This is a genomic window from Agromyces sp. NPDC058136, assembly GCF_042884375.1.
GTDB lineage: Bacteria > Actinomycetota > Actinomycetes > Actinomycetales > Microbacteriaceae > Agromyces.
Genome location: NZ_JBHVUA010000004.1, coordinates 343702 through 401372, shown reverse-complemented (window position 1 = coordinate 401372; position 57671 = coordinate 343702). Strand labels below are relative to the sequence as shown.

At 68.9% G+C, this 57671-nt stretch carries 48 protein-coding genes and 1 pseudogene (2 of these 49 only partly in view); 29 read left to right on the top strand and 20 right to left on the bottom strand.

The genetic code is table 11. From position 1 onward, the window contains the following. From ACFVTX_RS14005 to ACFVTX_RS13995, 3 genes are all read left to right on the top strand, one after another. Positions 1-823 carry the 3' portion of a biotin--[acetyl-CoA-carboxylase] ligase gene (locus tag ACFVTX_RS14005; RefSeq protein WP_386901080.1) on the top strand. The gene continues 53 nt to the left of window position 1, outside the view, so 823 of the gene's 876 nt are visible here — the last part of the coding sequence; its start codon lies beyond the left edge, outside the window; its stop codon occupies positions 821-823. 7 nt (positions 824-830) lie between these two features. Next, positions 831-1391: a PH domain-containing protein gene (locus tag ACFVTX_RS14000; protein WP_386901078.1), complete on the top strand. Its 561-nt coding sequence runs from the start codon at positions 831-833 to the stop codon at positions 1389-1391. Positions 1392-1603: 212 nt separating this feature from the next. Further along, positions 1604-2383 carry a DarT ssDNA thymidine ADP-ribosyltransferase family protein gene (locus ACFVTX_RS13995; protein ID WP_386901077.1) on the top strand — a complete coding sequence of 260 codons (780 nt, stop codon included), beginning with the start codon at positions 1604-1606 and terminating at the stop codon, positions 2381-2383. A gap of 14 nt (positions 2384-2397) precedes the next feature. Here the strand turns inward: ACFVTX_RS13995 and ACFVTX_RS13990 are convergent, their stop codons facing one another. Beyond that, positions 2398-3030 carry a GtrA family protein gene (locus tag ACFVTX_RS13990; RefSeq protein ID WP_386901075.1) on the bottom strand — a complete coding sequence of 211 codons (633 nt, stop codon included), beginning with the start codon at positions 3028-3030 and terminating at the stop codon, positions 2398-2400. A gap of 92 nt (positions 3031-3122) precedes the next feature. On the opposite strand from ACFVTX_RS13990, the gene ACFVTX_RS13985 reads away from it, so the two are divergent. The 3 genes from ACFVTX_RS13985 (at position 3123) to ACFVTX_RS13975 (ending at position 6185) form a co-directional block, all read left to right on the top strand. Beyond that, complete coding sequence (locus ACFVTX_RS13985; protein WP_386901162.1) at positions 3123-4241, top strand: 5-(carboxyamino)imidazole ribonucleotide synthase; 1119 nt, start codon at positions 3123-3125, stop codon at positions 4239-4241. Positions 4242-4356: 115 nt separating this feature from the next. Further along, entirely contained in the window at positions 4357-4824 is a 468-nt protein-coding gene (gene purE, locus ACFVTX_RS13980) for a 5-(carboxyamino)imidazole ribonucleotide mutase (RefSeq protein ID WP_386901160.1), read from the top strand. Further along, a complete protein-coding gene (locus ACFVTX_RS13975; RefSeq protein ID WP_386901073.1) occupies positions 4821-6185 on the top strand; it encodes an LCP family protein in 1365 nt (454 codons plus the stop codon). The genes purE and ACFVTX_RS13975 overlap by 4 nt, the downstream gene beginning before the upstream one ends. A gap of 24 nt (positions 6186-6209) precedes the next feature. Here ACFVTX_RS13975 and ACFVTX_RS13970 read toward each other — a convergent pair whose 3' ends face one another. Continuing rightward, the gene (locus tag ACFVTX_RS13970; protein WP_386901071.1) at positions 6210-7349 is read right to left on the bottom strand and encodes a glycosyltransferase; all 1140 of its coding nucleotides are present in this window, start codon (positions 7347-7349) and stop codon (positions 6210-6212) included. A 19-nt stretch (positions 7350-7368) separates the two neighbouring features. Continuing rightward, positions 7369-8271, bottom strand: a complete 903-nt coding sequence (locus ACFVTX_RS13965; RefSeq protein ID WP_386901069.1) for a glycosyltransferase — start codon at positions 8269-8271, stop codon at positions 7369-7371. Positions 8272-8638: 367 nt separating this feature from the next. Between ACFVTX_RS13965 and ACFVTX_RS13960 the strand changes: the two genes are divergently transcribed. Beyond that, positions 8639-10144 (top strand): glycosyltransferase, encoded by a 1506-nt coding sequence (locus ACFVTX_RS13960; RefSeq protein WP_386901067.1) that lies wholly within the window; start codon positions 8639-8641, stop codon positions 10142-10144. Between the two features lie 76 nt (positions 10145-10220). On the opposite strand, the gene rfbB is transcribed toward ACFVTX_RS13960, so the two are convergent. After that, a complete protein-coding gene (gene rfbB / locus ACFVTX_RS13955) occupies positions 10221-11219 on the bottom strand; it encodes a dTDP-glucose 4,6-dehydratase (RefSeq protein ID WP_386901065.1) in 999 nt (332 codons plus the stop codon). Between the two features lie 100 nt (positions 11220-11319). Between rfbB and ACFVTX_RS13950 the strand changes: the two genes are divergently transcribed. Then, a complete protein-coding gene (locus ACFVTX_RS13950; RefSeq protein WP_386901063.1) occupies positions 11320-11937 on the top strand; it encodes a dTDP-4-dehydrorhamnose 3,5-epimerase family protein in 618 nt (205 codons plus the stop codon). Between the two features lies 1 nt (position 11938). Then, on the top strand, positions 11939-12802 hold the full coding sequence (rfbA, locus tag ACFVTX_RS13945) for a glucose-1-phosphate thymidylyltransferase RfbA (RefSeq protein ID WP_386901062.1): 864 nt from the start codon (positions 11939-11941) through the stop codon (positions 12800-12802). On the opposite strand, the gene ACFVTX_RS13940 is transcribed toward rfbA, so the two are convergent. Next, on the bottom strand, positions 12775-13677 hold the full coding sequence (locus tag ACFVTX_RS13940) for a glycosyltransferase family 2 protein (RefSeq protein WP_386901158.1): 903 nt from the start codon (positions 13675-13677) through the stop codon (positions 12775-12777). The two genes, rfbA and ACFVTX_RS13940, sit on opposite strands and share 28 nt — an antisense overlap. A 144-nt stretch (positions 13678-13821) precedes the next feature. Between ACFVTX_RS13940 and ACFVTX_RS13935 the strand changes: the two genes are divergently transcribed. Genes ACFVTX_RS13935 through ACFVTX_RS13910 form a run of 6 tightly spaced genes read left to right on the top strand, consistent with a single transcriptional unit; the run spans position 13822 to position 19609 of the window. Next, positions 13822-14676 (top strand): NAD-dependent epimerase/dehydratase family protein, encoded by an 855-nt coding sequence (locus tag ACFVTX_RS13935; RefSeq protein WP_386901060.1) that lies wholly within the window; start codon positions 13822-13824, stop codon positions 14674-14676. Between the two features lie 18 nt (positions 14677-14694). Further along, the gene (locus ACFVTX_RS13930; RefSeq protein WP_386901058.1) at positions 14695-16245 is read left to right on the top strand and encodes a hypothetical protein; all 1551 of its coding nucleotides are present in this window, start codon (positions 14695-14697) and stop codon (positions 16243-16245) included. Beyond that, the gene (locus ACFVTX_RS13925; RefSeq protein ID WP_386901156.1) at positions 16242-17354 is read left to right on the top strand and encodes a DegT/DnrJ/EryC1/StrS family aminotransferase; all 1113 of its coding nucleotides are present in this window, start codon (positions 16242-16244) and stop codon (positions 17352-17354) included. Before ACFVTX_RS13930 ends, ACFVTX_RS13925 begins: the two co-directional genes overlap by 4 nt. Then, positions 17351-18280, top strand: a complete 930-nt coding sequence (locus ACFVTX_RS13920) for a glycosyltransferase family 2 protein (RefSeq protein WP_386901056.1) — start codon at positions 17351-17353, stop codon at positions 18278-18280. The genes ACFVTX_RS13925 and ACFVTX_RS13920 overlap by 4 nt, the downstream gene beginning before the upstream one ends. A 2-nt stretch (positions 18281-18282) precedes the next feature. Beyond that, positions 18283-18702, top strand: a complete 420-nt coding sequence (locus ACFVTX_RS13915) for a GtrA family protein (protein WP_386901054.1) — start codon at positions 18283-18285, stop codon at positions 18700-18702. Further along, positions 18695-19609: a WxcM-like domain-containing protein gene (locus ACFVTX_RS13910; RefSeq protein ID WP_386901052.1), complete on the top strand. Its 915-nt coding sequence runs from the start codon at positions 18695-18697 to the stop codon at positions 19607-19609. The genes ACFVTX_RS13915 and ACFVTX_RS13910 overlap by 8 nt, the downstream gene beginning before the upstream one ends. A gap of 53 nt (positions 19610-19662) precedes the next feature. On the opposite strand, the gene ACFVTX_RS13905 is transcribed toward ACFVTX_RS13910, so the two are convergent. Beyond that, positions 19663-21186: a hypothetical protein gene (locus tag ACFVTX_RS13905; protein WP_386901050.1), complete on the bottom strand. Its 1524-nt coding sequence runs from the start codon at positions 21184-21186 to the stop codon at positions 19663-19665. Positions 21187-21260: 74 nt separating this feature from the next. Continuing rightward, positions 21261-24695 carry a hypothetical protein gene (locus ACFVTX_RS13900; RefSeq protein WP_386901048.1) on the bottom strand — a complete coding sequence of 1145 codons (3435 nt, stop codon included), beginning with the start codon at positions 24693-24695 and terminating at the stop codon, positions 21261-21263. Positions 24696-24952: 257 nt separating this feature from the next. Between ACFVTX_RS13900 and ACFVTX_RS13895 the strand changes: the two genes are divergently transcribed. Next, positions 24953-26947, top strand: a complete 1995-nt coding sequence (locus ACFVTX_RS13895) for an acyltransferase family protein (protein WP_386901047.1) — start codon at positions 24953-24955, stop codon at positions 26945-26947. Between the two features lie 90 nt (positions 26948-27037). On the opposite strand, the gene ACFVTX_RS13890 is transcribed toward ACFVTX_RS13895, so the two are convergent. The 6 genes from ACFVTX_RS13890 to ACFVTX_RS13865 all read right to left on the bottom strand — a co-directional run bounded on the left by ACFVTX_RS13890 (position 27038) and on the right by ACFVTX_RS13865 (position 34853). Beyond that, entirely contained in the window at positions 27038-28267 is a 1230-nt protein-coding gene (locus ACFVTX_RS13890) for an ABC transporter ATP-binding protein (protein ID WP_386901045.1), read from the bottom strand. After that, on the bottom strand, positions 28267-29127 hold the full coding sequence (locus ACFVTX_RS13885) for an ABC transporter permease (protein ID WP_386901043.1): 861 nt from the start codon (positions 29125-29127) through the stop codon (positions 28267-28269). Before ACFVTX_RS13885 ends, ACFVTX_RS13890 begins: the two co-directional genes overlap by 1 nt. A 53-nt stretch (positions 29128-29180) precedes the next feature. After that, on the bottom strand, positions 29181-30440 hold the full coding sequence (locus ACFVTX_RS13880) for a hypothetical protein (RefSeq protein ID WP_386901041.1): 1260 nt from the start codon (positions 30438-30440) through the stop codon (positions 29181-29183). Next, positions 30427-31683, bottom strand: coding sequence for an acyltransferase family protein (locus ACFVTX_RS13875; RefSeq protein ID WP_386901039.1), 1257 nt, complete (start codon positions 31681-31683; stop codon positions 30427-30429). The genes ACFVTX_RS13880 and ACFVTX_RS13875 overlap by 14 nt, the downstream gene beginning before the upstream one ends. After that, positions 31683-33626: a rhamnan synthesis F family protein gene (locus tag ACFVTX_RS13870; RefSeq protein ID WP_386901037.1), complete on the bottom strand. Its 1944-nt coding sequence runs from the start codon at positions 33624-33626 to the stop codon at positions 31683-31685. The genes ACFVTX_RS13875 and ACFVTX_RS13870 overlap by 1 nt, the downstream gene beginning before the upstream one ends. A gap of 171 nt (positions 33627-33797) precedes the next feature. After that, positions 33798-34853 carry a glycosyltransferase family 2 protein gene (locus ACFVTX_RS13865; protein ID WP_386901035.1) on the bottom strand — a complete coding sequence of 352 codons (1056 nt, stop codon included), beginning with the start codon at positions 34851-34853 and terminating at the stop codon, positions 33798-33800. Positions 34854-35105: 252 nt separating this feature from the next. On the opposite strand from ACFVTX_RS13865, the gene ACFVTX_RS13860 reads away from it, so the two are divergent. Genes ACFVTX_RS13860 through ACFVTX_RS13850 form a run of 3 tightly spaced genes read left to right on the top strand, consistent with a single transcriptional unit; the run spans position 35106 to position 38918 of the window. Next, complete coding sequence (locus ACFVTX_RS13860; RefSeq protein ID WP_386901033.1) at positions 35106-36209, top strand: NAD-dependent epimerase/dehydratase family protein; 1104 nt, start codon at positions 35106-35108, stop codon at positions 36207-36209. Then, complete coding sequence (locus ACFVTX_RS13855) at positions 36173-37765, top strand: DUF2142 domain-containing protein (protein ID WP_386901031.1); 1593 nt, start codon at positions 36173-36175, stop codon at positions 37763-37765. The genes ACFVTX_RS13860 and ACFVTX_RS13855 overlap by 37 nt, the downstream gene beginning before the upstream one ends. Next, positions 37758-38918 carry a glycosyltransferase family 4 protein gene (locus tag ACFVTX_RS13850; protein ID WP_386901029.1) on the top strand — a complete coding sequence of 387 codons (1161 nt, stop codon included), beginning with the start codon at positions 37758-37760 and terminating at the stop codon, positions 38916-38918. The genes ACFVTX_RS13855 and ACFVTX_RS13850 overlap by 8 nt, the downstream gene beginning before the upstream one ends. On the opposite strand, the gene ACFVTX_RS13845 is transcribed toward ACFVTX_RS13850, so the two are convergent. Genes ACFVTX_RS13845 through ACFVTX_RS13835 form a run of 3 tightly spaced genes read right to left on the bottom strand, consistent with a single transcriptional unit; the run spans position 38894 to position 42005 of the window. Then, the gene (locus tag ACFVTX_RS13845; protein ID WP_386901027.1) at positions 38894-39985 is read right to left on the bottom strand and encodes a glycosyltransferase family 4 protein; all 1092 of its coding nucleotides are present in this window, start codon (positions 39983-39985) and stop codon (positions 38894-38896) included. The two genes, ACFVTX_RS13850 and ACFVTX_RS13845, sit on opposite strands and share 25 nt — an antisense overlap. Continuing rightward, entirely contained in the window at positions 39982-41151 is a 1170-nt protein-coding gene (locus ACFVTX_RS13840) for a hypothetical protein (protein ID WP_386901026.1), read from the bottom strand. Before ACFVTX_RS13840 ends, ACFVTX_RS13845 begins: the two co-directional genes overlap by 4 nt. Then, positions 41148-42005: a glycosyltransferase family 2 protein gene (locus ACFVTX_RS13835; RefSeq protein WP_386901024.1), complete on the bottom strand. Its 858-nt coding sequence runs from the start codon at positions 42003-42005 to the stop codon at positions 41148-41150. The genes ACFVTX_RS13840 and ACFVTX_RS13835 overlap by 4 nt, the downstream gene beginning before the upstream one ends. Positions 42006-42076: 71 nt before the next feature. On the opposite strand from ACFVTX_RS13835, the gene ACFVTX_RS13830 reads away from it, so the two are divergent. Both ACFVTX_RS13830 and ACFVTX_RS13825 read left to right on the top strand, forming a co-directional pair. Then, positions 42077-43249, top strand: coding sequence for a glycosyltransferase family 2 protein (locus tag ACFVTX_RS13830; RefSeq protein WP_386901022.1), 1173 nt, complete (start codon positions 42077-42079; stop codon positions 43247-43249). A gap of 1 nt (position 43250) precedes the next feature. Next, positions 43251-44261 carry a glycosyltransferase family 2 protein gene (locus ACFVTX_RS13825; RefSeq protein ID WP_386901021.1) on the top strand — a complete coding sequence of 337 codons (1011 nt, stop codon included), beginning with the start codon at positions 43251-43253 and terminating at the stop codon, positions 44259-44261. A 13-nt stretch (positions 44262-44274) separates the two neighbouring features. Here ACFVTX_RS13825 and ACFVTX_RS13820 read toward each other — a convergent pair whose 3' ends face one another. Both ACFVTX_RS13820 and ACFVTX_RS13815 read right to left on the bottom strand, forming a co-directional pair. Then, positions 44275-45576, bottom strand: coding sequence for an O-antigen ligase family protein (locus tag ACFVTX_RS13820; protein ID WP_386901019.1), 1302 nt, complete (start codon positions 45574-45576; stop codon positions 44275-44277). Further along, positions 45573-46946 carry an O-antigen ligase family protein gene (locus tag ACFVTX_RS13815; RefSeq protein ID WP_386901017.1) on the bottom strand — a complete coding sequence of 458 codons (1374 nt, stop codon included), beginning with the start codon at positions 46944-46946 and terminating at the stop codon, positions 45573-45575. Before ACFVTX_RS13815 ends, ACFVTX_RS13820 begins: the two co-directional genes overlap by 4 nt. Before the next feature lie 110 nt (positions 46947-47056). Between ACFVTX_RS13815 and manA the strand changes: the two genes are divergently transcribed. Beyond that, complete coding sequence (manA, locus tag ACFVTX_RS13810; protein WP_386901015.1) at positions 47057-48322, top strand: mannose-6-phosphate isomerase, class I; 1266 nt, start codon at positions 47057-47059, stop codon at positions 48320-48322. Here manA and ACFVTX_RS13805 read toward each other — a convergent pair whose 3' ends face one another. Then, positions 48323-49279, bottom strand: coding sequence for a GlxA family transcriptional regulator (locus tag ACFVTX_RS13805; protein ID WP_386901013.1), 957 nt, complete (start codon positions 49277-49279; stop codon positions 48323-48325). Between the two features lie 86 nt (positions 49280-49365). Between ACFVTX_RS13805 and ACFVTX_RS13800 the strand changes: the two genes are divergently transcribed. The 5 genes from ACFVTX_RS13800 to ACFVTX_RS13780 all read left to right on the top strand — a co-directional run bounded on the left by ACFVTX_RS13800 (position 49366) and on the right by ACFVTX_RS13780 (position 55779). Next, on the top strand, positions 49366-49503 hold the full coding sequence (locus ACFVTX_RS13800) for a hypothetical protein (protein WP_386901011.1): 138 nt from the start codon (positions 49366-49368) through the stop codon (positions 49501-49503). Positions 49504-49630: 127 nt separating this feature from the next. After that, entirely contained in the window at positions 49631-50593 is a 963-nt protein-coding gene (gene galE / locus ACFVTX_RS13795) for a UDP-glucose 4-epimerase GalE (RefSeq protein ID WP_386901009.1), read from the top strand. A 179-nt stretch (positions 50594-50772) separates the two neighbouring features. Then, positions 50773-51093: a WhiB family transcriptional regulator gene (locus tag ACFVTX_RS13790; RefSeq protein ID WP_376941052.1), complete on the top strand. Its 321-nt coding sequence runs from the start codon at positions 50773-50775 to the stop codon at positions 51091-51093. A 119-nt stretch (positions 51094-51212) separates the two neighbouring features. Beyond that, the gene (locus tag ACFVTX_RS13785; protein WP_386901007.1) at positions 51213-54311 is read left to right on the top strand and encodes a glycosyltransferase; all 3099 of its coding nucleotides are present in this window, start codon (positions 51213-51215) and stop codon (positions 54309-54311) included. Further along, a complete protein-coding gene (locus tag ACFVTX_RS13780; protein WP_386901005.1) occupies positions 54301-55779 on the top strand; it encodes a DUF5719 family protein in 1479 nt (492 codons plus the stop codon). The genes ACFVTX_RS13785 and ACFVTX_RS13780 overlap by 11 nt, the downstream gene beginning before the upstream one ends. A gap of 33 nt (positions 55780-55812) precedes the next feature. Here ACFVTX_RS13780 and ACFVTX_RS13775 read toward each other — a convergent pair whose 3' ends face one another. Further along, positions 55813-56250 (bottom strand): hypothetical protein, encoded by a 438-nt coding sequence (locus ACFVTX_RS13775; protein WP_386901003.1) that lies wholly within the window; start codon positions 56248-56250, stop codon positions 55813-55815. Positions 56251-56295: 45 nt separating this feature from the next. Between ACFVTX_RS13775 and ACFVTX_RS13770 the strand changes: the two are divergent. Both ACFVTX_RS13770 and ACFVTX_RS13765 read left to right on the top strand, forming a co-directional pair. Then, positions 56296-56475: pseudogene (locus tag ACFVTX_RS13770) on the top strand (DUF3499 family protein); the annotation flags it as partial. Positions 56476-56507: 32 nt separating this feature from the next. Further along, positions 56508-57671, top strand: the 5' portion of a protein-coding gene (locus tag ACFVTX_RS13765; RefSeq protein WP_386901001.1) for a phosphomannomutase/phosphoglucomutase. It continues 270 nt past the right edge of the window; 1164 of the gene's 1434 nt are visible here — the first part of the coding sequence; the start codon lies at positions 56508-56510; its stop codon lies off the right edge, out of view.

The following is a 57671-nucleotide window of genomic DNA, read 5'->3' as shown; positions in this document are numbered from 1 at the left end:
GGCGGGGTCGACGAACGACGAACTGCGAGAGGCCGCCACGGGCGCGGATGCCACGAGCTGGCCCCACGGCTCGGTCATCGTCACCGACGAGCAGACGAAGGGCCGCGGCCGCCTCGGCCGCACCTGGCTCGCGCCCACGGGCAAGACCCTCGCGATCTCGCTGCTGCTGCGGCCCGAACTGCCGGGCGGGCGTCCCTTCCCCGTCGCGGGCTACGGGTGGATCCCGCTCATCGCCGGGGCGGCGATGACGGAGGCCGTGCGCGGTGCCGTCGACGCGGCCGCCGTCGTGCTCGCCGCCGCCGACCCCGAGCACGACCCCGACGACCGCAGCGGCGTCGTCGACGTCGAACTCAAGTGGCCGAACGACGTGCTCGTCTCGGGCTACAAGATCTGCGGCATCCTCTCGGAGCTGATCCAGGCACCCGAGGGCGACGCGGCCGGCGCGGTCGTCGTCGGCGCCGGCCTCAACCTCACCCTCGACGAGCACGACCTGCCGACCCTCACCTCGACCTCGCTCCTCCTCGCCACCGGGGTGCGCCCCGACGGCGACGCGGTGCTCGCCGACTACCTCGAGCGGTTCCTCGGCCTGTTCGACGAGTTCTGCGCGGCCGGCGCCGACCCCGTGGCATCCGGCATCGACCGTCGCGTGGCGGCGCTCTGCGGCACCCTCGGCAGCGAGGTGCGCGTCGAACTGCCCGGCGACCGCGAACTGCTCGGCCGCGCCGAGCGGCTCGACGTCGACGGCCGCCTCGTCGTCATCGACCGGGAGAACGGCGAACCGTGGTCTGTCGCCGCGGGCGACGTCACGCACCTGCGGTATTAATGGGCGTATGACGAGAGCCGACGCGTCAGCCGCCGCGCCGACCCCGCCGCCGGCCGAGCGCGTGGTGGCGCGGCTGCGTCGGCACGCGCGCGTGCTCATCCTGCCGGCGGTCGCGCTCCTCGCCGTCGCCGGAGGGGCGGGCTATGCGGTGGGCTTCGTCGAGGAGACCTGGCAGCTGCTCGTCCTCGTCGGCGGCGCGCTCCTCCTCGTCCTGCTCCTCTGCCTGCTGCCGTACCTCGCATGGCTGACGGCGCGCACGACGATCACGACGCGGCGGGTCATCATGCGCCGCGGCGTCTTCGTGCGGGTGCGGAACGAGGTCGCGCACGTGCGGATCCGCGAGGTCACCGTGCGCAAGACCCCGGGGCAGAGCATGTTCGGGTCGGGCGACGTGCGCCTCGACGTCGGGCAGGAGGCCCCGGTCGTCCTCCGCGACCTGCCGAAACCGCAACTCGTGCAGGGCGCGCTCCACGAGCTCATCGAGGCGAGCCACCGGGGCGCCTCGATGCGTCCCGCGTCGATCGCGACGACGCTCGACGGCGACACCGTCGCGTGGGGCGGACGCTGAACCGAGCCCGCTCACCCATTCGCGGTGGACGACGGCAGCCCTCCGGCTCCGGAACGCTCCTCGAGCGCGTAAACTCGTCCCTTGGCCATCGCACGCCCCCGAGTGCGAGCCGCGCGACGAGAGGTACCCCTTTGGGCGACGAATGCATCCACGGTTTCGATGAGGGCATGTGCGCCTCCTGCAACCCCCCGAAGGAGCCCGAACGCAAGGCCGTGGCCACCGCGCCCGTGCGCGGGTCGACCCGTAGCAGCGCCCGCACGGCGACCGCGTCCGCCCGCACCGCGTCCTCCGGCGCCGGCCGCGCACCGCGCTCGCTCTCGGAGCGGCCGCTGATCGCCCCGCCCGTCGAGGTGGGCACGCTCCGCATCTACCACGTCACGCACCTCGACAACCTCGCCCGCATCCTCGGCGCCGGCGCGCTCGTCTCGATCGGCGGAGGCGCGAACCCCGTCGTCGACCTGGCAGCGCCCGCGGCCCGCGAGTACCGCCGGCAGCAGGAGGTGCCCGGAGTCGACGCGACCCTCGCCGACTACGTGCCGTTCCTGCTCACGCCCGACGCACTCGTGTGGGACGCCGTGCGCACCGCGACCCCCGACCCGCGCCTCAGCGCCGAAGCGGTCGTCCGCCCGGCAGCCGACCACATCATCCTCGTCGGCTCGGTCGCCGCCGCTCGCGGTGCGAACACCGACGACGGCACGATCGTCGTGAGCGACACCGACACGGCGCTGCCCGGTGCCGAGCTCGCCGTCGAGTGGCGCGACGTCGAGCGCCTCATGCGCCGTCTCGCGCACGCCGACGAGACCGCACGACTCCGCACGGCCGAGCTGCTCGTGCGCGGCGAGGTGCCCCTCGAGCGCATCGCGCTCATCGCGGTCGGCAACGACAAGGTCCGCGACCGGGTCCGCGCCGCACTCGCCGCCGTCGGCGTGCGCGCCAAGGTCGCGGTGTACCCGCCGTGGTTCCAGCCCGCAGAGATCGAGATCGACGACTGAGTCGATCCGCCCCGCTACGAGCCCGCTTCCGTCGAGGAGGCGGGCTCGCGTGCGTCGGGCGCGTTCTCGGTCGGGTCGGATGCCACGGGGTCGTCGCCGTCGCCCTGGGGGCGGCCCGAGGCATCCGGCTCTTCGAAGAGCGAGCGCTGCGCCTCCTCGACCCGCGCGAGCGTCGAGAGGCCGTCGGCGCGGTGGTGGCCGAACACCCAGTAGCGGTACAGCAGGAACCGGAACGCCGTGCCGAGCCCGAGGCCCACGACGTTCGTCGCGATGTTGTCGGCCACGAGGCTCGTGTAGCCCATCCAGTGGTGGCTCACCCAGAGGCATCCGAGCGCGATGGCCATGCCGCCGAGGGAGACGACGACGTACTCGGCGAACTCGCGCAGATAGTTGCGGCGGCGATGATTGCGGAACGTCCAGTACCGGTTGCCGAGCCAGTTGAACACGATCGCGACGCTCGTCGAGATCGTCTTCGCACCGATCGCCGACTGCGCCCACGTGTCGTCGCCCGCGAGGCCGAGGCGCAGCGCGTTGAAGAGCGCGACATCGATGACGAGGCCGATGAGGCCGACGACGCCGAACTTCACCGCGTAGGCGAGGAGCCCGTGCCAGAGCCGCGCGGCGAGCTCGGCGATGCTGGTGGACACCGCCACATCCTATTCCCCGCCGCCTAGACTGGTCGGGGCGCGCGAACGTGCGCCGGAGGACGGCGAACGGAGTGCGTGGCGTGCGGGTCGGAGTGATCGGTGGCGGACAACTGGCCCGGATGATGATTCCTGCGGCGATCGAACTCGGAGTCGACCTCCGGGTGCTCGCCGAGCAGCCCGGCATGTCGGCGGAGATCGCTGCCGACCGGGTCGGCGACTACACCGATGCGGCCACCGTGCTCGACTTCGCGAAGACGGTCGACGTCATCACCTTCGACCACGAGCACGTGCCCCAAGATGTCTTGCGCGCCATGGTCGACGCCGGCGTCGCCGTGCATCCCGGCCCCGATGCGCTCGCCGTCGCGCAAGACAAACTGGTCATGCGCGAGCGCCTCTCCGAGCTCGGCCTGCCCGTGCCCGACTGGGCTCGGGTCGAGACGGCCGCCGAGCTCGACGATTTCATCGCCGAACACGGCGGCGCGGCCGTCGTGAAGACTCCCCGCGGCGGCTACGACGGCAAGGGCGTGCGCGTCGTGCGCGCGGCCGCCGAGGTCGCCGAGTGGTTCTCGACCATCGTCGAGGACGGCCGCCAGGGCGCGCTCCTCGTCGAGGAGCTCGTGGACTTCCGCCGAGAGCTCGCGCAGATGGTCGCGCGGCGCCCGAGCGGCGAGATCGTCGCCTGGCCCGTCGTCGAGACGGTGCAGGTCGGTGGCGTCTGCAGCGAGGTCATCGCGCCCGCGCCGAGGTCGGCGGGTCGCCTCGCCGACGTCGCCGCCGAAGTCGCGATCACGATCGCCGAGGGCCTCGGCGTCACCGGCGTGCTCGCCGTCGAGCTCTTCGAGACGACCGACGAGCGCATCCTCGTGAACGAACTCGCCATGCGGCCCCACAACAGCGGCCACTGGTCGATGGACGGCTCCACCACGGGGCAGTTCGAGCAGCACCTGCGCGCCGTGCTCGACCTGCCGCTCGGCGGCACCGGCACCCGCGACGACTGGTCGGTCATGGTGAATGTGCTCGGCGGCCCCGCAGAGGGCATGCTCACCGACCGCTACGCCGAGGCGCTCGCCGGTCACCCCACCGTCAAGGTGCACAACTACGGCAAGGCGCCGCGCCCCGGCCGCAAGATCGGGCACGTGACCGCCACGGGCGACGACCTCGACGCCGTCGTGTACGAGGCGCGCGCTGCGGCGGCGTTCTTCCAGGACTGAGCCGGGCTCGACGGTCGATCCCGGTCGCCGGTGTGGTTGCGGTCATCTCCCAGCGCACGGCCGTACACTCGATCAAGTGACTGAGACGAACACCCGCCCCCTCGTCGGCGTCGTGATGGGTTCCGACTCCGACTGGAGCGTCATGAGCGACGCCTCCGCCGTGCTCGACGAGTTCGGCATCGCCCACGAGGTCGAGGTCGTCTCGGCGCACCGCACGCCCGAGAAGATGATCGCCTACGGCAAGGAGGCGGCCGCCCGCGGCCTCAAGGTCATCATCGCCGGCGCCGGCGGCGCAGCCCACCTGCCCGGCATGCTCGCCTCCGTCACGACTCTGCCCGTCATCGGCGTGCCCGTGCCGCTCGCCAAGCTCGACGGCCTCGACTCGCTCCTCTCCATCGTGCAGATGCCCGGCGGCATCCCCGTCGCGACCATGGCGATCGGCGGCGCGAAGAACGCCGGCCTCTACGCCGCACGCGTGCTCGGGGCATCCGACCCCGCCATCGCCGAAGCCCTCGACCGATACGCCCGCGACCTCGCCGCCCTCGTCGAGGAGAAGAACGAGCGGCTGAAGCAGTCGCGATGAGCCTCGCAGCAAGCCCCATCCGCCACCCGGATGCCGCGTCGCGCCCACTCATGACCCGCCGCGGCTGGTGGCTCGTCGTGCTCAACTTCCTGATCCCGGGCTCCGCGCAGGCGCTCGCGGGCAACCGCCGGCTCGGGCGCTTCGGCCTCGGCGCGACGCTCGTCCTGTGGGCGCTCGCGGTGCTCGCGCTCGTCGTCTGGCTCCTCTGGCCCGCGACGCTCCTCACCGTCTTCTCGATGTCCATCACGCTCTGGATCATCGCGGCGGTGCTCGCCTTCTACGCGGTGCTCTGGGTGGTGCTGACGCTCGACACGCTGCGCCTCGTGCGCCTCGTGAAGACGGCGCCGTCGGCCAGGCCGTGGGTGGCCGCGTTCTCGGTCGTCGTCATGGCCCTGGTGTCGGGGACCGCCGCCTACGGCGCCTACGTCGCGACGACGGCCAGCGGCTTCGTCTCATCGGTCTTCATCGCCGGGCCGTCGAAGGACCCGGTCGACGGGCGCTACAACTTCCTCCTGCTCGGCGGCGACGCCGGACCCGACCGGGACGGCATGCGCCCCGACAGCATCACGGTCGTCAGCATCGACGCCGAGACCGGGCAGGCGGTCACGATCGGGCTTCCCCGGAACATGGTCGACGTGCCGTTCCCCGAGGGGACCCCGCTCGCCGAGCTCTACCCCGAGGGCTACGGGTCCATCGACGGCTGCGAGGTCGACGTCTGCATGCTCAACTCGATCTACACCGAGGTCGAGCTCGTGAGCCCCGAGATGTATCCCGACGCCGTCTCGAACGGGAGCGACCCGGGCATCGAGGCGATGCGCGACGCCGCCGAAGCGATCACCGGGCTCGAGATCCAGTACTACGCGCTCATCGACATGGCCGGCTTCCAGCAGTTGATCGACGCGCTCGGCGGGGTCACCGTGACCGTCGCCGAGGACGTGCCGATCCATGCCGACGAGACCTTCACCACGGTCGCCGAATGGATCCCGGCCGGAGAGCAGCATCTCGACGGCTACCACGCCCTCTGGTACGCGAGGTCGCGGCACGGCACGAGCGACTACGACCGGATGGCGCGGCAGCGTCAGATCCAGGAGGCGGTGCTCGCCCAGTTCAACCCCGCCAACGTGCTTGCGAAGTTCCAGGAGATCGCGGCGGCCGGGTCGCAGGTCGTGAAGACGGATGTCCCGCAGGCGAGCCTCGGCTACTTCGTGAACCTCGCAGGCAAGACGAAGGAACTGCCGATCATCGACGTCGAGCTCGTGCCCTCGAACGACGTGGATCCCGAGGATCCCGACTACGACTACATCCGTCAGCTCGTGCAGGAGGCGGTGGCACCGCCGCCGACCGAGTCGACCGAGGGATGACGGCGGTCGCCGTCGGTCGGGCGATCAGAGATCCGCGTGCAGCTGCCAGACCCGTTCGGCTGAATCCCGCCAGCTGAACGCGCGGCTGCGGTCGCTGCCCGCGATCGAGAGCCGCTCGGCGAGCTGGGTGTCGGTCGTGACGGCCGTGATCGCGGCCGCGAGCCGGTCGGGGTAGCCGCCGTCGGCCCCGACGGGAACGGACAGGCCTGCGCCGGCCGAGACCTCGAGATGCGCCGCGGCATCCGAGTGGATGACCGGGGCGGAGAGGCTGAATGCCTCGATGATGCCCGTGCCGGTGGCGGCGTCGTGGCTCGGCTCGACGACCGCGACGGCGCCAGCCAGGACGACCGCGAGATCGGGGGCATCGAGATCGTCGAGCCGGATGATCCGCCTCGGGTGGATGCCGTGCTCCTCGGCGACCGTGACGAGGTGCTGGTCGCCCCAGCTCTCGGGCCCGAGCACCACCAGCGGGAGGTCCGGCGTGCCCGGGCGACCGAGTGCCGCGAGCACATCGACGAGTCCCTTGCGGGGTTCGAGCGTTCCGGACACCGCGAGGTACTCGCTCGGCAGCCCCATTCGCGCCGCCCGCTCGGACGCATCGGCGCCGAGCGACAGCCCGCCGCGCGGCGCCGTCCCGATGACCCGGATGCGATCTCCGAGGTCGGCGACCTCGGAGAGCCGTTCGGCGAGGGCGTGCGTCGGCACGACCACCGCGTCGGCGTGCTTGCGGGCACGCTTCATCATTCCCTTCTGCCATGCGACAGAGGTCGAGCTGAGTGCTTCGGGGTGGCTCCAGGCCAGCACATCGTGCACGGTGACGATCACCTGGCTGCCGTCGACCGATCGATCGTGCCGGCGGAGCGGAGCGAACAGGCTCGGTGCGTGGATGATGCCGGGTCCCGGCGAGGTCGTCAGCCCGAGCTGCCACGCGGCCGCGAGCTCGCGGCGGGCCAGACTCGTCTTGTACAGGCCCGCGAGCCCCGGAAGCTCGGCGAGCACACGGTCGTAATCCTCGGGCAAGGATGACGAGACGATCGCCTCGACGGCACAGTCACGGGGTGTGGCGGAGATGATCGCCTGCGTCAGGTCACGGGTGTAGCGCCCCAGCGCGCCGGGCACCGGCGCGACGATCTGGTCGACGATCACACGGAGGGTGGTGGTCACGCTGCTTCCTCTCGGTCGTTCAACGAACAGCGCGGCTCAGCCAGGCCGGCATACGCCCCCGTCGCCGAACGACCCCGTGGACCGTGCCCGTCGTGATCGCGAGCACCTGCTTCAGGCGCTGCGGACCGCTCACCATCGAGACGATCATGCCGCCGGTCTCGCGCCGGACGACCCGATAGGCCCATCGAGGCTGACGGGGACCGTACCGCAGGAGCAGGTCGATGTTGTTGCGTGCGATGTAGTAGCGGCGGAACGGCGAATGGTATTGGTACGTCGCGACGCGCCCGTCGTCGTGGCGAAGCGCGATCCCGAACGGGCGGAGTGGGGCGCGACGTCCGATCGAGTGGGCGATGTCGGTGCCAGACGCGACCGCGATCCGGAAGCCGGCCTCTCGCACCCGGAGGCAGTACTCCGTGTCCACGCAGTCGATGAAGAGGCGCTCATCGAGGAGGCCCGCCTCGCGGAGGACCTCGACATGGATCAGGGACCCCGTCTGGATCGCTTCAGGGACCAGCCCGAACCCTTCGGGCGACTGCGAGGGCGGAATCGCCGGATGGCCGTTCACCCCGTCCACGACCACCATGCCGAGCCGCGTGACCGGGTTCGCCCGTGCGAACAGGTCGAGTGCCGTCCGGACGTAACCAGGAGGAAGATCGGTGTCCTGATCAACGGTCAGCACGTACTCGGCGTCCGACTCGAGCGCCAGCCGCATACCTGCGTTCAACGCGGCGGCGATGCCGGTGTTCTCGCGGGAACGCACGACGCGGTCGGCGACGCCCTCGAGAGTGTCGAGCACCGCGCTCGGACCGCTGCCGTCGTCGACGACGAGCAGGCGGTCGACCTGCGTACGCAGCGCTGCCAGCCTCGGAACGACGTCGGCCTCGGGGTGGAACGTCGGAACGATGGCGACGACTCTCGTCATCGGCCCCAGACCCGTCGCGCAACCGAGTGGGAAGGGATCGACCGCGCGGAGGGGAGCATTAGGCTAGTTTATCAGCGACGATCAGAACGGAATGGTGAGCGCTCGTGTCACAGCCAGGCGGATGGGCGCCCGAATCTCAACTCGACGACCTCGAGACCGCACGGGTGCGTGAGCTCGAGCTCGTCGATCGCATCGCCGGACTCGAAGCGGAACTGGCGCAGTCCCAGCCTCGATCGATCGTCTCGCCGTCGGCGGAGCTCGCCGCCGAGGTCGAACTTCGACGCGTCACCACGTCCGCGCGCTGGCGCGCCGGACGGATGCTCGAGCTCCCCTACCGCGTCCTTCGGCGCGTTCGAGGACTGATTCGGTGAGCAGGGTCGCCCGATCCGCCGCACCGGTCGAGATCTGGATCGAGCAAGGCGGCTCGACCGGGGAGGACCTCGCTCGCACCCTGGAGTCGGTCGCGAAGGCGTCGAGCGGTGCGCACACGACGATCGTGGTCGTCGATCCGGCGCACGAGACGACCGGACGGGATGTCGCGGAGCGATTCGGTGCCGACGTCGTGCTCGCGCGGCCTGATCTCCTCAACGAGCGTCTCAGGGCGACCTCGGCGAACGCGATCCTCTGGGTCCGCAGGGCGACCATCCTCCAGAACGCGATCGAGCGCATCGAGTCGGCGCTCGCCCGATTCCCCGAGGTCGTGGTCGTCGGCGCGGATTCGAGGGACGATCGCGGGGTCCGCCTGCGCAGGCCCGACGACTCTCCGTTGCGCTTGCGAGCGCAGGACCATCTCGGTCCTGTGGTCGGCCTGCGGGTCGACGCCGCGCTGCGCCTCGGCGGATTCGCTGCCGAAGACGCATCGGTCGTGCTGTACGAACTCGTGCTCCGTCTCTCCGAGGCCGGAGCACGGTCGATGGTCGTGCCCGAGGTCCTCGCCATCGAGCAGACCCCCGGCGATGCCTCGGCACGTTGGGAGGCCGAACTCGAGGTCGTCGAGGGGCACTTGCGCGCCGATGGCGTTCGCGCCGTGGTTGAGGCCACGGGGCCCGGTGTGCGCCGGATCCGATACCTCGACGACGTCCGACCCCTGGTCTCGGTCATCATCCCGACGCGCGGCACGGCGGCGGAGGTCGCCGGAGGGTCTCGCGTGCTCGTCGTCGAGGCGATTCGAGGGATCATCGAGCGCTCGAGCTATCAGAACCTCGAGTTCGTGGTCGTCGCGGACTCGGTCACTCCCGACGACGTCGTCGACGAGCTCGTCGGCCTGCTCGGCGACCGCCTCCGCCTCGTCGAGTGGGACAAGCCCTTCAACTTCAGCGCGAAGGTCAATCACGGCATCGCGGCGGCTCGCGGCGAGTATCTCCTCGTTCTCAACGACGACACCGATCTCGTCACCGGTGACTGGATCGAGACCTTCATCGGCCTTGCGAGCCAACGCGGTGTCGGCGTGGTCGGCGCCTTCCTCTACTTCGAGGACGGCAGCATCCAGCATGCCGGACACCTCTATACGGGCGGCTCTCCCGGCCACGTCGGCTTCAAGGAGCACGGGGGATACGACGACGCGCTCGGTTCGCTGTCAGTCGACCGCGAGGTGTCCGGTGTGACGGGCGCCTGCCTCTTCGTCTCCGCGGAGATCGCGCGCGAGGTCGGCGGATTCTCGCTGGAGCTCCCGGGCAATTACAACGATGTCGACTTCTGCATGAAGGTGCGCGCGACCGGCCGACGGATCATCGTCTCGCCGTTCGTGCGTCTCTACCACTTCGAGTCCAAGTCGCGCGATCCGCGGGTCTCCGTCGAGGACACCGAGCGACTGCAGCGTCGATGGCTGCGTCAGATTCAGGTCGAGACGTACTCGCGGATGCAACTCGGCTGAACCCCCCGCCCGCGAGCGGGCCCGTCGATCTGAGGGGTGAGGTCGTGCCGCGCGGTGCCCGCGCGGCACGAGCCGATCACTGACCCTGTGCGCGGTACCGGGCCTCAGCGGCATCCTTCTGCGGCATCCACCAGGCCTCGTTGTCGCGGTACCAAGCGATGGTGTCGGACAGGCCTTCGGCGAAGTCGGAGAACCGAGGGGTCCAACCGAGCTCGGTCCGCAGCCTCGTCGAGTCGATCGCGTAACGGAGGTCATGGCCAGGACGATCCCGTACGAGATCGTAGGCGTCCGCCGGCTGCCCGAGCTCGGTGAGGATGAGCTCGACGACGTCCTTGTTGTTCTTCTCGCCGTCGGCGCCGATCAGGTAGGTCTCACCGATCGTGCCACGGTCGAGGATCGTGAGGACTGCGGAGGAATGGTCGTTCGCGTGGATCCAGTCGCGCACATTCTCGCCCGAACCGTAGAGCTTGGGGCGTTCGCCCCGCAGCACGTTGGTGATCTGACGGGGAATGAACTTCTCGACGTGCTGGTACGGCCCGTAGTTGTTCGAGCAGTTCGAGATCGTCGCGCGAAGCCCGAAGGAACGCACCCATGCGCGCACGAGCAGATCGCTCCCGGCCTTCGTCGACGAATACGGGCTCGACGGATTGTACGGAGTCTCCTCCGTGAATCGTGCCGGATCGTCGAGCTCGAGATCGCCGTACACCTCGTCGGTCGAGATGTGGTGGAACCGGGTGTCGTGTCGGCGGGCCGCCTCGATCAGCGTGTACGTGCCGATGATGTTGGTATCGAGGAACGGCCGCGGGTCGTCGAGCGAGTTGTCGTTGTGGCTCTCGGCGGCGTAGTGCACCACTGCATCGTGGTCACGAGTGAGTTCGTCGACGAGCGCCGCGTCCGTGATGTCGCCCTGAACGAAGCGGAATCGGTCCTCGGGCAGCCCGTCGAGCGACGCAAGGTTGCCCGCGTAGGTGAGCTTGTCGAGAACGGTGACGGTGTGATCCGTCTCCCGGAGCACGAAATGCACGAAGTTCGAGCCGATGAAGCCGGCGCCGCCGGTCACGAGTAGTCTTGACACCCCAACAGCCTACCCGGCCTCACGGACCGAGGTCGTACGGGCCGTCGTTCGCGCCCGCTCGCGGGCTGCTCGCGGGGGCTGCCTTGATAGAATGCCGCACATGCAGATCCGCGAATTGAAGATCCCCGACAGCTACGAGATCACCCCGAGGCAGTTCGGCGACGACCGCGGAGTCTTCCTCGAGTGGTACAAAGCGGACGCCCTCGAGGCGGCCGTCGGGCACCCTCTCTCGCTCGCACAGGGCAACACCTCCGTCTCCAAGCGTGGCGTGGTGCGGGGCATCCACTTCGCAGATGTGCCGCCGAGCCAGGCCAAGTACGTGACGGCCACCCACGGAGCCGTGCTCGATTTCGTCATCGACATCCGGGTCGGCTCGCCGACCTTCGGGCAGTGGGACTCGGTGCTGCTCGACGATGTCGACCGCCGCGCGATCTACATCGCGGAAGGGCTCGGTCATTGCTTCGTCGCCCTCAGCGACGACGCGACCGTGAGCTACCTCGTCTCCGCGCCGTTCGACGCCCCGCGTGAGCACGGGATCGACCCGCTCGACCCCGAGGTCGGCCTCGAGTTCGGCATCGATCGCGAGCAGCTCATCCTGTCTCCGAAGGACCTTGAGGCGCCGGGCCTGAGCGCCGCTGCCGAGGCCGGCCTGCTGCCGTCGTTCGATGCCGCTCGTGCGTACTACGAAGAACTCAACCACCGTCAGGAAGGGCGCTGACATGCGCGGAATCATTCTCGCCGGCGGGTCCGGAACTCGGCTCTGGCCCATCACGAAGGGCATCTCGAAGCAGTTGATGCCGATCTATGACAAGCCGATGATCTACTACCCGCTGTCGACCTTGATGATGGCCGGAATCAACGAGATCCTGGTGATCACCACGCCGGAGTACAACGAGCAGTTCAAGGCGCTCCTGGGCGACGGATCGCAGCTCGGCATCCGTCTCGAGTACGCGGTCCAGCCGTCGCCCGACGGTCTGGCGCAGGCGTTCACGATCGGTGAGGACTTCATCGGGGACGAGTCCGTCGCGCTGGTGCTCGGCGACAACATCTTCCACGGCACCGGGCTCGGCTCGTCGCTCCGCGGCAACGGCGACCTCGACGGAGGCCTGATCTTCGCGTACCACGTGTCGAATCCGACCGCCTACGGCGTCGTCGAGTTCGACGACGAGATGAAGGCGGTCTCCATCGAGGAGAAGCCGGTGAAGCCGAAGAGCAACTTCGCCGTGCCGGGCCTCTACTTCTACGACAACTCGGTCGTCGAGATCGCGAAGTCGATCGAGCCGAGTGCCCGCGGCGAACTCGAGATCTCGACCGTCAACGAGCGGTATCTCGAGCGAGGAAAGCTTCAGGTCAAGGTGCTCGACCGCGGAACCGCGTGGCTCGACACCGGCACGTTCGAGTCGATGATGCAGGCGTCCGAGTACGTGCGAGTCATCGAGGACCGTCAGGGATTCAAGATCGGCTGCATCGAGGAGATCGCGTGGCGCGCAGGCTGGATCTCCGATGAGGAGTTGGCCGAGCTCGCCGCACCGCTCACCAAGGGCGGTTACGGCACCTACCTGCTCTCGCTCCTGGAGTCCTGAACCGTCGCTGCCCGCGCCCGCTTCATGATGAGCTGGTAGCGGGCAGCGAGGCTCACCCGGACTGCGAGCCGGACCGGCGCGAAGTACCACGCCGGATAGCGCTTCTCGATGAAGTGAGAGGCGCTCGCGTGGTGCACGCGCAGCATGTGGCCCGAGATCGCCTTGGTCGAGTGCCCGCCCGTGTGGACCACCACCGAGGCCGGCACGAACCGATTCCGCAGCCCTGCATCGACGAGGCGCGCGCCGAGGTCGACGTCTTCGAAGTACATGAAGAAGGCGTCATCGAAGCCGCCCAGCGACTCGAAGGCGGACCTTCTGATCAGCAGGCATGAGCCGGAGAGCCATCCGGTGTCGCGCTCGACCTCCGAGTCGGCCTGCTCCTCGCGATAGCGTCGCGACCACGGGTTCGTCGGCCAGAGCTGGGTGAAGATGCTGTGCCCGATCCCGATCCCGAGGGTCGGAAGGCGGCGGGCGGAGGGATAGACGGTGCCATCGGGGTTGAGGACCTTCGGCCCTGCCGCGCCGATGGTCGGATCGGACTCGAGCCGACCCTGGAGGACGGCGACGGCTCCCGGCTGCAGTTCGACATCTGGATTCGACACCAGAATGAAACGGATCTCGTCGGGAAGCGTGGCGACCGCAGCGTTGATCGCGCCGCCGTAGCCGAGATTGGCGCCGGTCTCGAGCAGCTCCGCGCCTGCCGCGGCGACGATGCGTCGAATGCCGTCGATGTCGTCGGATCCGTTGTCGGCGACCACGACCCGAGGGTTCTCGCCTTGACCGTGCATCGCCGACTGGAGGAACCGCTCGAGGTGATCGTGAGAGTTGTAGCTCACCGTCACGATTGCGGTGGCAGCGGGGTCGAGGTGGGGCATCCTGTCGATTCTACGAGATTCAGCCTCGCGGAGGTGACCGCCCAAGTGCTCGGCGCCCGCGCCCGCGGGGGTCGGAACCGATGCGTGGAGGGCCGTCTTGGCTGAACGGAACCGTAGGATGCTAGGTGTGAATCGAGTCATGCTGTGAACGACGTCCGACGAGTGCTGGTCACCGGAGCCAATGGTTATGTGGGCCGTCACGTGGTGACGGCCGCGGCTGACGCCGGTCACCAGGTGATCGCTGTCGTGCGACCCGGAACGAAGCACGAGATCGATCCACGGGCGACGATCGCCGAGGCCGATATCCTCGCTCCGGGCTTCGATGTCACGTCGCTCGCGGATGAGGCGCCCGATGTCGTGATCCACCTCGCGTGGACGGACGGATTCCGGCACAACGCGTCATCGCACATGCTCATGCTCTCGGGGCATTTCGCGTTCCTCGAGGGCGTCGTCGACTGGGGAGTCGGTCAGCTCTCGGTGCTGGGCACGATGCACGAGATCGGCTACTGGGAGGGCGCCATCGACGCCGACACCCCGACCTCGCCGACGACCCTGTACGGCATCGCGAAGGACGCTCTGCGGCGTGCCGCTTTCGCAACCCTGGCCGAGCGTGTGCCGCTGACGTGGCTTCGTTGCTACTACATCTATGGAGACGATCGGCGCAACAACTCGATCTTCGCTCGCCTCCTGGAAGCGGTGGATGCCGGCAAGACGACGTTCCCGTTCACCACCGGCAAGAATCGCTACGACTTCATCGCCGTCGACGAGCTCGGGCGTCAGATCGTCGCCGCCTCGACGCAGACGCGGGTGCTCGGAGTCATCAATTGCGCCACGGGCGAGCCGATGTCGCTGGCTGAGCGCGTCGAGGGATTCATCCGCGAGAACGGGCTGCCGATCGCCCTCGAGTACGGTGCGTTCCCCGACCGCCCGTACGACTCTCCCGGTGTCTGGGGCGACGCAACGGACATCCGATCGATCCTCGGAGCGTCGGGCGCCTGACTGTCGAACATCGATTCGGTGGCCCGCATCCGGTATGCGACAATTGAGCGTTTGTGCGCGGACGATGTCGGAATGAGGCGTGATGTACGACTGGACACCGCGGTGACGGCGAAGCGTCGTGCGTGGGTTCCCATTCTGATCGTCGCCATCGGCGCACTCGTCGTCTTCGCAGCCCATTTCCGCCCGTGGGAGGGTGGGCTGCTCGAGGAATGGGCGATCGCGAGAGACCTGAAGGTCTACGGCTGGTGGGGCCTCATCGAGAATTACCTCGAGTGGTCGCTGAGTCGTCCGCTTCACCTGGTGCCCACCATGCTCGGGCTGGCGGCCGGTGGCGGCGAACCAGCGGGGATCTTCCTCGTGATGGGCCTCGTGGCGATGGGGCAGTACCTCGCCGTCATCTGGGCGCTGCGGCCGATCTCGCGATCGACCTGGGTGAACGTGGCGGTCGCGCTCTTCGTCGGGCTGCACCCGCTGTGGGCGGCCGGCTACCTGCAGCGCTTCCTGCCGGCGCAGACGTCGGCGCTCGCATTGATGATCGCGCTCGGGTTCATGATCCGCTGGCTTCAGCAGGGTCGTGCACGCTGGCTCGTCGGCGTGTGCGTGTCGCTCATGCTCGGGTTCGCCGCGTATCAGGGTCCGGCGGCTGTGGCGCCCGTCATGGCGTTGGCGCTCGCTCTGGCGCTGCGCGCGGGTTGGCGACGCGGCATCGCCCTCGTCGTCGCGGCAACGGCATCCTCCGCCGCGATGGCGGCGTATGCGATCGTGGTCGTCCGGCTCGTGACGCCGGCCGACCAGGACAGCTACGAACTGATCAACATCGCCGCCGCGGGCGTGTCCGGGCCGGGCGAACTCATCCGACTCGTCGCGGGCACGTTTCTCTCGAGTGGACGGTTCCTTGTCCTCGGCGTCCTCGCCGTCGTGCTGTTGGCGGCGATACTCTCGCTCACCCGCACCATTCCCCACGAAGCCGGCTGGGTCATGGCGGGCGTTGCGCTCACGAGTCCGGTCTGCGCCGTCGTCTACTTCGGAAACACCGCCTGGTTGAGCGACATCGACCGCGTCGCATTCACGACCTCGCTCGCCCTGGTCGTCGCGCTCGTGATCTGGCCGCTCACCGCCCGCGAGCATCAGCGCCCCCTCCAGACGGTGCTGGCCGCCGTGCTCATCGTCGTCGCCATGGTCGGGGGCCTACTCGGAGTGGCGACCTGGCAACCGTTCGTGCGGGTTCAGCACCAGCTGCTGAGCGCACTCGAGCCGGTGGTTCACGAGGCCACGGGAGACGAAACCGTGGTTGTGGTCGATCACTCGGGAACGTTCGGTCAGCTCTACACGCTGCCGCTCGGGTACATCAACGGCGCGTCGATGATCTCGAACGACGATGCGACCGACGTGCTCTTGTGCCTTCCGCAGTCGACGCCGTATCCCGTGCCTCCCGGCAACGTCATCTGCGATCCGACCAGCGCAGGCTTCGATCTTCGTCCGGCCGGCACCCTCACCCTTCCCAGCGGCGACGTCGACTTCTTCATTGGAAACGTCGACTCCGACGAGTTCATGAAAGGCTACCGATGAGGTCTCAGCAAGTTCCGTTCAATGATCTGTCGCGGGGAATGTCGCGGGATCGCGAGTCCTTCCTCGAGGCCGCGGCCGCAGTGCTGGATTCGGGGTATGCGATTCACGGGTCTCAGCACGCGGCGTTCGAGGCGGAACTCGCCGACTATCTCGGTGCGGGTGCTGCCGTCGGAGTCGCCTCCGGCACCGACGCGCTCGAACTCGCGATCAAGGCCGTGATGCCGGCCGATCGCGACACAGTGATCACCGCCGCGAATGCCGGCGCATACACCTCCACGGCCACGGTGCGTGCGGGATTCGTTCCGCGCTACGCCGATGTCGACCCGACCTCACTGTGCCTCACCGCGGAGACCGTTCTGGATCGGCTCACCGACCACGTCGGGGTCGTCGTCGTCACCCACCTCTACGGCTTCCTGGGCGATGCGGCGGCGCTTCGCGAGCTGTGCGACGAGCGGGGGATCGCTCTCGTCGAGGACTGCGCGCAAGCCATCGGAGCGAGCCGTGCGGGCCGCTTCGCCGGAACGTTCGGGCACGCGGCCACCGCGAGCTTCTACCCGACCAAGAACCTCGGCGCCGTCGGCGACGGCGGCGCGGTCATCACCGAGACCGCGATCACCGCGGATCGGGTACGCCGCCTCCGTCAGTACGGATGGGAATCGAAGTACCTGGCGACCCTCTCCGGCGGCACGAACTCCAGGCTCGACGAACTGCAGGCCGCCTTCCTGCGGATCCGACTTCGTTCGCTCGACGAGCAGAATGCGCGACGCCGCGAGATCCTCGAGCGATACCGTGCGGCCGCAGCCGATCTCGATCCGCAGCTTCTGACCGTGCTCCCGGCAACCGACAGCGGACACATCGCCCATCTCGCCATCGCGCGCAGTGCCCGCCGCGACCAGGTGCGGGCGAGCCTCGGCGCAGCCGGGGTCCCGACCGATGTTCATTTCCCGCATCCCGATTGGGAGCAACCCGCATTCGAGCGGTTCGCGCCCGACGTCGACCTCCCGGCCACGGTTGCAGCCTGCGCCGAGGTGCTGAGTCTTCCGCTCTTCCCTGAGCTCACGGATGACGAGGTCGACGCGGTGTGCGCCGCGATCGGAGCATTGGCGTGACGGAGTTCTCGATCGTCATCCCGGTCTATCGCAACTCGGAGAACATCGGCCCCCTGATCGATGCGCTCGGCGCGTTGGTTGCCGAGCTACCCGACGCCACCGAGGTGGTCTTCGTGGTGGACGGCTCGCCCGACGACTCGTACGCGAAGCTCGCGGAAGCGCTGCCTGAGGCAGGATTCTCCACTCAGCTCCTGCAGCACTCGCGCAACTTCGGCTCGTTCGCGGCGATCCGCACGGGCCTTGCCGCTGCATCGGGCAGATTCATCGGAGTCATGGCCGCGGACTTGCAGGAGCCGGCCGAACTCATGGTGGAGTTTTACCGAGCGCTCGCGTCGGAAGCGGTCGACGTTGCGGTGGGTCGGCGTGTCTCGCGAGACGACCCGGCACTCACGAGCATGAGTTCGCGGGCATTCTGGGCGTTCTACCGGCGTTCGATCATCCGCGACATGCCGCCCGGCGGCGTCGACGTCTTCGGATGCACGCGCGCGGTCGCAGACGAACTCGTGCGCCTCAACGAAGCGAACTCCAGCCTCGTCGCCCAGCTCTACTGGGTGGGTTTCCGTCGTGCGGAAATCCCGTACAGTCGTCAGCTCCGCGAACACGGCGAGAGCAGCTGGACGTTCCGCAAGCGCGTGAAGTACCTCCTCGACAGCATCTTCTCGTTCACGAATCTGCCGCTCGACCTTTTGCTCATCACTGGGCTGATCGGGACCGTCGTGGTGGTGCTCGTCGGTCTGCTGGTCTTGACCTTCTCGCTCACCGGTGCGATCACCGCCCCGGGCTACGCCCCGATCATGCTCGCCATCCTGTTCTCCACCTTCCTCATGATCACGTCGATCGGCATTCTCGGCGCCTATATTTGGCGTATCTTCGAGAACACGAAGGGCAGGCCGATATCGATCGTGATGAGCCGCGAGAAGTGGTGAGCGTGGGCTCGGGCGAGGCGCCCCGCTCGTTCCTGGGGGCAGCCTGGCGGTTCCTCGTCGTGGGCGGCACCAATACCCTTGCGACGTCGCTGCTGCTCATCGTGCTCAGCTACCTCATGGAGGGTTGGCTGGCCTACACGATCGCTTTCGGCGCCGGCCTCGTGTATTCGACGCTCTTCGCGAGTCGTTGGGTGTTTACGCGCGCAGCATCCTGGCGGGTGTCGTTGCTCTACGCGTGCTGCTACATCGCGATCTATTTCGTCGGACTCGCGTGTGTCGCGGTCATCCAGACGTTCGACTGGCCCGACGCACTGAACGTTCTCAGCGTGCTCGTGACGGCGCCGCTCGGATTCGTGGCAGGACGACTCGTCTTCCGAGAGGATCAACGGGAACATCACAATCAGGAGGAGACACATGAGTGACGATCGGGAACCCTTCGTACATTCGCACGCCATCTGCGAGAGCACGACGGTGGGCAGGGGAACACGGATCTGGGCGTTCTCCCATGTGCTTCCCGGCGCTTCGATCGGAGCGGACGTGAACATCAACGATCATGTCTTCGTCGAGAACGATGTCGTGATCGGCGACCGTGTGACGCTGAAGTCAGGGGTTCAGGTCTGGGATGGCATCCGCTTGGGCGATGACGTGTTCGTCGGACCGAACGTGACCTTCACGAACGACCCGTTCCCTCGCAGCAAGCAGTACCCCGAAGCCTTCGCAGTGACGACCATCGAGGCGGGCGCATCGATCGGCGGCGGGGCGGTGATCCTTCCGGGGATCCGTGTGGGACGCCGGGCGATGATCGGCGCAGGATCCGTGGTCACCAAGGACGTGCCGCCGCATGCGATCGTCGTCGGCAACCCCGCTCGCATCGTCGGATATGAAGGAGCCACGGCAAGGCGGGACGCCGAGCCCGGGTCGGCCGCACGGCTCGTCGAAGGACTGACCCTGCTGCGCACCGTGAGCGACATCCGCGGCGACCTGCTGCCGATCGACCTCGCCGACGATCTGCCCTTCGCACCGCGCCGCATCTTCTTCGTGCATGGCGTGCCCTCGAAGGAGGTGCGCGGCGCGCACGCGCACTACGAGTGCGAACAGTTCCTCGTCGCGGTTCACGGCAGCGTCTCCTGCATCGTGGACGACGGTACGTCACGTGCGGAGTACCTTCTCGATGACCCGTCGAAGGGGCTGTACATGCCTCCGATGACCTGGGGCACCCAATACCGGTACAGCCCCGACGCGGTGCTCGCCGTGTTCGCCTCACGCCCGTATGAGGACTCCGACTACATTCGGGACTATCAGGAGTTCATCGCGCTGACGAACCGCTAGCGCGGGTTCCGAGGTGCACCCCGCCGACCGTGGCGGTCGGCGACCGGAGCACGTCAGCCGGTTCCGCTGAGGAACTGGGCTTCATCGACGGTTCCGACGTAGAAGTCGACGGTGCCGCCCGGCATCGTGAGGTCGCCGGCCGAGCGCAGCCCGGCGAGGGTATCCGGGTCGCAGAAGACATTGCCCGCCGGTACGGGGTGGCTCCCATCCGGCGGGTAGCAGATCAAGACATTGGTCGCATCATGGTTGGCGATGAAGGACGCGCCGCTCAGGTAGCCGTTCGGCAGGGTGAGCAGATCGCCGAACGTTCCCGAGTAGTCGACGACGACGACGGTATCGCTGTCGGCGGTCTCGTGGACGATCGGTGCGAGCGAACCGAGAAGCCGCTGCTGAACGTGGAGGTAGGGCTGCCAGACGGCGATCCCCGCCGCGGCCCCCGCGCAGGCGATCGCGACGAGCACGGCGGTCACCGCGAGTTGAAGCCGTCGCGGCCGAGCTGCGGCCGTGATCGGCCAGATCAGCAACGCCACGGAGAGCGCCAATGCGACGGCGAATCCGACCCGGTCGATGTCTTGCAACCATTCGACGTTCCCGAAGTAGACAAAGGCGCACACCGGGCTCGCGAGCGCCACGCCGGCCATGAGCCAGCCCGCCGTGTACGGAATGGCACGCGTGAGCGACAGGAGAGCGCCCAGGGCGACGACGACGAAGATCCCGAGAAGCAACGGCCTTCCTTCGCCGACGAGCGTCCCGCCGACGAGCCTGACGACTTCGCTGGGGCTCTGCGCGCCGGAAGACTCCAGATTCATCAGTTCGTAACTCGCCCGTTCGGGGGGAACCACGATCCTCACGATCACGATCGCGTACAACGCCATGACGACGGTCGATGCGGTGGCGGCGACGACCAGTAGGATCTTCCGCCGCCAGCCGGCGGAGACGGTCAAGGCGAGCACGATCGCCAGGATCGGCGCGACGCCGGCGGGTCCTTGATACACGGCGAATCCCAGCAGCAGCGCGAGGCACGCTCCGATCAGCCAGCGGGCTCGGCCTTGCTGGAGCCAGCGGATCATGAACCCTGCGGCGATGAGGAGCGCGAGGATCGAGGTCTGCGCCGGCAGGAATCGCTGGAGGAATCCACCTGGCCACAACGGGTGCAGCCCGATGACGAGCGCCACCCCGATGTTGATCCAGATCGAACGGGAGATCGGCCTCAGTGCCCACAGGACAGCGAGGAACTGCCCCGCAGCCACGAGCCCCATGACGACGAAGATGCCGGACGGTTCGCCACCGCCGATCGCGACGCCGGTGAATGTCGGCACGAGGTGAAGCGGGCGGCTGAGCATCAGTTCGGCGAACGCGGCGAAGGTGGTTCGACCACCCCAGAGCTGCCAGTAGCGTGCGAGCGTCCATTCTTCGTAGAGCCCGCCCTCCCAAGGCCGGAAATGCGCGGCGAAGACGACGATCGCACCGACCACCACGGCGACGACGGGCCACGTCGCGCGGGCGCGCTTGCGTGGAGCGGGCACGCTGTCGGGCGCGTGCACGGCGCTCCGTTCGGCGAGGGGAGTTGCTGGCATCCCGACATTCTCCCATCCGCGCGCGCTCACCCGTTCCACGGTGCGAGGAGCCAACGAGCTGCACAACGCCGCGATCAGCGGCGGGCGATACCGTTCAATGCGCCGTCGGCAGCGATCCAGACGCGATTCTCCACGCCGTACGTCCGGGAGATCCAGTCCTGTTCCGCTTGACTCGATACCGGCTGAATCGCGCCTCCTGAGACCAGGAACACCTGCGAGCTCGAGCGTTCCTTGACGAAGTGCGGACGGGTGACCGTCGCGACGAGGCGAATACCGGCGGAGGCGTCCGGGGTCATCGAGGTGAAGACACCCGCGCCGCCGTAGGCGTTCGCATCGACGGCCAACCATCCGCCGTCGATGGCGACCAGTGCGAGATCGCCGGCTCGTATGCGCAGCGGGAGGTCGGCCGTCGCGCCGAGCAGGTCGAACGACGGGGGAGTGAGGCGCACGACGGAGGGTGCTTGCAGGGCCGTCGCGGCCGCGGTGAGCCGCCAACTTCCGCCCGACGTCACCAGTGCGGCGCGGCCGTCCCCCGGCGAGTAGACGCCCGCTCGAAGCACGGGGGAACCGACGGGGAGCGAGTTGAAACGCGTGGTGACGAGGCCAGTCGGGGTCGTGGGGACCCCGTAGGGCGCGAGCACGCTCGGATCTGGGGTCTCCCGTCGCTGCCCCGATTGCATGAACCAGTTCACGCCGTCGGGAAGCGTGACAAGGCTGTTGAGCGCACCTCCTGAGGGATACCCCTGCAACTGCGATTCGGAGATCATGGGTACCGATTCGCACACGCCGCCGAATGCCTGTACCTGGGGGCACCCGGAGAACCGATACGAGCGACCGTTGTCGATGAGGTAGTACGCGTTGGGCGAGGTCTTGACCATCGGCTGAGCCGCCGTGTCGACGATGGTGGGAACGGGCGCGAGTGCGCCGTCCGCTGCGATCCACACGCGGTTCTCAACGCCGTAGGCCGCGCTGATCCAGTCCTGCTCGGACTGACTGGCGACGGGCCGGCGTGATCCGCCCGAGAGCAGGAAGACCTGCTGGCCTGAGGCCTCCCTGACGAACTGTGGGGTCGGCCGTTGGGCGAGGATCGGTGTCGCCGACCATGCCCCATTCGGCTTCGCGGTGAAGGACGCTGCCCCGTAGACCTCAGCGGAGACCTCCAGCCACCCCCCGCTGATCAGAAGGAAGCGCCGGCCGCCGCTCTCGAGGAGCAGCGGCAGTTCGCCGTCGCTGCGGAACTGAGCGAACGACTCGACCGTGAGTGCTCGCGCACCGGACCCGATCGCCGCGGTGGCGGCGGATGTGAGATCGAAGTTTCCGCCCACGGTCGCTGCGCGATAGGCGCCCTGCCCGTTGAAGTACACCCCGGGGCCGAGGACCGGCGGGCCCACCCAGGCCGATCTGATCGTCGTCGTCGGCAGAGCCGTCGTCGTCGCTGGGATGCCGTAGGGGGCGAGAACCGATGGATCGGGCGTCTCTCGCCTCGCACCGGCCTGGATGAACCAGACTCGGCCGTCGGGGAGGCGGACGAGGTTGTGGAGTGCGCCCGCGTCCCGATACCGTGCCAGGTCGATCGAAGAGATGCCGGGCAGGGAACCGCAGCGCTGACCGAAATCGGTGACCTGTGCGCAGTCACGGAAGAGGAATCGCGCGTCACCGTCGATGAGGTATGCCTCGCCGCCGTTGGCAACGATGCGCAGGCCGGGGATCTGAAGCAGGATTCCGTCGAGTCCGCCGTCGGGCGTCACCCACACCTTGTTCTCGACGCCGTACGCCGAAGAGATCCAGTCCTGCGCGGCCTGGTCGGCGACAGGCTGGCGATACCCTCCAGAGATGAGATAGACCTGGGCCGACGAGCGCTCACGAATGAAGTGCGGGCTGGGTTGCACGCGAACGAGGGGGATTCCCGCCCACGCGCCATCGGCGAGGGCCGTGAACGCGCCGTTGCCGCCATAGGCCGCGGCCGATACCTCGAGCCATCCGCCGTCGACGAGCACGAAGGCGTGCGATCCCGACCTCATCCGAATCGGAAGCGGGCCCGACGTGGAGATCGTCGACAGCGAAGCAGAGGTGAGGGAACGGGCGAGCGGTGCGAGCACGGGAACGGTCGGAGCAGATGCGTAGAAGCTCCCGCCGTTGGTGACGATCCGGAGTGCCCCCGAGGAGTCGGCGAAGACGCCCGCGCCGAGCACAGGGGCGCCGATCGGAGCGCCTCCGAGAGCTGCAGGCGAAACGGAGCTCGGCGGACCGGTGATCCCGTAGGGCGCGAGCACCGAGGGGTCGGGCGTCTCCCGTCGTTGCCCACCCTGCATCAGCCATGTGGACCCATCGGGCAGCGCGACGAGGCTCGAGAGCCATCCGCCATCGGGTAGACCGACGATCTGGTCGCGCGTGACCGTGGCGAGGCTGTTGCAGGAGAGTCCGAAGTCCTGAACCTGGCCGCAGTTGCCGAAGCGGAGTCGGCGGCCCTGATCGATGAGATACGCGGCACCGTCGGAGGTGCGCACGGCCCGCGAGATGGAGTCACCCTGTCGAAACGCATCCAATTGGCTCTGCGTGATCTCGTACACGGGTCCGAGCGCACGGAAGTTGCCGACCGCCTCGGCGGCCAGCGGGTAGCGCATGCGGCCGCTGATGAGGAAGTTGCTGTTCGTGCCCACGAGGTGGAAGACGCTGACGGGAGTGGAGGTCGGAGAACCGAACCAGTCCGTCCACATGCGCCAGAAGTTGCGATTGCCGTACGCCGAGCAGCCGTCTCCCGTGCCGTACAGATTGTCCAGGGCTGCACCGTTGGGCTGGTACGGCGTGTAGTTGTAGAGACCCGCGGTCGCCCAGTTCAGGATGAAAACGGGAGAGGTCCCGCAGGAGGCGACGGGGTGGAAGAGGATGTTGTTCGTCGCGAGGGGCTGATGATTGAACGACGTCGGGCGAGCGCGATAGACCTGGAACTGCCGGGCCGCGTTGTACACCTGGTAGAAGAATCCGCCGTAGGACGCGTCGCACGGCGCGGTATCCGGGCAACCGAACCCCGTGGCCGCTTCGAACGAACGCCGCGACGGGTTCGTGGACGTGACGAGGCTCTGCTCCTTCTGCAGGATGACGAGGAGGGCGTGCTGGCTCAGCCCGCAGGCCGCGCCCACGCGTGCGATGATGCTGGACGCCGGCTCGTTCGGCTGGCCCGGCATCGCCGCGCAATACGCCGACGCGGGCATGGACGGTGTGTTCTGCCGATAGTTCCACAGGCAGGCGTAGCTCGATGAGCACTGCGAATTCTTGCTCAGAATGAAGTTCTGCACGTCGGCGAACCCCATGGCCGAGCCGTTGTAGAAGTTCTCGTCGGAGACCAGGTACCCGGGATCGAAGTCCGAACCGGTCGCGGCCGACGCTGACTGGGTGCCGATCGGCGCGAACACGGTGAGGAGCGCACTGAGCAGTGCGACCGAGGTGATGAAGCTCAGAGCCTTTCGAAATGGACCGCGCACATGAACTCCCCCGACGAGGCGCCCCACGCGCCGATTCGGCTCCAGACTGCCCCCGGTGCGTCTCGTGCGCAAGACGCCGCGCCATGGGCGCCGATGTGGCTGGTCCGATCCGTGCCGGGCGCGAGTGGTCGGGGTGAACTCGGCCCGCATATCAGACGACGCGCGACACGGCGGTCAGGCGCGCCCCGCCGCAAAGGTAGAATGCTGAGGTTCGAGTGACCCGGCTGTGTCGTCGAATGCGCGCAGATCGCGCTTGATGCCGGCGAAGGGAACTGGGCGAGCGTATGGCTGAGAAGGTCCTTCGCGTGCGACTGGACATCCAATTGCTCCGCGCGCTCGCGGTCGGCGGCGTCCTCGCCTACCACCTCTGGCCGAATCGCGTGCCCGGAGGTTTCGTCGGCGTCGACGTCTTCTTCGTCATCTCGGGGTTCCTCATCACCGCCCACCTCCTCCGCAGCGCAGAAGGAGCGGACGGAGTGCACCTCGGCAAGTTCTGGGCGAACCGCGCGCGGCGCCTGCTGCCGCTCGCGTCGGTCGTGCTGCTCGCCTCAGTCGTGGCGATTTTCGCCTTTCTCCCGCAGTCGGTCTGGAAGGTCTCGCTGCAGGGCATCATCGCGTCCGCCCTGTATGTCGAGAATTGGAACCTGGCTGCAGGGTCCGTGGACTATCTCGCGCGCGACCAGGCGCCGACGATCGTGCAGCACTTCTGGTCGCTCTCCGTCGAGGAGCAGTTCTACATCGTCTGGCCGTTGCTCCTGCTGCTCGCCGTTTGGATCGCGGGGCGCGCCGCCCACGGAGTCGAGCGGAGCGAAGCGGTGCGTCGACGACGCATTCGGCTCGCGGCGTTCCTCGCCATCCTCGCCGTCTTCGTCGCGTCGTTCGCGTACTCGATCTGGATCACCCCGAACAGCCCCGGCCTCGCCTATTTCGCAACCCCCACTCGAGCATGGGAGTTCGCCGCCGGCGCGATGCTGGCATTCCTGCCGCAACCGGCACCGGTGGCGAGGGGCGCCCGTACACCCAGCGTGCGGTTGGCTGCGTCCTGGGCGGGCTTCGCCTTGATGATCGGCACGATGCTCGTGCTGACGACTCAAGTGCCGTTCCCGGGTGCGGTCGCGGCGATCCCGGTACTCGGCGCCTGCCTCTTCATCTGGGGCGGCGATATCCGGCGACCCTTTGCGCCGACCGCGCTGGCCGGATTCCGTCCCGTGACATACCTCGGTGACATCTCGTACGGCGTCTATCTGTGGCACTGGCCGCTCATCATCGTCGCCTCGGCCATGCTCGGCGGCGCGTTGTCGACCCCTGCAAAAATCGGCATCCTCGTCGCGACCTTCGGGCTCGCCGCGCTCAGCAAGATCTTCATCGAGGATCCGTTCAGGTATCGACGGTTCTGGCGACAGCGGTGGTGGCGCGGGTTCTATCCCGCATCGGTCGGCGTGCTGGCCGTGTGCACGGTCGCCGTGGTCGGCTTGGCCTCGATCCAGTTCGCGGGCTCGACCGCCGTCGCGGGCGGCGGAGTTGCGAACGAACTCGGCGAGGCGACGGATCCCCTCGCGCCGCTGACACCTTCGCTGGCCAACCGTGCAGGTGATCATGACGAGATCTTCGAGTGCTTCGACATGAACAAGACGGGACCGTATATCTGCAGCTACGGCGTGGATGACGCTGACGTCTCGATCGCTGTGACCGGGGATTCGCACGCAGCGCACTTCATTCCGGCGCTGATCGACATCGTCGAGGATCGCGGCTGGAAGCTGACGACCTACGTCGGGATGAATTGCGACGACACCACCTGGCAGGAGTGCAAGGGGGGTGCGGAGATGAGCGACCGGATCATCACCGGTGGATACGACCTCGTCGTGTACAGCGCCTACCGGTACGCCGGCTCCGACATCGATGACGTTGCCGCATCGGTCACACGACTGCACGACTCCGGAGTTCCCTTGATGCTGATCGAGGACGTGCCGTTCCACCCCACATCCACATTCGACTGCCTGGACGCAGCCGGTGGGGATCCTGCTGCTTCGGTGAAGTGCACGACGCCGGTCGCCGAGGCGCTGGACAAGTATCCCGACCGGGTCGTGCCGATCGCGAAGTCGCTCGGCCTCGAGGCGGTGCCGATGCAGGACCTCTTCTGCACCGAGACCGAGTGCATGAGCATCGACGGGAACGTCATCATCTATCAGGATGCGCCGGGTTCCCACCTCACTTCGACGTTCTCGAGATTGCTCGCGCCGAGGCTCGGCGCCGAGATCGACGCACGAATCAGCGAGTAGTCGCCGCAGGCTCCACCTCCGACCGACGCCGCCGACTCGCCAGCCGGTCGTCAGAGCAGCTGGCGAGTCGAGCCCCGCGGAGAGCGGGGATCAGTCGGTCGAGGTCGAAATCTCGATGAGCGGGCGCGCCGGAGTGATGCCTGTGAACGTGCTGCCGAACGTCGTCAGCCCGCCCGACTCGAACGGGCTGCCCGGGAGGACGTCGACGCGGATCGCCTTCTGCAGCGCGTCGTACACATGCGAGGCGGTCGCGTCCTGGATGGACGCGCTGACGTCGAACGAGTTCGGTCTCACGGGCAGCGAGGGGATGGAGACGTCGATGCTGCCTTCGCCCTTGCGGATGCTCTCGACGACATACCCGGCGTCGAGCGAGTGATGGCCCCACACGAACACACCGTCGCGTGTATCGAGCGAGACCCCAAAGGTCGGGCGTTCGATCTCCGACTCCGCACGGTAGTGCACCCGAATGGTCACCGCATCACCGGTGCGCGACGTGCGCGTGTCCACGCCGTCGACGAGCCATTCGATCTTCGTGACGACGGCCTCGCCGCTGCCGAAGCGGACGCCGCCGCTCTCGACGCGCCGGACGCTGTGCTCCGCGTTCGCGTAGGCGTCGACGATCTCGATCGCCGAGCCGACGTCGATGAGTCGCCCGTTCCGGAGCCATGCGGCATGGTCGCAGAAGTGGCGCATCTGCTCCAAGCCGTGGCTGACGACGATCACCGTGCGCCCCGAGTCCTTCAGCTCTGCGAACTTGTCGAGGCACTTCTCCTGGAACTGCATGTCACCGACGGCGAGAACCTCGTCGACGAGCAGGATCTCGGGTTCGACGTGGATCGAAACGGCGAAACCGAGCCGTACGTACATACCGCTCGAGTAGTTCTTGACGGGCTGGTCGATGAACCGCTCGACGCCCGAGAAGTCGACGATCGAATCGAATTTGCTGTCGATCTCGCGTTTCGACATGCCGAGAATGGCGCCGTTGAGGTACACGTTCTCGCGGCCGGTCAGGTTCGGGTGGAAGCCGGAACCGACCTCCAACATGGCGGCGAGCCGGCCGTCGACGGTGATCCGGCCCTTGTCGGGGGCCAGGATCCGCGCGATCGTCTTCAAGAGGGTCGACTTGCCGGAGCCGTTGTGGCCGAGCAGCCCGAAGGTGGTGCCCTTGGGGATCTCGAGCGACACGTCGTCGAGCGCGAGGAAGTCCTCGTACTTCGATCGTCCGCCGGAGAGCACCGCGCCCTTCAACGATTGGTTCCGCTCAGAGTAGACGCGGAAGGACTTGGTCACGTGCTCCACACGTACCGCCGTGTCGTTCATCACAGCTCCTCGACGATGCGCGCCTGCTTGGCGCGGAAGATGAGGCTCCCGAGTACGAGGGAACCGACGGCCCAGATGCTGCAGTTGATCCACACGTGGGCTGACGGCATCGCGTAGTCGTAGAAGAGGGAGCGGAAGGCTTCCAGGAACTGCTCGGCCGGATTCAGGCGGAAGAGCTCGACGAGGGGGAGCGGTTCGCCGTTGAACGAGATGCCGTGGGCGTACAGAGTCTCGGACGCCTGGGCGACGAGCGTGATCGGGAAGATCACGCCGGAGGCGTACATCCACACCTGGTTGAACAGGCCCCAGAGATGCTCGATGTCACGGAACCAGACGACGGCGATCGCGAGCATGAATCCGATGCCGGTGCAGAACATCGCTGCGAGCAGCACGAACACGAGCGAGACGGGGACCCAGAGGAACACCTGAGGGCCGCCGACGAACGCGAGGATGATCACGACCACCAGCAGTTCCGTGAGGAACGTGACGGTCGCGGTGATCACCGAGGAGACGATGAGGACGGCGCGCGGGAAGTAGACCTTCTCGAGCAGCCCGGCGTTGCCGACGAGCGAGGACATGGCGCCTGCGATCGAGCCGGAGATGTACGTCCAGCTGATGACGCCGACCGCGATCCACATCGCGAACGAGTCGATGCCGGAATTGATGCCGACCGGGGCGACGCCGCGGAAGATCAGGCCGAAGACGACCGTGTAGACCGCGATCGTCACGAGGGGGCTGACGAACGACCAGAGTCGCCCGAAGACCGTTCCGGTGTACTGTGCCTTGATCTCGCGGGAGGCGAGCGTCAGGGTGAGAGCGATGGCGTGCCGCAGCTCTGGTGCGGTGACGGCGCCGCTCATCGCGTGCCGATCGGAAGCGACTGGTCGGGCGGGTTCACTGATGTCCTCTGTTCTCACTCATCCGCAGGCGGTGCGATGTTCAGGTGTCGTTGGGCGATCTGGAGGATCACGACATCGGGCCGGTGCTCGGAGACCAACGCCGCGATGTCGGGCAGGTTGGCGGGGTCGTCGTAGTTGTGGCGATACTGCCACGTCGTCGTGAAGGCTTGCTGCCAATACGGTGAGAGACCGTTGCCGAAGGAATCGCGCAGGATCAGGGCAGAGCCGTCGGTCGCGGCGGCCGGGTTCTCGGTGGTGGCCGGCAGAAGCGTGAGGTCGATGCCCTGGTTGCCGGGCAGCGATGAAGTTCCCGCGGTCGAGGTGACCGTGACCGGCGGGAGCGACTTGGTGAAGACCGGGGTCGTCCAGTCCGGCACGGTGTTCGCGAATCCGTAACTGGCGAACTCGTTGTAGTCGACCGGGGCCTCGACGCCAGCGAGCGTCGGCGGCGCGAGGTCGCCGAGCTCCGGGTTGACCGTGCCGATGCACGAGGCTGCCGAGGCCCACGCCATGTACGCGCCGTAATCGGTCCAATGACTGTTCACCCTGCTGAACGTCTGGTGCTGGACGCTCGCCTCGCGAAGCTGGGTTCGTGAGTCGATGATCGGGAGATCGGGCGCGGCGTGGATCAACTGATCGAGCGGGCCCGATCCTCTGATCTCCCTCGCCCAGGCGGGCAGGTTCTCGGGATAGACCGACCACTTCGCGGGGGTGACCATGATGTAGAGCGGGATGCCCTGCGCGGAGAGCATGTCGCGAACGCTCCGCAGGTGGTCCGCCCACTGCGCCGTCTCCTCCTCGGAGAGGACACGGCGGCCGACCGCCTGGGAGAAGTTCTGGTTCTGGATGTCTCCCCAGAAGACCCAGCCGTCCTCACCGAGCACGACGCCCTCGGCAAGTTCTGCGGCGTGCGCCTGCCAGGTCGACTCCGCTGCCGCGGGATCGCCACCGAGCCAGGGCTCGGTCGGAGGCGCAGCGACGTCGGGGTGGCATTGTTCCGGGAGCGCGGTGACCGTTTCGGCGGGGAGCGGCCCGACGGCCGCCGCCTGCGCGTAGTCCACGGGGGGAAGGCTCGGGGCGTCGGTCGCCGTGGCGGCGGCCTCCTCTGCCGCGGCGAGTGCCGCCTCAGCCTGTCGTTGCACGACCGAATACCCGACCACCGTCAGGATCATCGCGACCACGACGAGGGCGATGAGCGGAATGTACCGGATGCGTCGCCATCGATCGCGAGACCGGTCGATCCGTTGCTCCGGGGGGAGTTCACGCAGGCTCACGGACACGCTCCTCGCTCGTCGTCTCGTCACGCTGCTCCGCGGCATTCTTCCGCAAGGCTGCAGCGAAGAAGGTGGACGAGTAGTCGGGGTTCACGAATCGCGTCTTGAATCGGCTGCTCAGCGGCTCCCATTTCGCCAACAGCCATGCGAGCGGGGCCGGGGTCCAATTCTTCAGACTCATCGCCGGCTTCTCGATGAGGTGCCAGCTGAAGAAGGCCAGGACGTGGCAGACGAGGATGACGACCACGTGATACGCCAGCCAGCCCGCGTGCTGCAGACCGAAGTAGCCGGCGAGCTGCATGACCGGCCAGCCGAACAGGTAGATGCCGTACGAGAAGTCGCCGAACTTCTCCCAGTTCTGCAGCTTGGTCGCACGGATCGCGAGCCACATGAGGAAGTAGGCGAACGCGTACTGGCCGAGCACGAGCCATCCGCCGTTCGCGTAGGTGAGCACCGCGAAGAGCAGCGAGCCGACCGCAAGGCGATCATCGATGGGGATCTTGTTCGGGAAGAGCGCGAACAGCATGCCGAAGGCGAACGGTGCGAGCGTCTGCAGGTTGAGGGGGTTCTGCAGCAGGGGGAGCGCCCGAGAGAGGTCGCCCGCATACATCCACTGGAGGCACGCGAGGATGATGATGGCGATGGCGATGATGCCGCTGAACCACTTGTGGGCGAGGATGCCGAACAACCCGAGCACGCCGATGAGGATGTATGCCCGGAACTCGTAGATCAGCGTCCAGGCGGATCCGTTCCAGTTGTAACCGCCGTGGTCGGTCGCGAGCGGCAGACCCGAACCCATGCCGGCGATGTTGAACTGTCCGAGGGACAGCCACATGTTGTTGTAGAAGTACGTCAGGGGCGATTCCACGGGCGAGCTGAAGTAGCCCGAGATACTGCCGGTCTCCTGGATCCACGCGATCGGCCCGAACAGGAAGGCGATCGTGACGAGGGAGAGCCACCATGCCGGAATGATCCTGAGTGCTCGACGCCAGAAGTAGCGGAGCGTGCTTGATCGCCCCATTCGACTCTGCGTGATGAGGTAACCCGAGAAGAAGAAGAAGCCTCCGACGGCGACGCCGCCGAGCGACTGCTCGGTCGACCACTGGACCCCGAGGTCCTCGCCGCCGTAGAACCCGCCCAGCGGCCCGGCGTGCGAGAAGATCACCATGAACGCCATCAGCCATCGGAGGAATCCGATGCTGTTGGCGCGTGGGTCGAAGGCCTGTGCGAGCGTCTTGGGCATCAGCGCGGCCCCCTTCGCAGTCGCTGACGCACCGAGCGCGCGCCGCGGTAGAGAACCCGCACCGGCTTGTAGATGACGTACAGGAACGATGCGAGCTTCGGTCGGTGGCTCCGCAGATTGTGCTTGGCATACGCGACCGGTCCGAGGACCGCCGTCGGCATGAGTCCGCGGATCATGTGGATCTGGTCGATCGGGTAGCCCTCGATCGCCGAGCTCATCTGGTCGAGCTTGTACTCCAGGAAGGTGTGGCTGATGGCGGCGTAGCTCGTCGTGGAGACCGTCCGCGTGTGGTAGCCGAGCTCCGCCGCAGCGTACGTCACGATACGCTCCTGAACGTGCGCCAGGCTCCCGTCGCGGTGCTCGGACTCGGGGAGGTAGTCCTCGTACCCCCATTCGACCTCGGCGAGCAGGCGCAACGCCTGCGGACGCGCGATGAACATCGCGCCGAGCGGAGCCAGCGGGGAGACCTCGTCGAGCGGGACCTTGATCCCGAGCTCGTCGGCGAGCTCCTGGGTCGGTTCCTTGTTCGCGAACCAGGCGTGCCCCATCGTGGGGTAGCCGATGTGGATGGTCGGTGGGAACACCAGCCCGAGTCCGGGTTCCTTCTGGAAGAGTCCGACGAGGTTCGCCGTGTAGCCCGTGGAGTCGAGCAGGTTCTCGAGCTGCTGGCGCTTGAAGAACTCGCCGGCGTTGGGTCGCGCCTGCACGGTCTTCTTCGAGTGGATCTTCACCACGAGGTCGTAGGCGTCATTGAGCAGCACGTCACGGCAGGCGACGTAGAAGGCACTCAGGTCTCGGCCCCGGTTCGACGGCAGCACCCGGATCTCGACCGACGCGATCAGCGGTTCAGCGCGACGCTCGATCGTCTCGGCGATGATCGTCGCCTTCTCGTCGCTGGTCGTGGTGACGTAGAGGTCGACGGGCGAGGGCAGCGTCACCAATCGATCGAGAAGCTCGTCGGTGAGATCTTCGTAGAAGATGTGCACGATCGCGGCGATGCGAAGCGGATTCTCGGGGTCGTACTGGACGTCGACATCGGGCAGGATCTCGAGCATCGACGCGTCCGTGTTGAGCACCTTCGGCTCGGAGTTTCGAGCCAGGTTCTGGAGCATCAGCGACTTCGGGTAGTCGTAGCCGTCGACGAGGTCGAGCGTCCACCGAGAGATGACCGCCTCGCGATCGAGGTAGAGCGGGCTGTGGAAGAACGGTCGGCGCTTCAGCGCGGGGCATCCGTCATCGAGCAGCGCAGGGGCGTCGAGGAATGCAGGGTGATCGGACGGGTAGTTCTCGACTGGGAAGGCGACCTCCGCGAGGAAACCGGCCTGCTGGAAGTGGTGAGTGAAGACCGATTCATGGCTGAGGATCGACTGCGTGTACGACTCGATCATCGGCATCTCGCGCCAGTACGACTTCCACGTCTCCGACGTGAACATGCTGCGCCGGACCGCGATCCAATGCGACTGGATGTGCTGGTGCATCTCGCCGGTCAGGGTGAACGGGTTCGGTACCGAACCGGCGTGGTCGGTCATGCCCCAGAAATCGACTTCGGCGGCGTTCATGCGCTCGAACACGGGCTCGAACGGTCGAACCGGGCCGAACCAGGTGTAATTCATGAGGATGAGCTCGTCGAACTCGGCGAGGCGCTCCTCGCCGAACGCCTCGAGCGCCGTCTTGTACCCCCAGACGTCGAAGCCCACGTTGTCGCGGACGAGGATCGTGTCGGCGATCGGGTCGAGCTTCGCGCGGCCACGGTCGGAGAGCGAGCCGTTGACCACGACGAAGAGGTGCTCGGTGAGCGGCCGCAGCCGTTCCAGTTTGTACACGATGTAGTCGTCGACGTCGCCGCGGACGTCGAAGAGCAGATAGAAGATGACCCGTCGTCCTGCCTCGGGGAATGCAGTGCGTCCGGTCGTCGCAGTCCGACGCTCAGGCTCCATGGTCATCTCTTCTTCTCCAGTAGGTGATCTGATCTCCAGCGCCCGTCTGCACGTCGAAGCTGCGGGGAAGGTGAGGGGGGCTCTCCGTGGAAGATGGCCGCGCCGGAGATCGTTCGATTGTATCGGGCATTCCCTGGGCGACAGCTCGGGGTACGGCGGAACCGCAGCGTCGTCGGTTCACGACTTCGAGCGACCGAGCATCCGTCGCTTCGCGCGTTGAGCGGCATGCACCAGCTTCGAGCTGAAGCGGTCGCCTTCGAGTTCCGTGATGCGCTGTTCGAGCCGCTCGACCGCGGAGGACATTCCCGACATGGCCTCGGCCATGCCTTTCAGATGCTCGCTGATGAGGTCGAGGCGGGCGTCGAGCTGGTCGAACCGGTGCGACGACGCGTGCACGATCCTGTCGGTGGAATGACCGGCGGCGATGCCCTGCCGTCGGAAGGACTCGGCGATGAACAGCAGCAGGCCGAGGTCGCCTGCCTCTCGACCGGATGACCTCAGATAGGAGTCGCGGATGAGCAGCGCGTACTCGGTGTGGACGCTCGCGAGCTCGACGACGCTGTTGGCGAGCGCCCCGGCCTGATCCTGACGCCAATGCCAGAACGCGAGCGGCTCGCCGTCGATGAAACCGATCGTCGCGCGTGAGAGCAGCCTGAGGTTGAAGTCCCAGTCGGCGAGCACGGGCAGGCTTCCATTCCAGCCGTCGAGCTCGGCGAACAATGCTCGCCGCACCACGAGCGAGGTCGGCGGCACCCAGTTCGCGTACACGGTGTCCGTGAGCGTGACGCGGTCGGAATCCGACTTCAGGATCTCTCGTCCGAGCTCCACGACGGTGTCGCCGTCGATCCGCTCGTACACGACCTCGGTGCGAACGGCGACGCCGCCGTCATCGGATGCGTCGAGTGCCTCGACCGTCCGCCGCAGGTAGTCGGGCGCCCAGGAGTCGTCGTCGTCGAGGATGGCGAGGTAGTCGGCAGCAACCGCGGGGTCGGCGGCAGCACCGACGTTCACCGCCTCCTCACGGCCGACCGACTCCGTATTGTGCACGATCGTCGACGAGGCCAGGCCCGGGAAGTCGGCGATGACGGATTCGACCGTAGCGGGGTCACCGCCGTCGTTCACGACGACGAGCGTGTAGTCCCGGTAGCTCTGTTCGGCAACGCTCGCCACCGAACGCCGCAGCAGCACCTCGCGATCGCGCGTACGCAGGATGATTGCGACGGTGCTGGACAAATGCGCTCCTCATGATGGGGCGGCCGTATGCAGGGGGCAGCTGGCCGAACGACAGCGGGGTAGGATGAATCCACCGATTATATCTGCACCGAGACGGCCGCCTCCGGGCGCGCGAGCACGGTGCGATCCTTCGGTTCGGCGCTGCATCGCCATCGATGCGGCGCATTCAACAGGAATCGTATGTCGCGGCGCGCGTCCGTTGGCACGCGCGCGTTCCAGCGGTATCTTCGCCGGAACGGCACACGACAGGGTATGCCCGTACCCAAGGAAGGACCGCCGATGAGTCGACTCGGAACCGTGATCGTGACCGGTGGTGCCGGGTTCATAGGCTCAGCGCTCTCGCAGCGACTCGCGGCGACCGCAGATCGATGGGTCGTGATCGATTCACTTCACCCCCAGGTGCATGCCGAACGTGTGCGACCGGCCTCGCTCGCCGATGCGGCCGAGCTCGTCATCGCAGATGCGGCGTCGGCGCCCGCGTGGGACGAACTGCTGGCCGACGTGCGTCCCGACACGATCATCCACCTCGCGGCCGAGACCGGGACCGCGCAGTCGCTGGACGAAGCGACGCGGCACGCGGTCGCGAACGTGGTCGCGACGACCTCGATGCTCGACGCACTCGGAAGGGCCGGCGTCGTTCCCGAGCGCTTCGTGCTCAGCAGCAGCCGCGCCGTCTACGGCGAAGGCGACTGGCGCACCGCGGACGGCACCTTCGTGCGGCCGGGGATGCGTTCGCACGATCAGCTGGTCGCCGCACGATGGGCGTTCGACGGACTCGAGCCTGTGCCGAGCTCGGTCGCTCGAACCGTGCCGTCGCCGACGAGCGTGTACGGCGCAACGAAGCTCGCGCAGGAGCACCTCCTCGAGGTGTGGTCCGGAAGCCGAGGCGCCCGACTCGACATCCTGCGTCTCCAGAACGTCTACGGACCGGGTCAGTCGCTCATCAACCCGTACACCGGCATCGTCTCCCTGTTCTCGCAGCTCGCCGCCCGCGGCGAGGCGATCCGCGTGTTCGAGGACGGCGGCATCACCCGGGACTTCGTGTACATCGACGACACGGTCGAAGCCTTCGCCGCCGCACTCGCGACGGCTTCGCAGGCGAGAGTCCGCCGGTTCGACGTCGGTTTCGGTGCGGGGCGGACCATTCTCGATCTGGCCATCGAGATCGCTCGGTTCCATGACGCACCCGCTCCCGTCATCACCGGCGAGTTCCGGGACGGCGACGTCCGGTTCGCCGCCTGCGACATCACGCCCACCGTCGAGGAGCTCGACTGGACCCCCTCGTGGGATCTCACTGCGGGCGTCGCGGGTCTGCAGGATTGGATCGCCGCCGAGCACGCCGGGACCTCCAGCTGAACCGCAAGCCCCGGCCCGGACGGCCTTCGACCGCGCCGACGTTCTGGATCGCGTTCGCGATCTTCGGCACGCTCGCGATCCTCTGGTCGCTGGCTTCGCCCGTATTCTCGGTGCCCGACGAGAACGCGCACGCCACGAAGGCGGTCGCGCAGGTGCGGGGGCAGGTCATCGGGTATACCGTGCCAGGGGTCAAGCACATCGTCGTCGATCTGCCCGAGGGGTTCGAGTACGACACGAACATCCTGTGCTTCGCGACGCAGCCGACGCGGAGCGCAGAGTGCGGAGGCGCCGAGTTCGGTGCCGGCGTCGGGACATCGACGTTCAACACCTGGGTCGGCGCGTACAACCCGATCTACTACTACCTCGTGGGCTGGCCGAGTCTGTTCACCGACGGCAACGCCGCCGTCTACGCGATGCGGATCGCGAGCTCGCTCCTCGGCGCGCTGATGCTGGCCGCAGCCTTCCAGGTCTCCGTGGCGGGCAAGCGAGCGCGATGGATGCCGCTCGCGCTCGCCTTCGTCGCTGCGCCGATGAACCTGTATCTGCTCGGCTCGGTCAATCCGAACGGGGCCGAACTCGGTTCAGCGATCCTGCTCTGGGCCGCGCTGCTGCGGCTTCTCGAGACCTTCGATCGCCGCGCTCCGAGCGGAGTGGACGACGAGGGAGCGACCCTGCCCCGGTGGTATCTCTGGGCGATGGTGACGGTCGCATCCGTCATCTTGGTGAATGCCCGGGCGCTCGGACCGCTCTGGCTCGTCGTGATCGTCGGGCTCTGCTTCATCGCGAGCGGCTGGCCGGCCGTGCGCGGGCTCTTCACGAACGGGCGAAGCTACATCTGGCTCTCGGCGATCGCGCTCGGCGGGCTCTTCTCGCTCGGCTGGACCCTTTCGGGCGGCAGCCTCTCCAATCAGGCCGAACCCTCCGACGCACCGCTCGTCGGCGCCACGTTCCTGCAGGGATTCCTCTACACGGTTCGCATGACGCCGCATTTCCTGCAGCAAGCGATCGGGTATTTCGGATGGCTCGACACGCCACTGCCCGTCGCGGCGTACTGGCTCTTCGTCGCAGCGTTCGGCGTGCTCCTCCTCCTGGTGTTCGCGGCGGCCCGTCGCCGGAGCATGCTCGTGCTCGGCTCGGTGCTGCTCGCGGCGTTCCTCGTCCCCGCGCTCGTGCAGGGTTACAGCGTGGGCCAGACGGGCATCATCTGGCAGGGTCGCTACGCACTGTTCCTCTACATCGGGATCGCCATCGTGGCGGGTTGGCTGCTCTCCAGGGATGCGCCGCGCATCGGGTTCCTGGCGCGGCGGATGACCTGGGTCGCTGCGGGCCTGCTCGCCCTTTACGGTGTAGTCGCGTTCACCCATGTGATGGTTCGTTATGTGGTCGGCGAAGGCGCCGCGCTCAGCACGATGTTCAGCGCACCGCAGTGGCAGCCCCCGCTGGGCTGGTTGACGCTCGTCATCGCCTATGCCGTCGCATCACTCGCACTGCTGGCCTTCGTCGGGCTGACCGCCCGATCGATCGTGCGCCGCGAGGAATCCGCCGTCGATGACTGAGCCGCGCGTCGCGATCGCCTACGACTGCCTCTTCCCCGTCAATGCAGGCGGCGGCGAGCGGGTGTACCGGCGGTTGGCGGAACTCTTCGTCGATCGTGGGAGCGAGGTCGACTACCTGACGAGACGGCAGTGGTCGGGGAAGCCTCCGCCAGCGAGCTTCGAGATCGTCGGCGTCTGGAACGGCGAGATCTACGATTCCGGCGGAACCCGGACCACTGCGAGCGCACTCGCGTTCGCGTGGGCGCTCTTCCGTGCCTTTCTTCGCCGTCGTGGCGACCACGACCTCGTGATCGTCTCGGCTCTGCCGGTGCTCAACGTGTTCGCGGTGCGACTGGCACTGCTCGGCTCGGGGACGCTGCTCGTGAGCGACTGGCTCGAAGTCTGGAGCGCGCGGCAGTGGCGCGCCTACTCGGGCGCGGCGGTCGGGACCGTTGCGGCGATCCTGCAGCGGATCGGTCTCCGGATCTCCCGTGTCCACACCGCGAACAGTGAGTTCACTGCCGAACGGATCCGACGATACCGCCCGCGGGCGGCGCCGATCGTCCTCGGCCTGGTCGACCTCGTCGGCGCCTCGAGCGACACGCCGGGCGTGCCCGTGGACCCTCCGTTCGTCCTCTTCGTCGGTCGTCACATCGCCGACAAGCGACTCTCGGCGCTGCCTGCGGCCCTCGCCGAGGCGCGACGCCGGATCCCCGATCTCCGGGCGATCGTCGTCGGAAGCGGCCCGGAGACCTCGGTCGCGGTCGCCGCCGCGGAGAAGGCCGGGGTCGCCGACGAGATCGAGTTCACCGGTCGGGTGAGCGACGAGCGGCTCGAGCAGCTGTTCCGGACGGCGGCGGCGCTCGTGAATCCGTCGGCGCGTGAGGGGTTCGGTCTGGTCGTCGCCGAGGCGGCGGCCTTCGGCACGCCGAGCGTGGTCGTCGCAGGGGAGGACAACGCAGCTGCAGAACTCGTCGAGAGCGGCGTCAACGGTGTCGTGGCATCGTCGGTGTCGAGCACCGATCTCGGCTCCGCGATCGTGCGGGCGGTCGAAGCGGGCCCGGCGCTCAGGGCGGCCACTCTCAGGTGGTTCGAGACCGCTCGCGTCGATCGTTCGCTGCGCGTGTCGGTCGATCGACTGCTCGACACCTACCGGGGGATCAGCCCCCGCTGAATCGCCGAGACCGTCGCGTCCGCAGTACGCTGCCACGAGAACGACCGGGCACGCTCGCGCCCTGCGGCCGACATCGCGGCACGCCGTTCCGGATCTGCCAGCAGCGTCGAGATCGCGTCTGCGATCGCGTCGGAGCTCTCAGCGTCGACGTACATCGCCGCGGCGCCGGCGGTCTCGCGCAGGACCTCGAGATCGGAGCAGATCACCGGGCAACCGCGTGACATCGCTTCGAGCGGGGGGAGGCCGAACCCCTCGAACAACGTCGGGAACACGAAGACCGTGGCGGACGCGTAGAGCTCTTCGAGCCGCTCGGAATCCACCCAACCCTCGAGGCTGACGTGGTCGTCGATACCGAGCCGTCGGACCTCCGCGAGCAGCGGGTCCTCGGCATGGCTGCCGGTGATCACGAGGCGCGGACGGCGGTCGACGGGGATACGCGAGATCGCCTCGAGCAGCCGGGTGAAGTTCTTGTGCGGCATGCGGTTCCCGACCGCGAGGAGGAGGTCGGCCTCGCGTTCGAGGTCGGTCGGCGGAGGTGCGGTCGGCCCGCCGGCGAGCGGTGTCACATCGACACGGCCTTCGGGGACGTGGAGGAGCTCGACGATGTCGCGCTTGGACGATTCGCTCACGGTCACGATCCGCGCGGCGCGGCGCGCGGCGCGGCGGATCATGGCCCGCAGGACGACGGCGTACGGGCCGGGAACGTACTCGGGGAAACGGAATGCGAGGAGGTCGTGAACGGTCAGGACCACGGGCACCTTCGGGGCCGCGGGGCCGAGGTTGGCAGGGGCGTGCACGACGTCCGCCCCGAGGCGGCGTGCGTGGCGATCGACGGCGAACAGCTCTCCGGCGGCCCAGGCCCGACGGTCCTCACCGTCGACGCCTGAGTCCACGAGACGACCGGGGAACCACGGGGCTCCCGTCGAAGCCAACTGCGTGGAGGCGAGACCGATGAACTCGAGATCGTGCGCAGCGGGATCGATGCGTCGATAGATCTCGCGGACGTACGACTCCATCCCCCCTTTCCGTCCGGTGTAGAACAGCAGATCGACGAGGACCCGGCTCATGGGGCGACCCTGCCTTCGGATTGCGGTGGTAGTGCTGCGCGGGCCTTCCGTCGTCGACGTGCCGCCTCGTAGACGACAGCCGACAGCAGTTCCGCGGCCAGCAGGCCGACGAACACGATCGGGAGACTCTGCAGACCGAGGCCGATGGCGGCCAAGCCGAACGTGAGCGCCGTCACCGCCGCACGGAGCCCGGTGACGAGGCGGACCTCGCCTGCCCGCCGGAGCGCGGCGAAGGGCAGGGTGGTGGCGAGGGATGCTGCGCGCCATGCGCAGGCGAGGAGCAGCGGCACCAAGGTGTCGGACTCGGTCCACGCGCTTCCGAACACGAAACCGAACAGGCCCGAGACCTCGCACACGAGCAGTGCGACGACGGCCGCTCCGACGGAGGCAGCGGCGACGACGATGTCGAGTCGTGAGTGCTCCTTGAGGAGTCGGAGGCGGAGGAAGTTGAGCGGGATCGCGAGGAGCCCCGAGACCGTCGAGATCGACGTGAAGAGCACGGCGTCGGTGGGGCCGAGGAACGCGAGGATCATCGTGTTCAGGAGCGGATACAACGCCCCCGTGATCGCGGTGTCGGCGACCACCCAACCCATCACCGCAGGCTGCGGTCGACTCGCGCGGTGGGCGACGGGCAGGCAGCGCACACACGTCGCGGCCGCGATGCCGGCGACGAGCGGAATGAGCGCCCATGGCTGGTCCAGGAAACCCGCAACGACCCCGATGAGGGCGCCGAGCCCGACGGCGATCGAGGCGATGACCTCGCGCCGGTCCAGTCGCTCTGCGACCGAGACGCCGCGGCCGACCTCGAGCGCGGCGATCAGGATCGGCAGACCGATCGCGAGGGCGAAGGCGTTCGGCGGCAGGATCGCGATCACGACGGCGGTGGCCACTGCGACGGCGGCGAGCCACATCGGGAACACGACGCGTCGATCGGTGCCCGTCGAGCTCAGGCGCGACTCGACGACGACGGCGAACGTCAATTGACCCACGAAGGTCGCGACCAGGACTGCGACGGCGAGCGCGCCCTGCTCCTGCACGGTGAACAGGCGAGACGAGATCGACACCGTCGCCGCTGGGATGACGGCGAGCGAGACGCCCCCGAGGAGCGTGACGAGGCTGAGGGCGGCGCGATGCAGTCGCCGGGGTTGCGGCGTCGCGACGCTCATCGCGTCACCGCGGTCGATCGTCCGCCGATTGTCCGCCCGAGCATGCCTTCCGCACGGCCGATGAACACCCACCATCCATCGCCGAGCGAGTTCGTGTCCCGATGACGCAGACCGAATGCGAGGCCGCCGGTGACGAATGCGAACCGCCACCACCACGGGTACCGGTGGCGCATCACGATCCGGCCGAGGCCGCGACCGTATGCGCGCAGCTTCCGCCGCCGTTCCGAAGTGGAGAGCCCGCTGGCGTCGGCGATCCCGCCGACTGCGATGTCAGCCGGGAGCCATTCGAAGGTCGACGCGGTCGTCGGCTGCCGCTCGAGAAGGCGGAGGAGGAGGTCGGTGACCTCACCCGCTTGCCAGGGACTCGAGGCGCCTGTCCCGAGTTCGGAGTCGAAGCCGCCGAGTTCGTCGAAGCTCGAACGGCGGATGAGCAGACCCATCTCGATGACGTTCCAGACGTTCCAGCGGTCGAGCGGGACTCCGGCTTCGGGCAGGACGAACTTCGGCCCGTTCTCGTCGACGACGGTGATGGCGCCGACGCGGACATCCGCGCAGGCGAGCCGGATGGCAGCCAGCGAGCCGTCGGGGAACCAGGTCGTGTCGTTCGGGAAATGCAGCAGGCGTTCCCCGTCCGGGAGATGCGCCACTCCGGCATTCCGTCCCCGTGATGCTCCGCGCTCGGAGGTGATGACCTGTATGTCGAAGGTCGCCGTCCGAAAGGTCGACGCGACCAGTTCGACCGCGTCGACGTGCGCCTGGGCGACGATGACGAGTCGGTCGCCTGCCTCCGTCTGCGCGGACAACGATTCGAGGAGGCGCTCGAGCGGTTCGATGCGGCCCAGCGTCGATACCACGAGACCGAGATTCACAATGCACCATTCTGTACGATGGGGAGGCTGCCCACGTACCGACAGGACCCTTCCGAATGCCAACATCGACCGAAACGATCGAGCTCTCGATCGTCATGCCCTGCCTGAACGAGGCGGAGACGCTCGCGGTATGCGTCGACAAGGCGCGGGGGTATCTCGAGCGGAGCGGAGTCGTCGGCGAGGTCGTCATCGCGGACAACGGTTCGACGGACGGCTCTCAGGACATCGCACGTGCGCACGGTGCTCGAGTTGTCGATGTGCCTGCGAAGGGGTACGGCAGTGCGCTGATGGGCGGCATCGAGGCCGCCCGCGGAGAGTTCGTCATCATGGGCGACGCCGACGACAGCTACGACTTCTCGAAGCTCGATCCGTTCGTGGAGCGCCTGCGTGCCGGTGATCAGCTCGTGATGGGCAATCGATTCCGCGGTGGGATCGCCGACGGCGCGATGCCGCCGCTGCACAAGTATCTCGGCAATCCGGTTCTCTCGTGGATCGGCCGGGTGCTCTTCCGGTCGCCGATCAAGGACTTCCACTGCGGGCTTCGCGGTTTCAACCGCCAGGCGATCCTCGATCTGCACCTGCAGACCACGGGCATGGAGTTCGCGAGCGAGGTCGTGGTGAAGTCCACCCTCGGCGGTCTTCGTGTGTCGGAGGTGCCGACGACCCTCGACAAGGACGGCCGCAGCCGTCCGCCGCACCTTCGCAGCTGGCGCGACGGTTGGCGCCACCTCCGCTTCCTCCTCATCTTCAGTCCGCGCTGGCTCTTCCTGATCCCCGGCGCCGTGGCATTCTTCGTCGGCCTGATCGGCACCGTCTTCCTGGCGTTCGGTCCGCTCTCCTTCGACGGCTTCGGTCTCGACGTGTCGAGCCAGGTGTATCTCGCGGCGCTCACCGTGGTGGGTTACCAGGCGATACTCTTCGCGATTCTCACGAAGATCTATGCGCAGCACGAGGGGTTCAACATTCCGCGGTCGAGGAACTTCGATCGTCTCGAGAAGCGCATCAGCCTGGAGAGCGGCGCACTCGTGGGGCTTGCGCTGTTCCTCGTCGGCCTCATCATCGCGATCTGGCAGTTCTCGGCATGGGCCGCTGCCGGGTTCGGGGCGCTCGACCCGTGGTCGACGCTGCGCACGGCGGTGCTCGCCGCGCTGTTCCTCATGCTCGGCTCGCAGACGATCATGGCGGGCATGTTCCTCGGCGCGCTCAAGGTCGGGCTCCGGAAGCAGTGACATGGGAGCTGACGCCTCCGGCAGGTCCTCGGTGACCGTCTCGGTCGCGCTCGGAACGCACAACGGAGCTGCGTACCTCCGTCGACAGCTCGAGAGCATCCTCGCGCAGTCGCATCAGGTCGCCCAGATCGTCCTCTCCGACGATGCTTCGACGGACGGAACCGTCGAGATCGCAGAGCAGCTCATCTCGGAACGACGCGCGACCGGCGGGGCACCGGAGCTCGTCGTGCTCCGCAACACGAACGCGCTCGGTGTGACCGCGAACTTCGAACAGGCGCTCAGCGCCTGCACCGGGGACCTGATCGTGCTCTGCGACCAGGACGACGTCTGGCACGAGGACCGTGTGTCGAGCGCTGTCGGGCAGTTCCGCGGACGACCCGGGATCGAGCTCGTGCATGCAGATGCGCGTCTCGTCGACGCGGACGGTGCGCCGCTCGGGCAGACACTGTTCGAGACCTTGCACGTGAGCGACCTCGACCTCGCCGCCGAGCGGGACGGCCGCGCCTTCGACGTCCTGCTCCGGCGCAACGTCGTGACCGGTGCGACGACCATGGTCGCCCGCGGCCTCGTGGAGCGCGCACGGCCCTTTCCGGCTTCCTGGGTGCATGACGAATGGCTCGCGATGATCGCGGCGATCGGAGGTGGGGTCTCCGTCGTCGAGCGACCCATCGTCGACTACCGCCAGCACGGTGCCAACCAGATCGGTGCGGAATCGTTGGGACTCGCCGGGAAGATCGGGCGGCTCCGGACGCCCCGGACCGAGCGCAATGCCCGTCTCCTCGCTCGGGCCGAGGCTCTCGCCCTGAGAGTCCGATCGATCGTCCCCCCGCCCGGCGACCATCCGGCGGCGGCGGTCGAGGGCAAACTCGCGCACGAACAGGTGCGCAGCTCGTATCCACAGGCGCGGTGGCGCCGTCTCGTGCCGGTGATCCGCGAAGCTCGCACCGGCCGATATCGGCGCTACGGGCTCGGCATCCAGGACATCGTCCGCGACCTCGTCCAGCCCGTCTGAGCTCCGGCCCCCGTCAGCCGCGCGCGTCGCCGGCGGCCCGCCCGGCGGCGAGCGCATCCCGCCAGCTCATGTCGCGAGCCGCCTTCACGGCGCACACCACGAGCAGCATCCACCCGCCTTCGAGGAGCGCGAAGCTCTCGGCGAAGCTCGTCACGGCGATCGCGACGAGCACGAGCGCCGGCCACACGTAGACGACGCTGCGGCGCGACGAGGCGAGCAGCCAGGCGCGCACGAGTGCGACGCCGATGAGGGCGGCGAAGGCGAACGCACCGATGACGCCGACCTGGAAGTACGCGTCGAGGTATGCGTTGAGCGCCGATTCGTGGGGGCGCCCTGCGCCCGCCTCGAGCCAGGTGTAGGGCGGGGCGTCGGGCCATTTGCCGACCCAACCCCACCCCTGCAGCGGGTTGAGGCTCAGGTAGCGGGAGATCTCGCGCCAGAGGTCGAGTCGCACGTCGAACTCGGCTCGCGCGTCGAGCAGCTCGATGATGCGGATCCGCAGGAGCCACCCGGTGACGAGGGCGGCGGCCCCGGTGACGAGCAGGGCGAGCTGCCAGCGCCAGCGGCTCGCGGCGGGAGCCCTCCGGAGCCCGTACAGCGCGGCGAGGGCGATGAGGGCTGCGCCGAGCGCGATCCACGCGGTCGGTGAGCCCGAGAGCACGATGGCGCCGAGCGCGAGCGCGAGCGAAGCGATGGCGCGTCCGCGCGAGACGATGTGCGTCCGCCATTCGACGACGAAGGTGATGAAGCCGATGAGCGCGACGAAGCCGAGCATGTTGCGGGAGCCGAAGATGCCCTGGATGGGGCCGAGGGTCGCGAGGTCGCCCTGGATGCCGAGGAACGGGATGGGGGAGTCGATGAGGATGCCGGCGAGCAGTTCGAGCGCGAGCGAGACGCCGAGGAGGAGCCGGAGGACGTCGCCGAAGGCGCGCACGATCTGGATGGTGTCGCGCATGAGCGCGACGTAGATGCCGAGCACGGCGAAGGCGACGAGGTAGATGACACGCACGAGGGATGCCCCGGGTGTGGTGCTCCACAGCACCGAGGCGGCGCACCAGCCGACGAAAACGAGGATCGTGAGCGGCAGGATGCCGTACCACTCGACGGCGCGCCAGCGCGCGACGAGCGAGGCGGCGCAGAGCACGAGGAGCCCGGCGAGGGCGGCGAGGAGGCCGGGCCAGCCGATCAGCGCACGGAGCGCGTGGGTGCTGAACGCGAGCCCGATGACGAGCAGCGACACGGCCTGCGCGAACTTCGCCGAGCCGACGAACTCGCGGATCGCGTCGGCGCGCGATGGCGTGCCCGGGGAGCTCATCGGGCCGCGTCGCGCACGCTCTGCGCGTCGTCTCCGCCGAAGCGCTTCGCGGGTGCCGCCGCCGGCAGCGGTTCGTGCTCCCATTGGCGCCGCTTCGTCGCCCAGGCGATCGCGATGAGCAGCACCCAGCCGCTCTCGACGAGGATCCGGCTCTCGGCGAGGCTCTGGCCGATGAGGGCGACGAGCACCAGGAGGGGGAGCAGCGCGGCCGGGGAGTACCCGACGGGGCGGCCCGAGGCATCCATCGGCCGGTCGACGGCGAGGAACCACGAGCGCCACAGCGCGCCGATCACGATGGCGGCGAACGCGAGGAGCCCGATGAGGCCGAGCTGCATCCACACGTCGAGCCAGGCGTTGTGCGCCTGCAGGTACACGACGCCCTTGCGCACGGCGAGGTCGTCGAACGGCTCGACGAAGGGGTTCCAGTAGCCGACCCAGCCCCAGCCCGCGATCGGGCGCTCGCCGATCATGCCGAGCACCGAGGCCCAGATGTCGAGGCGGCCGGTCAGGTCGTCGCCCTTGCCGAACACGGCGAGCAGGCGGTCCCAGAAGACGACGAGCAGGGCGACGGATGCCACGAGCGCACCGCCGGCCGCCCAGTAGACGGCGCGTCGGCGCTCGGGGCCCATGCGGCGCGCCCACAGCGCGAAGGCGAGGGCGATGAGCACCACGACGGCGACGAGGACGACGGTCGCCGAACGGGTGAGGGCGAACACGCCGCCCGCGACCACGAGCCAGAAGACGCCGCTCGCGCGGCGCATGGCGCCCGACGCGAGCATGGTGCCGAAGACGATGAGCCCGAGGAGCGCCGTCATCGCGAGGATGTTGCGGTTCGCGACGATGCCCTCGATCGGGCCGCCGTCGAAGAGGAGCGCCCGCGACCAGTAGAACGCCATCGGGATCTTCTGGGCTTCGGGGTCGAAGTCGGGGAAGTTCGGCAGCAGCGGTTCGCGCACGAACGCGGCCACCCAGAACTCGAACAGCAGGGAGAGCGCGAGGACCCACTTGATCGCCGCGCCGAGCGACCGGGCGAAGCGCGACCAGGGCAGGCAGAGCGCGAGCGCGACGGCGACGAACGTCGTGGCCAGGGTGAGCGCGACGCCGAGCGCCGACGCACCCGGGTAGAACGACCACACGATCGAGAGCGTCGCGATGACGAGGAAGACGAGGGTCGACTTCGGCACGCGGCGCCAGATCCAGCGGGGCTTCACCGCGACGACGAGCCAGATCGCACCGACGAGCACGAGCCCGGCGACGACGCCGAAACCCCACCAGCCGAGCAGGTTCCGCCAGAACTGGCCGGCGAGCAGGGTGAACAGCGCGAACGTCGCGTACGCGCCGATGAGCGCGCTGCGGCGTGCCGAGGTCATGAAGTACAGGCTAGACGAACGCAGCCCCCGAGCGTGATCGGGATGCCGCGAGCCGGCGCCGCTCGAGCCGTTGGTAGTTTGGTGCGAGGCCGACGGAAGGACCCGCACGCATGTTCGTGGCGATCGACAACACCCCCCGCGACTACGCCTGGGGGTCGCGCAGCGCGATCGCCGGGTTCCGCGGCCGCGCCGCGCCGGGCGGCCCCGAGGCCGAGCTCTGGCTCGGCGCGCACGCGGGGTCGCCGGCCCGCATCGTCGACGAGGCATCCGTGGGGCACGCCGATCTCGCAGCCTGGATCGCGGCCGAGCCGGTGGCTGCGCTCGGCGCCGCGCACGCGGCGCAGGGGGCGCGCCTGCCCTTCCTCCTGAAGGTGCTCGCCGCCGGCGCCCCGCTCTCGCTGCAGGCCCACCCGACGCCCGCGCAGGCTCGCGCCGGATTCGCCCGCGAAGACGCGGAGGGCGTCGCGATCGACGCCTACGACCGCAACTACAAGGACGAGTTCCACAAACCCGAACTCATCGTCGCCGTGAGCGAGACCTTCGACGCGCTCTCGGGCTTCCGCCCGATGGCCGAGGTCCGCGGCGTGCTCGCCGCGCTGCGGGCCGCCGACGAGGCATCCGCGTCGCCCGAGCCGGGCGCGCTCGACCTGCTGGAAGCCAAGCTCTCGGAGCCCGAACCGCTGCGGGCGACCGTCGAATGGCTGCTGCGCGACGGGCGCGGCGGCGACACCGGCGAGGCGAGCTGGGTCGTCGAACGGGTGACCGCGCTCGCCGCTTCGCCCGAGGCCGCGGACAGCGAGTACGCGCGGTCGTTCGAGACCGTCGGCGCGCTCGCCAAGGCGTACCCGGGCGACCCGGGCATCGTCATCTCGCTGCTGCTCAACCGGGTGCGGCTCCGCGCCGGCGAGTCGCTGTACCTCGCGGCGGGCAACATCCACGCCTACCTCGACGGGCTCGGCATCGAACTCATGGCGGCGAGCGACAACGTGCTGCGCGGCGGCCTCACGCCGAAGCACATCGACGTCGACGAACTCGTCGACGTGCTCGACTTCACGCCGGGGCCGCCGCCGCGGCTCGAACCGGTCGAGGTCGCACCCGGCGTGCAGAGCTTCAGCCCGGGGGTGCCCGATTTCGCGCTGCACCGCGTCGAGTCCGCGGGCGACGGCGAGGAGCGACGGATCGCGCTCGCCGGGCCGGCGATCGTCCTCGCCGAGCGCGCCGCGATCGAACTCCGCGGCGACGCCTCGAGCGGGCCGGTTCGGCTCGCCCGGGGCGAGGCAGTGTTCGTCACGCCCGACGAGCGCGAGCTGGTCATCGCCGGCGACGGCGTCGCCTGGGTCGCGAGCGTGGGCGGCCCAGGGGCCTCCGCCCGCTGATCAGCTCGCGACGCGGAGGCCGAACAACCGTCGGTACGCCGTCGGCGTCGTCTGCAGCACCTTCACGAAGTGATGCCGCATGACGGCGGCGGCGCCGAAGCCGGTGTCGCGGGCGATCTGCTCGAGGTTCAGGTCGGTCTCCTCCAGGAGCTGCTGGGCGCGGAGCAGCCGCTGACGGTTGAGCCACGCGTTCGGCGTGGTGCCCGTCTCGGCGCGGAACCGGCGGGCGAAGGTGCGCGGCGACATGAGCGCGGTGCGGGCGAGGCGGTCGACCGTGAGCTCCTCGTCGAGGTGCTCGAGCATCCACGTGGTGATCGTCGCGAAGGAGTCGCTGCGGCACTCGCCGACGGGGGTCTGGATGAACTGGGACTGACCGCCGTCTCGCTGCGGGGGCACGACCATGCGGCGGGCGATGATGTTCGCGGCGCTCGCACCGAGCTCGGAGCGCACGATGTGCAGGGCGGCGTCGATGCCCGCGGCGGTGCCGGCGCCCGTGACGACCTTGTCGTCCTGCACGAAGAGCACGTCGGGGTCGACGTCGGTGGTGGGGAACTCCGCGGCGAGGCGGTCGGTGTACATCCAGTGGGTGGTGGCGCGGCGGCCGTCGAGCACGCCGGCGCGGCCGAGCGTGAACGCGCCCGAGCAGACGCTGAGCACCCAGGCGCCGCGGGCGACGGCGTCGCGGAGGACCTCGGCGACGCGGTCGTCGAGCGGTTCGTCGATGAGGGCGGCCGGCACGGCGACGAGGTCGGCGGTGCGGGCGAAGTCGAGCCCCTCGTGCACGACGATGTCGAAGCCGAGCTTCGTGGAGATCGGGCCGGGTTCGGCGGCCACCACGTGGAAGTCGAAGCTCGGGCCGCCCTGTTCGGAGCGGTCGATGCCGAAGACCTCGCAGATCACGCCGAATTCGAACGGCGCCATCTGGGGGATGGCGAGACAGGCGATGGAGTGGAGCACGGTGCCCTCCGCGTTGGCAGAAATCGATCGATTACTGTCAACTCTGCCACTTTCGGCAGTATCTGGCAATACGTAGATTAACTGCCATGACCACCATCATCCTCCTCGTCCTCGCGGGGCTCGCCGTCTGGGGAGTCCTCGCCACCGTGCTCCGACTCGACGGCGACGGGTACGGGCGCCCCGAGATCCGCGACCGCGTCCGCCACGTCGAACGGCTCTCCTGATCGCCATGCGCTGAACGGCCGCCGCGCCCACCCATCTGCCGCACCCGATTCCTCCCCGCCGCGTGAACCCGCCCGTTCGTTACGATCGGGTGGGGCGCCGGAGACACCGTCGCCGGAGAGGGTGGAAATGAGCTGGCTGGTCACCGGGGGAGCGGGCTACATCGGCTCGCACGTCGTGCGGGCGTTCGCGTCGAAGGGCATCGACACCGTCGTCTTCGACGACCTCTCCTCGGGGCGACGTGGTTTCGTCGCCGAGGGCGTCCCCTTCGTGGAGGGCTCCATCCTCGACGGCCGCCTGCTCGAGTCGGCGCTCGCCGAGCACGACGTCCACGGCGTCGTGCACCTCGCGGGCTACAAGTACGCCGGCGTCTCGGTCCAGCGACCGCTGCACACCTACGAGCAGAACGTCACCGGCACCGCGGCGCTCCTCGGCGCGATGGAGGCGACCGGGGTCTCGAACCTCGTCTTCTCGTCGAGCGCGGCCGTGTACGGCACGCCCGACGTCGACCTCGTGACCGAGTCCACCCCGAAGCGTCCCGAGTCGCCCTACGGCGAGTCGAAGCTCATCGGCGAGTGGCTCATCGCCGACCAGGCGCGGGCGACCGCGCTCGCGCACACGAGCCTGCGCTACTTCAACGTCGTCGGCTCGGGCACCCCCGAGATCTTCGACGTGAGCCCCCACAACCTCTTCCCGCTCGTGTTCGAGGCGCTCCTCGACGGCCGCACCCCGCGCATCAACGGCGACGACTACGCGACGCCCGATGGCACGTGCGTGCGCGACTACATCCATGTCGCCGACCTCGCCGAGGCGCACGTCGTCGCGGCCGAGCGGCTCGCCGCAGGCGAACCGGTCGAGCCGGTGTACAACCTCGGCTCGGGCGACGGCGTCTCGGTCGGCGAGATCATGCGGGCCGTCGCCGAGGTCACGGGCATCGCCTTCGAGCCCGAGATCGCGCCGCGCCGAACCGGCGACCCGGCCCGCATCGTGGCGTCGGGCGAGCTCGCCGCGCGCGACCTCGACTGGCGCATGCGGCACACGCTCGCCGACATGGTGCGCAGCGCCTGGGAGGCTCGCCGCGCCGCGAGCTGAGCGCGAGGCATCCGCCCGATTCATAACGTCTGCCCAACACCCGGCGTGTCGGAACGGCCGTGAAGCCTCGACGGCTGAGCGAGGGTTTACGATCTACGACTTGACTCTCGCGAACTACACCGGTGTAATTGGTCGTGACACACCCTCTGGGTGGTCGGTACAACTGGGTGGGAGACGATATGGGAAGTCCTGAATATCGTTCTGGAGTACCTGACGATTGGTTCATCGATCCGGTCAGGCTGGGAGTTCCCGGCGTGCGACCGACGGTCGACGACGACAATCCGTTGGCGTGGCAGAGCGACGCATTGTGCGCGCAGACCGATCCCGAGGCGTTCTTCCCTGAAAAGGGCGGATCGACCCGGGACGCGAAGAAGATCTGCACCGGGTGCGAGGTTCGTGGCGAATGCCTCGAATACGCGCTCGGCAATGATGAACGATTCGGCATCTGGGGCGGACTCTCCGAACGCGAGCGGCGCAAGCTGCGCAAGCGGGCGGTGTGAGGCGCGGAGCCTGCTTCGGCAGGCTCCGCGCTCCGCTTCACCGGCTTTCCACGGCGCGTTTTCGAGGCGCGCCCGTCGCATCGCCGGATGCCGCGGGGTGAACGCTTAGGCTGACCCCGATGTTCCCCAGAGTCACCGCCGTCCTCGTCGTGCACCACGGCGGCGACCACCTGCGCCAGACGCTCGACGCTCTCCGTGCCCAGGAGCGCGCGCCCGACGCGCTCGTCGTCGTGCTCACCGAAGCCGACGGCGTCGCCCGCGAGCAGGTCGCCGCGGCCGCGCCCTCGCACCTCATCGACCTCTCGCAGCGACGCTCGTTCGGCGAAGCCGTGCGCGCCGCCGACCGAGTGCTCGAGGCGCCCGGCAGCGACGCCGACGCGCTCTGGCTGCTCTCGGAGGACAGCGCCCCCGCACCCGACGCGCTCGCGGAACTCCTCGCCGCGTTCGAGACCGGGAAGTCCGTCGCGGTCGCCGGCCCGAAGCTCGTCGAATGGGACGAGCCCGAGCGGATCGCGCGGCTCGGCCGCTCGATCACCCGACTCGGCCGCAGCGTCGCGATCGTCACCGACGAACTCGACCAGGGGCAGCACGACGGCCTCAGCGACGTGCTCGGCCTCGACCCGGCCGCGATCCTCGTGCGCCATTCGGTCTGGCGTGCGCTCGGCGGTTTCGACCCCGGCCTCCCGACCGTCGACGACGCGCTCGACCTCTCGATCCGGGCCCGGCTCGCCGGTCACCGGGTCGCCGTCGTCCCCGAGGCGAAGGTGCGGTTCGCGGGCGTCGGCGTCGCCGGCCCCGAGACCGGCCCCCGGGCGCGCACCACGCGGCGCCGGGTACGCGCGACGCGCGCCGCGCAGCTGCACCGGCGCCTCGTCTACGCGCCGCTCGTGGCGGTGCCGTTCCACTGGCTCGTGCTGCTCCCGCTCGCGGTGCTCCGGTCGATCCGGCTCCTGCTCGTCAAGGCGCCCGGCGCCATCACCGGCGAGTTCGCCGCGGCGTTCACGACGATGTTCTCGGGGATGCGCGTTCCGCGCGCACGACGCGCGCTCAAGGCCGCTCGTACGACCAAGTGGTCGGCGATCGCACCGCTGCGCATGCAGCCCGACGAGATGCGGCGGCGTCGGCAGCATGCCGCCGAAGCGCGCCGCGAGCGGGCGCGCGGGCGCAAGCACGAACTCCAGTTCCTCGGCACCGGCGGCGGCTGGGTGCTGCTCGTCGCCTCGGTCGCCTCCGTCGGGCTCTTCTCGTGGCTGCTCGGCTCGAGCGGCGTCGGCGGCGGGGCGCTCCAGCCGCTGTCGGGCGGCGTCGTCGAGCTCTGGCGAAACGCCGCCGACGGGTGGCGCGACCTCGGCACCGGATTCGTCGGTGCCGCCGACCCCTTCGCCGGGGCGCTCGCGGTCCTCGGATCCCTCACCTTCTGGTCGCCCTCGTTCGCGATGCTCCTCGTCTGGCTCGTCGCGATCCCGGCGGCCGCCGTCGGAGCATGGTTCGCGGCCTCGCGCCTCACCGAACGCGGCTCGGTGCGCGCCGTCGCGGCGCTCCTCTGGGCCTTCGCCCCGCCCTTCCTGATCGCCCTCGGCGACGGGCGACCCGGGGCCGTGCTCGCGCACGTGCTGCTCGCCTGGTTCGCGTTCGCCGCGTTCGGGGCCGCGACCTCGTGGGCCGCCGCGGCGACCGCCTCGCTGCTGCTCGCCGCCCTCGTCGGCGCCGCGCCGAGCCTCGTGCCGGCGCTGCTCGTCGCTTGGATCGTCGCCCTCGCGCTCAGCGGGCGGGCGTGGGTGCGGCTCATCGGCCTGCCGATCCCGGCGCTCGTGCTCGCGCTGCCGCTCGTCATCGACCAGGTGCGCCGAGGCACCCCGCTCGGGCTGCTGGCCGACCCCGGGCTGCCGACCGGCAGCACGGTGCCCTCGACCTGGCAGCTCGCCCTCGGGCTCCCCGACGGTTCGTGGGGCGGCTGGGAGGAGTTCTTCCGGGGCTCCGGCTCCGTCGACTTCCGCATCGCCCTCAGCGCCCTCATCCTCCCGCTCGTCGTCGTCGCGCTCACCGCGGTGCTCACCCGATCGTTGCGCGCCGCCCTGCTCTCGCTCGGCGTCACGCTGCTCGGCTTCGCCACCGCCGTCGCCGCCGCCCAGCTCTCCGTGGCCTCCGCGGGCTCGCTCGCCGTCCCGATCTGGACCGGCGCCGGGCTCAGCCTCGCGTGGCTCGGACTCGTCCTCGCGGCGGTCGTCGCACTCGGCGCGATGCGACGGGGCCGTGCCCTCCTCGCGTGGGTGGTCTTCGCCGCCGTCGGCGCGGCGATGCTGCCGACCGGCATCGGCCTCGCGACGGGATCGGTCGCCGTGCAGCCGGCCGCCGCCCGCACCCTGCCCGCGTTCGTCGGCGCCGAAGCCGAGACCGACCCGCGCGTCACCACGCTGCGACTGACGCCCGCCGCCGACGGGAGCCTCAGGGCGACCCTCGAGCGCGGCACCGGCACCACGCTCGACCAGCAGTCGACCCTCGCCGCGACCGCCCGCGCCCTCACCGCCGACGAGGAGGAACTCGCGATCGTCGCCGGCAACCTCGCCTCGCGCAGCGGATCCGACGCCGAGACGGCGGTCCGCGAGTTCGGCGCCTCGTTCGTCCTCCTCGACGAGCCGGCCGATGCCGACGACAGCGCCGCGGTCGCGACCGTCGAGCGCGCGCGCACGGCGCTCGACGGCAACTCCGCGCTCGTCGCGGTCGGCGAGACCGGCTTCGGTACGCTCTGGCGGTTCACGGCCGCCGAGCCGGATGCGCCGGCGGCGCAGATCCCCGCGGACGCGGGCGGCTGGCGTTCCGGTCTCGTCATCGCCGTGCAGCTGCTCGTGCTCGGCGCGACGCTGCTGCTCTCCATCCCGACGGGTGCGGGCCGCGAGGCGGACCGCAGGCCCGAGCGGCGTCGCCCGGCGGCGCGACGCGGGGAGCCGGCACCTGCGGCCGAGACGGACGTCGACGCCGACGCAGGGCCCGATGCGGAGCCCGCGCCGGACGCCGAGGTCGAGGTCGAGGCTGAGGCCGAGGCTGAGGCTGAGGCGGAGCCGCCGGTCACCGAGCACGGAGCCGATGCCGCTGCGGCCGAGGGCGCGCCCGTGGCATCCGACGATGGAGCCGACGAAACCGACATGAACGTCGAATCCGCCGCAACCGATGAACCCGAAGACCGCCCCGCGAGCGAAGGAGACGACGATGGCCGATAGGCGCGAACTCGCCCGCACCGTCACCCGCGCGAGCGGGCGGGGGCTCCTCCTCCTCCTCGCCGGAGGGGTCGTCGCCGGCACGGTCGCGGCGGCGGCGCTCGTGCCCTGGCCCGAGTTCCGGGTCGAACCCCCGTCGACGGTCGTCGAACCCGAGGCGACCGGTCAGATCCGGGTGTGCCCCGGGCCGCTCCTCTCCCTCGGCGACGACGCCGCCGACGCGACCGCCGCGGTCTCGGTCGGCTCGACCTCCGTCACGACGGGGGTCGCACCCGACGACGTCGAGATCACGGAGACGCCGCTCGCGGCCCCCGAGAACGCGAACGCGGATGCCGACGGCACCCCGCTCGCACTCGCCACCGAGGCCGGTGCGGCCGCCGTCGGTGCGCTCGCGGGCTCGCAGGGGCAGGAGAGCGAGCTCGACACGCTCGCAGGTTTCGCCGCCGCCTCGTGCGACGAAGCGCTCGGCGAGGCGTGGCTCGTCGGCGGTGCGACCGACGTCGGCCGCACGAGCCTCGTGCTGCTCTCGAACCCGAGCCAGGTCGCCGCGACCGTCGACCTCCGCGTCTTCGGCGAGAACGGCGCGGTCGAGGCGCCGTCGGCACTCGGCGTCACCGTTCCCGCGGGCGAGCAGCGCGTGCTGTCGCTCGCGGGACTCGCCCCGAACCTCCGCTCGCCGGTCGTGCACGTCACGAGCACGGGCGGCGGGATCGCCGCGACGCTCGAGCACTCGGTCGTCGAGGGGCTCACCCCTGCCGGCGTCGAACTCGTCGGCCCGACGGCCCTGCCCGCGACGAGCCAGGTGATCCCGGGCTTCGTGGTGCCGACGGCGGGCGGCATCGACCCGGCCGAGGACCACGCCGAGGGCGACGCCCACCCCGCCGTGCGGCTCTTCGCACCGGGCGACGAAACCGTCGAGGTGACGATCGGCGTCGCCGCTGAGGGCGGCGCGGGCGGCGGCACGAGCATCGACGTCTCGCTCGAGCCCGGCCAGGCGACCGACGTGCCGCTCGGCGACCTCGACGCGGGCGACTACACCATCACCCTCGACGCCGACGGGCCGATCGTCGCCGCCGCGCGTGCGACGACCGGCATCCCGCAGGCGCAGACCTCGCCGGACGGGGACGACGACGAGGCATCCGTCGACCTCGCCTGGACCGTGGCGACCTCGCCGCTGCTCGACACGGCCGTCGTGGCCGTGCCGCAGGGGCCCGACCCGGTGCTGCACCTCGTGAACCCCGGCGACGAGGAGCTCGAGGTCACCGCGATCGTCGACGGCGTCGAACGGGGGATCGTGCTCCCGCCGGGCGAGTCGGCCGCGGTCGACGTCGATCCGCGGAGCGTCGTCGAACTCGGCGGTGCGGCCGGCGTGCGCGCGACGGTGTCGTTCTCGGGGGAGCGCGCCCTGTCGTCGTTCGCGGTGCGCCCGCCCGGGCCGCTCGACTCGCCGATCGTCGTCACGCCGCGCTGAGCGCGCCGGCCTGAGCGAGTCGACCGCCCGGACTCAGAAGTGGCGGTAGCGCCCCGGCGCGAGCTCCCACGGGTCGCGGCCGAGGAAGTCGGCGACGGCGCGGAACACGCAGCTCTCGACGAGCAGCTTCTCGTCGCGGTCCTCGCCCTCCTGGAGGCGCAGGAACCGGACGATCGGCAGCCGGAAGAACACGATGCGGCGCTCGTCGTGGTAGACCTTCCACCGGTCGATGTGATCGTCGTGGATCGCCTCGGCGGGCGCCTGGGCGACCTCGAACACGACGCCCTCGAGCTCGGGCCACATGCCGCGCAGGTACGAGACGGTGGTGCCGATCGTGAGCTCGAACTCGTCGAGCCGGCTCGTGAGCATCGGCAGGTGGGGGCCGGTGACGGCCGAGCGCATGCCGCGCCCGTGGCGGTCGCGCGCGAGCCGTCGCGGTGAACGGGGTGCGACACGACGGGAGCGGGGCATGCCATTCATCTTAATGTCCGCGCACGTCGCTACTCTTGATCTGCCATGAGACGTTGTTCGCGAACCGCATGCGCCGCCGAGGCGGTCGTGACCCTGACTTTCGACTACGCCGAATCGACGGCGGTGCTCGGCCCGCTCGCGATCGTGCGCGAGCCCCACGGCTACGACCTCTGCGCCCGCCACGCCGAGCGCACCTCGCCGCCCGTGGGCTGGCAGATCGTCCGGCACACCACGCTCGGTGGGGTAGGTTTCAAGGCATGACTTCCGCAGTGCCGTCCGATGTTCGCGCGCGCCTCGAAGCGGTCGTGAAAGCCTATGACGTCCGCGGAATCGTGGGCGAGGGCCTCACCGTCGAGATCGTCGAGGCGCTCGGTGCCGCGTTCGTCGACGAGGTCGGCGCGGCCGGCGGCCGCGTCGTCGTCGGGCACGACATGCGCGACTCCTCGCCGTCGTTCGCCGCCGCCTTCGCGGCCGGGGCGGCCGCGCGCGGCTCCGTCGTCGTGTCGATCGGGCTGTGCTCCACCGACGAGAGCTACTTCGCGTCGGGTTCGATGGATGCCCCGGCGGCGATGTTCACCGCGAGCCACAACCCCGCCGCCTACAACGGCATCAAGTTCTCGCGGGCGGGCGCCCAGGGCATCTCGCTCGACACGGGCCTCGCGGCGATCCGCGACCGCGCCGCCGACTACCTCGAGCAGGGCATCACGCCGGTCGAGCTGCCCGGTGCGGTCCTCGAGGCCGACGTGCTCGCCGACTACGCGTCGTACCTCCGCTCGCTCGTCGACCTCCGTGGCATCCGACCGCTCAAGGTCGTCGTCGACGCCGGCAACGGCATGGGCGGGCTCACCGTGCCCGCGGTCCTCGGCGGCTCGGCCGGGCTGCCAGCGCTGCCGCTCGAGGTCGTGCCGCTCTACTTCGAGCTCGACGGCACCTTCCCGAACCACGAGGCCAACCCGCTCGAGCCCGCGAACCTCGTCGACCTGCAGCGAGCCGTCGTCGAGCACGGTGCCGACCTCGGTCTCGCCTTCGACGGCGACGCCGACCGCTGCTTCGTCGTCGACGAGCGGGGCGGTGCCGTCACTCCGTCGGCCGTCGCCGCGATCGTCGCGCTCCGCGAGATCGACCGCGTCGGCGCAGCAGGCGAGACGGGCGTCAACGTCATCCACAACCTCATCACCTCGCGCTTCGTGCCCGAGACGATCGAGGCGGCGGGGGCGGTGCCGGTGCGCACCCGGGTCGGCCACTCGCTCATCAAGGACCAGATGAAGGCGACGGGGGCGGTGTTCGGCGGCGAGCACTCGGCGCACTACTACTTCCGCGACTTCTGGGGCGCGGACAACGGCATGCTCGCGGCGATGCACGTGCTCGCCGAGTTCGGCGCGCAGGAGGCGCCGCTCTCCGAGTTCGCCGCGCGATTCGAC

Bases quoted from the DNA above. Each gene is read 5' to 3' on its own strand.
- ACFVTX_RS13815 (WP_386901017.1), bottom strand. From the start codon at position 46,946: ATGACCTCGGCACGCCGCAGCGCGCTCATCGGCGCGTACGCGACGTTC.
- ACFVTX_RS13780 (WP_386901005.1), top strand. From the start codon at position 54,301: ATGGCCGATAGGCGCGAACTCGCCCGCACCGTCACCCGCGCGAGCGGG.
- ACFVTX_RS13840 (WP_386901026.1), bottom strand. From the start codon at position 41,151: ATGAGCGTCGCGACGCCGCAACCCCGGCGACTGCATCGCGCCGCCCTC.
- ACFVTX_RS13885 (WP_386901043.1), bottom strand. From the start codon at position 29,127: ATGAGCGGCGCCGTCACCGCACCAGAGCTGCGGCACGCCATCGCTCTC.
- ACFVTX_RS13890 (WP_386901045.1), bottom strand. From the start codon at position 28,267: ATGAACGACACGGCGGTACGTGTGGAGCACGTGACCAAGTCCTTCCGC.
- ACFVTX_RS13825 (WP_386901021.1), top strand. From the start codon at position 43,251: ATGGGAGCTGACGCCTCCGGCAGGTCCTCGGTGACCGTCTCGGTCGCG.
- galE (WP_386901009.1), top strand. From the start codon at position 49,631: ATGAGCTGGCTGGTCACCGGGGGAGCGGGCTACATCGGCTCGCACGTC.
- ACFVTX_RS13845 (WP_386901027.1), bottom strand. From the start codon at position 39,985: ATGAGCCGGGTCCTCGTCGATCTGCTGTTCTACACCGGACGGAAAGGG.
- ACFVTX_RS13875 (WP_386901039.1), bottom strand. From the start codon at position 31,683: ATGCCCAAGACGCTCGCACAGGCCTTCGACCCACGCGCCAACAGCATC.
- ACFVTX_RS13785 (WP_386901007.1), top strand. From the start codon at position 51,213: ATGTTCCCCAGAGTCACCGCCGTCCTCGTCGTGCACCACGGCGGCGAC.
- purE (WP_386901160.1), top strand. From the start codon at position 4,357: ATGGGTTCCGACTCCGACTGGAGCGTCATGAGCGACGCCTCCGCCGTG.
- ACFVTX_RS13975 (WP_386901073.1), top strand. From the start codon at position 4,821: ATGAGCCTCGCAGCAAGCCCCATCCGCCACCCGGATGCCGCGTCGCGC.
- ACFVTX_RS13910 (WP_386901052.1), top strand. From the start codon at position 18,695: ATGAGTGACGATCGGGAACCCTTCGTACATTCGCACGCCATCTGCGAG.
- ACFVTX_RS13895 (WP_386901047.1), top strand. From the start codon at position 24,953: ATGGCTGAGAAGGTCCTTCGCGTGCGACTGGACATCCAATTGCTCCGC.
- ACFVTX_RS13925 (WP_386901156.1), top strand. From the start codon at position 16,242: ATGAGGTCTCAGCAAGTTCCGTTCAATGATCTGTCGCGGGGAATGTCG.
- ACFVTX_RS13905 (WP_386901050.1), bottom strand. From the start codon at position 21,186: ATGCCAGCAACTCCCCTCGCCGAACGGAGCGCCGTGCACGCGCCCGAC.
- manA (WP_386901015.1), top strand. From the start codon at position 47,057: ATGTTCGTGGCGATCGACAACACCCCCCGCGACTACGCCTGGGGGTCG.
- ACFVTX_RS13830 (WP_386901022.1), top strand. From the start codon at position 42,077: ATGCCAACATCGACCGAAACGATCGAGCTCTCGATCGTCATGCCCTGC.
- ACFVTX_RS13950 (WP_386901063.1), top strand. From the start codon at position 11,320: ATGCAGATCCGCGAATTGAAGATCCCCGACAGCTACGAGATCACCCCG.
- ACFVTX_RS13860 (WP_386901033.1), top strand. From the start codon at position 35,106: ATGCCCGTACCCAAGGAAGGACCGCCGATGAGTCGACTCGGAACCGTG.
- ACFVTX_RS14000 (WP_386901078.1), top strand. From the start codon at position 831: ATGACGAGAGCCGACGCGTCAGCCGCCGCGCCGACCCCGCCGCCGGCC.
- ACFVTX_RS13800 (WP_386901011.1), top strand. From the start codon at position 49,366: ATGACCACCATCATCCTCCTCGTCCTCGCGGGGCTCGCCGTCTGGGGA.
- ACFVTX_RS13965 (WP_386901069.1), bottom strand. From the start codon at position 8,271: ATGACGAGAGTCGTCGCCATCGTTCCGACGTTCCACCCCGAGGCCGAC.
- ACFVTX_RS13850 (WP_386901029.1), top strand. From the start codon at position 37,758: ATGACTGAGCCGCGCGTCGCGATCGCCTACGACTGCCTCTTCCCCGTC.
- rfbA (WP_386901062.1), top strand. From the start codon at position 11,939: ATGCGCGGAATCATTCTCGCCGGCGGGTCCGGAACTCGGCTCTGGCCC.
- ACFVTX_RS13820 (WP_386901019.1), bottom strand. From the start codon at position 45,576: ATGAGCTCCCCGGGCACGCCATCGCGCGCCGACGCGATCCGCGAGTTC.
- ACFVTX_RS13870 (WP_386901037.1), bottom strand. From the start codon at position 33,626: ATGACCATGGAGCCTGAGCGTCGGACTGCGACGACCGGACGCACTGCA.
- ACFVTX_RS13790 (WP_376941052.1), top strand. From the start codon at position 50,773: ATGGGAAGTCCTGAATATCGTTCTGGAGTACCTGACGATTGGTTCATC.
- ACFVTX_RS13940 (WP_386901158.1), bottom strand. From the start codon at position 13,677: ATGCCCCACCTCGACCCCGCTGCCACCGCAATCGTGACGGTGAGCTAC.
- ACFVTX_RS13775 (WP_386901003.1), bottom strand. From the start codon at position 56,250: ATGCCCCGCTCCCGTCGTGTCGCACCCCGTTCACCGCGACGGCTCGCG.